The following is a 57,289-nucleotide window of genomic DNA, read 5'->3' as shown; positions in this document are numbered from 1 at the left end:
TAGGGGCTGATGCCTAACAGGCACCCGTACCCTCTGTCGCTTTGCGACATCTCCCTACACTGTAGGGAGTCACCCACATCAGCCCGCCCAGTTACCGCAAAAGCATACGGGGCGATGTAAGCATCGCCCCCTACAAACTAACGGCTAACGGCTAAAAAAGCGTGATGTAAAACATCACGCTTTTTTCTATCAAAGTGACTTTATCCTCTCGGCAGAATCGCTTATCTCTGCCCACGAATAGTCTATCATATACTCGCCGTGATAGGACTTGAACGCCTCTGTATCGCCCGAAAACAGGTCGTAGAGGTCGCAGTCCACGGCTTCCTTGTTTATCTGTATCTGTCTGTTCTGCTTGATTATGACATTATGGAAGCCTGCCGCTTCAATGTCCTTAATAAGGTCCGAAACATACTGCGAAACCTTTTTCGAGGTCGGTCTGTCGAAGTCCTCCACCTCGAGAACATCTGCGGCTATCTCCTTGCTGGTAACGGGATATCCGCACTGGTCGATAAGATAGGCAAATATTTCCTTGGAAATAGTACGTGAAAACTTTATGGGCGTATCGTCCTTTCCGAAAACGCGGAAGTTTCCGAATGTACGTATCTTCAGCTTTCCGCTGCCCTTGTCCTCAGCCTTTGAGGAGTATCTGAAGTTCTCAAACTCATTGCGGATATCGTCCTCGGTGTAGGGCTTCATGATATAGCCGCTGGGACGCATCTGTATAGCTGCAAAGGCGTACTCGGAATAGCTCGTCACGAACACGATATTGCACATAGGCGAATGCTTTTTCAGCTCGATAGCCACCTGTATACCTGACATCTTGCCTATTCTTATATCAAGGAAAGCCGCGTCAAAGGGCTCCTTGTCCTCATATTCGAGAAACTGTGACGGTCTGCGGAAGGAAACAATCTCCGCGTCGGGGCGAACCTTATGTATAGTATCTACGAGAAGCTGTAATGCATAGCGTTCATCATCAATTGCCAAGATCTTCATTTCCTAACTCCTTTGGAATTATAATAGTACATTCCGTGCCCTCATTGGGAACACTTTTGATAATAAGCTCTCCTCCGCACTCGTCGGCAAGACGCTTGCGGACGTTTGCGATGCCTATATGGCTGTCGTCAAGGTCTTTCAGGGAATCCAGCTCAAAGCCTGCTCCGTTGTCCTTGATGACTATCTTGTGGCTGTCCTCGGTCTCCTCGGTGGATATCCACACTGTACCGCAGCCGCTTTCCGACCTGTTGATACCGTGCTTTACGGCATTTTCGACTATGGGCTGTATAGTCAGCTGAGGCAGCTCGAATTCATCGTCCTTTATATCGAAAACCACGTCCAGCTCGTCCTCAAAGCGGAGCATTTCCAGTGAAAGATAAACCTTTGTATGGTCTATCTCCTCTTTTATGTCAACAACGCTCTGACGGCTCATAGCTTCGAGGTTCTTTCTCAGGAACTTCGAGAAATCTATGAGAGCATTCTTTGTTTTCTTGGTATCCTTATCGCAGAGATAGATGATAGAGGTCAGTGAATTGTACATGAAATGGGGCTGTATCTGAGAAATAGTCAGCTGACGCTTGCTTCGCTCCAGCTCCAGCTCCTTTGTTCTGAGCTGTATCTTCATTTCGCTCTGATATATCGCAACGAGGTAGAAATAGTAGATTATGATATCCAGAGCAACTATCTCGTCCATAAGATCAACAACTATGTAAGCAGCTTCAAGGTAGCATTCAAAAAGCGTGAGGAATACGATGAATATTACCGTAAAGCCCTTGCTCATCTGCTTTTTCTTGATAAACTCAATGGAATACCGTATGAGCAGCAGCAGATACAGCATACCGACGAAATACGGCAGCAAAAACAGCAGATCGTCGTGGTATTCAAGGTGATTGTCATAGTGGAAGATTATCTTTGTTCCGCAGAGATTGATTATCTCCTCGACAATAAGCACCGCCTCGGGGATAAAGATGATGTACTTTTTCTTGACAGGAGCCACCAGAAGCAGCAGCACATAGGCTATCATCGGGAACAGTATATGCTCGATAGCCGACCGCAGATACAGCAGCGTCTTTATGCTGTCGCCTTCATAGGAATGGCGCGGATCGTAGACCGATTCCATGTACCAGTCCTTCATAGCGGTATTTACCACTATAACCGACAGCAGCACCATAATAACGGCGATATGGTCGGTTCCGTGAGGGTTCTCCTTGCGGTTCTCAAGTATCATTATTGCTATTCCGATTATCATTGCGACCGAAATAAAATTATTATTGATGATCTCATGGATAGTACTCATCCGTAACCACCTCCCTGCTGCGGCAAATAAATATACACAAAAGCATTATATCACATTCTGCATTGTTTGTAAATAAATGACGAGAGGTAATTTGTAAACTTTTTTTGACCACAGTGATTTTTGCATCTTAAAAAATGCCGAAAAATCTGCGTTTGCGAAACGCCCTCAAAAATTTTTTTCAAAAAAAGCCTAAAAAACGGCATTTTTGTTGAACCATGTGGAACAGCCTGTGTTACAATAGGAGCGTGGGATATGATATGTATATATCGTGATAGCAGAAAGGACACAGACGCTGCGGCTGGAAGGAACTGGGGGGAAACAGTGCCGCGCAGGTCGCTGACCGTGCGGAACGTGCTGCGGTGTCTCCTTCTCTGCAAGGAAGCGGATCCCTGCTCCGTGTACGGGGCAAAAAAAGAGAGTAAAAGAGGCTTTATGATCTTCATTGTTATTATTGAATAATAACGGCAGGCGCAGCTTTAAAAGCTGCGCCTTTATTTTGTTCCGAAATGTTATGATTCTGTTAATTGGATTTAAGTTGGCACAGCTTAAAAGATAGTTCACATTTAGGCTCTGCAAAATAATATTCTCATTATATCATATAGTGTCATAACTGATATATCGTATTGACACTATTGTATATAGATGATAAAATTAAGACGTAAAATAAACGTGAAATGGGTTTAGACAAAAAATAAATAAACTAAAACCAGAAAGGAAAAATTACAATGAACAGAATGAAAAAGACTATCGCAGGTCTTTGTGCTCTTTGCTTCAGCTTAGGCTCAATGTCCGTATCAGGCACATCGGACAAGAGCAGCACAGCTTTTGCAGCCACAAAGGACATCTCCTCAACAATGGAATGGGACACCCTCAAAATAGGCGGTGCGGGATTTGTTTCAGGCATTGTTGCCGGCGATAAGGAAATGTATCTCCGTACAGACGTTGGCGGCGCGTACAGATACGACTATGACAAGAACAGATGGGTTCAGCTCTTCGGCTTCATCAACGAGGACGACAGAGGACTCCTCAGCTGTAAGGGTATCGCTATCGATCCAAAGGACGATATGACCGCTTACTTCCTCTGCGGCTGTGCTTACTTCTCAGACGCAAAGACAGTCATCTACAAGACCACAGACGGCGGCAAGACCTTCACAGGCGTTGACGTTACCGAGCATATACAGGTACACGGAAACGGCGACGGACGTGAGTGTATCGAGCCTATCGCTGTTGATCCCGACGACACAAATACTATCTACGCAGGCGGCGACGTTACCGCAGGCAAGTCCGCTCTTATCAAGTCCACCGACGGCGGCAAGTCATGGAAGCCTGTTGAGGGCTATGACGCTCTCGGACTTTTCACAGGCGAGCTCAAGTACCCGTCATGGACAGATCATATGGTAAGAGGCACTGAACCAAGCAAGCTTTATAATCAGCAGAACGGTATCGGCTGCGTCTATATCGAGGGCGGCAAGGTCTATGTAGGAACCTCCGTCACAGGACAGGCAAATGTTCACGTTGCAAGCGTCAAGGACGATAAGTTCACAGCTGTAACAGCTCTCCCCCACGACAACTATCCTCTCTCTATAACCAGCGACCACAACGGAAATCTTTTCTTCACATATATCGCAGGTCTTGCTTTCGCAGGAGCTTCGGGCGGCGCTTACAAGTACAACATCGCTTCGGGCAAGGCTGAAGAGCTCTCCGTATCAAACAACTCTATCGGTATGATAGAGGCTGACAAGAACGATCCGAACAAGCTTTTCGCACGTACCTGCGGCGTATTCTCAGACCAGTGGTTCGGCGAGGAGTGGATACAGGACGATCCTTCCACTCCCGAAAACGAGGGAACTATCGCATGGGGCGACCATTTCTTCCGTTCATCTGACGGCGGCAAGACATGGCAGGATATAACTCCCGGTGCAGGTGAAACAGATTACTCCACAGGCAAGGGCGTCAAGAAATTCGTCTCGCTCCCCATGGACCTCGGCGGCTATGACTGGATATACGGCAAGGCTTGCCACTGGGGCAGCAGTATCGTTATCGATCCGAGAGACAAAGAGGGAGACAGACTCGTCCTCACATCAGGAAACGGCGTTTTCGCCTGCGACAACGCATGGGACGATATGGGCGTTCAATTCTACTTCCAGCCCGACGGCGTTGAAGAATGCGTAAGCCTTGACTTTGTCAGCACTCCCGACGGTCTTGACCTCTCCGCTATCGGCGACTACGACGGCTTCGTTCACGAGACAGTTGACGGTATCCCTGAGCAGTACAAGCCGAATCTCGGCTCTACCTCAGCTATCGCAGTCTGCCCCCAGAATACCGACGTTTGGGCAAGAACTGCAAACGGCGACGGCAACAACACAGGCAGCGGCTACTACACACTTGACCGCGGCAAGACATGGAAGACATTCAAGCCTGCCTGCACAGGCGGCAAGCTCTCTATCACAGAACTTTCAAAGGGCAAGTACAGAATAATCAACTCCAGCTCAAAGGGCGCTGTTTCCTACACAGACGACTTCGGCGCAACATGGAAGACCTGCGACGGTATAAAGGCTTCAAAGACCGTTTATACTCTCGTTGATCCCGAGAACGCCAAGACAGTTTACGCTGTAGGCGCTCAGTACAACGAGTACTGGTCATCTGATATGTCCAAGAAAGAGCCTACCTACGACGAGTCACACTACTCATACTATGTGAGCGATGACTACGGCGCTACATTCACAGAAACACGTATCTGCCCATATAACTGGGAGCTCACATGGAAGTTCGAGGAGACAGGCGATCCTGCATACCTCGGCAACGGCAAGATAGCTTTCGCAGGCGCAAATCAGGGCGTTTACATAATCTCCGACAAGGGCAAGACTGTTGAGCACCTCGAAAATGTCGAGTACGCTAAGTGTATCGGCTACGGCGCTCCCGAGAAGAAGGGCGATGTGAATACCCTCTACATCTACGGCAAGCCCGAAAAGGACGACAAGGAGGGCATTTACCGCTCCACAGACGCAGGAAAGTCATGGGTCTGCATCAACACAGACCACCTCTACGGCGGCACAGGAAACGGTAACTACCTCGTAGGCGATATGAACGAATTCGGCAAGGTTTATATGTCAACAGTCGGCTGCGGTATCGTTTACGGACGCATAGCAGGGAGTAAACCTCCAACGACCACAACAACAAAGGTCACAACCACAAAAGTCACAACAACCAAAGTCACAACAACAGCTGACAAAACAACTGCAACAACTTCTGTTTCAACTGCAAAGCCTGATCCATACGAGTATGACAAGGACTACAAGGCAGGCGACGCAAACGCTGACGGAGCAGTAGACCTCTCCGACGTAGTAATGATAATGCAGGCTCTGGCAAATCCGAACAAGTTCGGCACAACGGGAACTGACGCGCACCACATCACAGCACAGGGCGTCAAGAACGCCGATGTTACGGGCAACGACGGCATGACCACCGAGGACGCAGGCACAATTCAGCGCTATCTCTTAAAACTGGTACCCTCTCTGCCGGTTAAATAAACACCAAAACGGCTTCCATATCGGAAGCCGTTTTCTTATGCTCAGTTATGGGGGAACTTATCCCTGTACACGCTTATCTCGGTGAAAACTCCCCTGCTGCTGCCGTTTACAGACACCTCCGCGATACGCTCCGCAGTGATACTGCCGAAGCTCACTCTGTCTCCGATATCCTCTCCGCGATAGCCGCAGTAAGAGCAGAAAACTCTCTCTGCGCCGCGGAAATCGTACTTGTCGCGGTAGGTCAGAGCCTGCTGAGGCGAATAGAGAAACCGCATATCAAGGTCGAAGTACTTGTGACGGACTATTTTCAGCGCTGTAACGTCGCTGTCGGAGAGGTCAAAATTACCGTAATCTCCGTTGATATCCGCCATGTGGTAGTCGCTGGCAAGGCGGCTGTATATGAACTCCGCACCCGTAGTTATGAGCTTTTCACCTCTGTGGTCGAAGCTTTCGGGATTGGGATACTGGCTTATCATCACCGTATTCGCGCCCCTGATATAGGGGTAAGTCCCAAGAAGCTTGTATGCTAAATTCGCAGCCGCGTCCCACATTGAAGTATTTGGCTTTACGTAGATATAGCTGCTGTTGTCGGGGTTGTTCTCGTGGGTGACATAGGGCAGAGTATAGAAGTTGTCCATAAGGTCGTTGAATGAGATGTTCATTTTCAGTCCCGGCTCTATCTGATTCTGAGTGAGCAGCGATGTGAAGCCGCGCGACTTTATCACAAGGAAATCCTCGCCGCCCTTTTTCTCCCATTTAAGGCTGTCCACCAATCCGTGATGTATCTCGCGCCCGTCTATAATGAGCGAGACCTCCGCCGCGCCGCTGTATGAGCTTCCCGAAGCCCTGACCTTTGCGGTCAGCGACGTATAGGGCGTATAGATATCCTTATGAAAGCTGAAGCCAAGCACATTGTTCTCGGCGTACCACGAGGAGCCGCTTTTGTCTTCGATAATTATTCTCACACTCATGGCTCTGTTCTCCTTGTTACAGGCTCGGCAGTAAGAAGCACCACTGTTACGTCTGCCCAGTCGCCGCCCTTGTCGTCAAAGGCATAGGACAGCATTCGGCAGTCCGCAAAGACAAGCCCCATATGTTCCACGTTGAATGTATTCGCAGAGTTCACCAGCGCATTGAAGCTGAGCACCGCATTTTCGGGACTTCCCTCAATGCCGACTCTGCCCGTAAAGGTGAGCCTTGTGCTTCGGGAGGCGTTGTTTGTAAAAACCGTGCCCCCGTCGGCTGTTGACTCCTCGGCGATACTGCGAACCGCAGAAGACTTGAAGCTCTCGCAGAAAAGGGTGACTCCGCCGATGACCACCTCCGCAGGCTTTCGCTGATTAATGGAAGTTACCGTACTCATGGAGTGCTCCTTTCAAACTTGGTGATACCGCTGACGCGGAGCTTCACCGTCAATACAAGGCGCTGGATATTGCTGTCGAATTTAAGGCTCATTTTGCTTATACTACAGGTAAGTCCCGACATATCAAGCATAACGGGAGCAATATTATTATCGTAGTATTCGTACAGCTCCTCCGCCGAGGATTTGTCGGGAGCTGTAACGTTCAGCTCCAGCTCGGCTTTAAAGGGCAGATACACCATATACTGGGAATAAATAGGCGTTGACGACTCAAAGGCGCTTACGCCCACAACTGTGAAGAAGCTCCTGCCCTTGCGGTCAAGAGCCCGTCCGTCAAAGGCGCTGTAAACGGGAGAGACTTGGTTCTCAGCCAGTTTTTCGATGATATTGTCGATAATGTCTCTCAGCATGATATCAGCTCCTCTCCCCCTGCAAAGCTGCTGAATATGAAGTTCTTGGAGCTTATAAGGTCTGCGGCTATTTGCAGATAGTCCCTGAGAAGCTCCTTTGCGTATTCGTATGCGGTATTCTGAGACTCCTTGAGCACCTTGCCTGCGTAGGTAAAAGCGGCTCTCTCCCTTGCGGCGAGAATCTGCTGAAGTCTGTAAAAAGCCAGAGCCGCACACAGAAACGAGAGCCTGACCTCGGTCGTATCAGCGTCGGGAAGAAGTATGCGCTGGACTTCGCTGACTGCAAGAAGTATCAGCTGATAGTAGTCGTCGCCGTTTTCCTCTCCCGTAAAGAGCTCAAAGGCGGTGACAATAGTCTGTATATCCATAGTTTTCCTCCTATCTCATTGAAAAATCGGAAGTCTGCTCCTCGTCCTTTGCCGAATCATCGAGCTGTACCTCTGCACCGCCCTTTCCGCACTGTGCCTCAAAGGACTTGCGGAGAGCTATGAGCTGCTGAGTATCAAGGTTTGCCGCCGAAACAGAAGCTATATCTGCGGCAGCACGTCCGCCTGCAAAATATGCAAGTCTGCGGATATCGCGGCGGAGCTCCTCATTTGCTGCGGAAATATCTGCGTTTTCGTGAGCCTTTACGGTATCGGCTTCGCTGTATTTCTTGGTGACACCTGCGTTTACCTGCGCAGGCACGGCAACGAAGCTCCACTCATAGGCGTCGGTGATGTCGTCAAGGATAGTATGACAGAGCTTTCCGCCGTAGCGCTTGCCCTTGACGTGGTTGCAGGAAACGGTGTTCTTGTCGTTTCCGCATACCGAGCAGATACGCTTAGCCGCCGAGCAGGAAATGCTGACCTCTTTCTTTATGCCGCCGTCAATTTCGGCGATAAGGTCCTTGTTGTTATCGGTGCGGACCATGTAGGCGCTTGCTTTCAGGTACTTGTAGGGCTCGCCGTATTCGGTAGTACGCGATTCGTCGGTGATGAGCTCCGCGTCGAAGATACGGGCGTTCTGATTTGAAGCCGCGGCGTCATGGTCGAAAATGCCTGTCCTGCCGATGAAGCGTTCACGCAGAGCTTCAAGAGCCTTGTCGGAAAAACGCTCGCAGTCGCGGTCGATGTCGTTGTCGCAGAGCACAAGGTCAAAGATGTAGACCTCGTCCTCAGTGAGCTTTCTCCGCGTGAACCTGTTTATCTTATCAAGAATTGTTTTTTCCATGCTTTCTCCTTTCCAAAAACTTTTTGTAGGGGGCGATGCCCACATCGCCCCGAATATTTTACGGGCTGATGTAGGCATCAGCCCCTACAAATTAAATCTGTAGGGGCGAGTTCCGCTCGCCCGTCTAAACTAATGCTTTCATGTTCGGGCGCACACTGTGCGCCCCTACAAGGCAAAAATTATGCGTTATTTGGTGTAGGGGCGGATATTATCCGCCCGTTTGTATTTGTTTCCTATATTAAGGGACGCCCTGCAAGAGAGGGCGTCCCCTGAATCGGGGCGATATTATTCGTTTGAATTGACAGTAAGCACCTTTACTGCGTCGGGAGTTATCTTTCTGAAGCCGCAGGTAATAGACACTGTCATCTGGTCAAGCTGACGGTCGATGAGCTTGTCTGTCTCCATTACAAGGTCGGTGCTGGTGATGAACTCCAGTGCGAAATCACGGTCGATACCGATGATAGTATCGTCGTCGGCAGCAGATGTCTTGATGAGCTCAGAGCCGAATGGCAGAACAAGCTTGCCCTCGGAATTTGCATTGCAGTCCTTGACCTGCTCCATAGCTGCTATCTTTGAAGCAAGCTCGGGAGATGTAATGACAGTTGTCATATCGAAGCAGTCGAACTCGCCGTAAAGCGCCGCAAGGTCGCTGTATGTGAGAGCTGATGTTGTGATAGGTGTTACGCCGTCAACAAGAACGTCAACAGCCTCCTTGACTACGCTGACCGCAAGTCTCACGCCTACGCTTCTGAGCATAACGCCGAAAACGTCAAGTCTCTGCTGGCGGATAGCCTCGTATGAAGCGCTGATGAGTCTGCCGAACTTTGAGAGCACTGTTGCTGTCGAGCCCTCTCTTACAGTAGCCTCGGGGAGCTGTACTGCCTGCTCTGTAGGCTCGTATGCGGCTGTCTGGTCGTCCATGACGCAGCCGAGATACTGGCTGCTTGCGCATACTGTCTTTGCTGCACAGACAGAACGGAGCACCGTCTCGTCGAAGCCCTTTCTGATACATCTTGTTACGAACTCAGGGAAAAGGATAGCTGTCTCGGTAGTTGAGAAAAACTTCTCAACACGGTCGCAGTCCTGACCGTTTATCCTGATATTGAAGCGCTTGAGCTGTCTCTCGAAAGCGTCCAGCTTTTCGAGAGGTGAGCCTGCGTATGCGGAAGTAGGATCAAGCTCCTCAAGAGCTGCTGTGAATGACTTTCCGCTGAGATTGTAAAGGCCTTTTTCAAGTTTGATTTCGTTATACATATTAAAATCCTCCATTATGATTCATTTTTTTCGAGGCGCATTTCTATTTCACGCGCCTGTGCGTTTTTCAGCCTTGCCTCTGCAAGTGCTGTTTCGTCCTGTAGATTGATGTTGTCCCACTCTACCGAGCAGGTCGCCTGCGCTCCTATGGAAGCGAGGAACGAGTCCCCAACGTCGCGGATAACAGGTGTGAGCAGTCTGCGGTAGTATTCCAGCTCAGAGGTGAGTATATCAGCCTGCTGAGAGGACATACGCTCCGTGGAGCTCCACGACAGTCCCAGCAGAAACGGCGGTATAGAGAGCTTTGCGATGAGCTGCTCAAGTATCTGCCTTACGGGCACATTGGTATCTATAAGCTTGTTTTCAGCTCCGATGACCTTTATATCAACGTCGCCCACCGCTACAAAGTCCTTGACCTGTCCGTATTTTGCCGATTCCATGCCATCTGCCCATTCACGGGCTATCTGCTGTGCCCTGTCACGGGAGTACATTGCGTCTCCTGCCTCTCCTGTGGGCTTGTAGGTCACTGCATAGCGGACATTTCCAACACGGTCAAAGTTCTGACCGATACATTCGTATATCCTCATAAGGATACCGCTGAGTGACGGCAAGCCTCTCAGGAGAGAGTGACCGCCTGTGAGCTCGGCATAGAGTATGCGCTCGGGGTGCGCTATTTTTCGGGAGCTGCCGCTGTTTTCTCTCAGGGTGTAGCTCCTGCTGAACGCATCTGCTCCCGAAGCTATGCGGATACGGGAGATATCCCCGTTCCACAGCCCTGCGATGCGCTGCTGCTTGCTGTCTGTGACTATCTCGCCTACAGCGCTGCCGTAGGTGAGGAGACTGTCCAGAAAATTATCCGCGAAGCAGCCCACTGAACGTCCCGTAAGTCCTACGGGGACGTCTTCGAGAAATCTGTCCAGCTCCTGCTGGTACTCCTCGTCAGAGCATACCACATGAAAGCCGCCTGTAAGCCTGATTATCTTCATTATTGCGGCGTCTATGATAGGTACTGCGCAGCGAAGCCTGTCGTAGAGCTCCTTTTCAAAGGGCTGTACTGCCGCAGGGAGCGAAAAGCTCTCACAGCAGCCGCGCTGCATACTTACCAGCTCGGGTTCAGCCTTCGGAGCTCTTTTCTTCTTAAAAAGCTTCATGTTACCTCCTTGTTGTTTTTTGAACGGTGGTGAGATTTATCGGGCTACGGAAAGGGCTATAGGCTCGTCTGCGCCCTGCTGTGAGACCATATCCGCCACAAAATAGCGCATATCGTCCATTGCGTGGTCGTTTTCCTTTATGGGAACGTCCGCCCCTGCCTTTTCATTCCAGCTGTAGAGCGTGAACTCACGCAGTATATCCTTGCATGACTCATGGAATCGGAGCCTGCCCTGCTTCAGCGCGGTGCTTACCTGCCTTATGCCCGATACAACATCGTTATCCGCCTTTACTGCGTGGAATCTTCCGTGTCGGCGTATGCACTCGATAAAGCTTGCCGCAGAGGGATCGACGATGACCTTTTCGATACGCCTGTTGCCTGCCAGCTCTTCAAGTGCGGCATAGTGCTCCTCGTCGGTGCGGCTTATGCCCTCTCTTTTCGAGGAATAGTAGTACTCCCGAAGCCTGTGCCAGACTCCGTTATGAAGTCCCCACAAGCCGAATGAAGCAGGATTTACCGTGCCGTAATCGCAGGAGATGATGTACCTCTCGCAGTCCACCTCGCCGCTGAAAACGTGGTCCTTTTCGCTGAACATGGGATAGACCACGCCCTGTGAGGCTGTCCACTTTCCCAGCACGAAGCGGTCGTAGAAGGTTCCCGAATACATACGCCTGTAGCGCTCCCTGACCTTTTCTGACAGGGACGGATTGTCGTCCATAGTGAAATGGAGATACAGCGCGTTTTTCTCGCGGCGCTTCTTTATCCACTCGTTATAGAACCAGTGGGACGGATTGTCGGGATTGCAGTTGAACCACATCTTTGAGCCGCTGACCGAACAACGTGCCAGTGCCTGCTCCACGAAAGAGCGCGGCATGAGAGCCACCTCGTCGAAGAATACTCCCGAAAGAGTCATTCCCTGTATCAGCGCCGCAGAGCTCTCGTCCCTGCCGCCGAAAAGATAAACCCTGTTCGTTCTGCCGTTCCACGTAAAGTCGAAATAATTTCCGCTTATCTTTTCACGTACCGTAAAGCCGTAGCCCTCCAGTATAGGTATCATGGGAGTTATGACGTTCCTGCGCAGTGAGGTTATGGTCTTGCCGCACATGGCAAAGGCTCCGCCGTCAAAGCGCTCGGCTGCCCAGAACAGAAATCCCAGCGACATGGAAAGAGTCTTGCCGCTTCGGACAGCTCCGTCGGCGATAATGGCGTCACGCCTGTTGTAGTCGTGCATATTCCACCATTTCATGACGAAGCGCTGTTTCGGGGAAAATTCAGTTATCGTCAATGCTCTCACACTCCTCGTCGGCGGTCAGTGCTTTGATGAGACTTTCCGCCTTGCAGCGGTCTGTGAATGCGCTTTCCAGCTCGAAAAGCTTCTCCAGCGCTTTCATTCTGTCGAAGAGCTTTACCTCTACGCCGCCGCCCTTTACGCGCTTTATCTCGGATACATTGAATAAGTCCAGCTTGCCGATGACTTCCGCAGGGGGAAGCTCGTCGGCGAATACCAGATACACCGCGTCGGTGCAGCTGCCGAATGCAAGCCTTTTGAGACCTGCCGTGACGCTGCCGCTGTCGGCAAGGAGCTCCCGAAGCTGTGCTATCAGCTGCTGACATTCGTCGGCTTTAAGGAGCTCGATACCCTCGGCAAGAGCGTTCTCACGGGGTATGCCAGCCCGTACCGCGGCTTCTTCAATGCTGCCAAGCAACACGTAATTGCAGCAGAATGAATTGAGCTTGTTTTTTAAGTTTCTGTTCAAAAAAATAATGACCTCCTTTCGGGATATGAACACCACCGTTCATATAAGCGCCCAAAAGAGGTCTTTTTCAATGCGAACACGTTGAATTTCAAAAAAATAATTTTTGGATTCGTATGAATAAACAAAGAGCGACTGCTAATGCAGCCGCTCTTTGACAGATGTTACAATATAATTTGTAGAGAACGCCGCCTGACAGGCGTTCTGTTTTTATATGAAACATTTCGACGATGTAGGGGGCGATGTCCACATCGCCCCGTTGACATTTTATAAATATAGCGGGCTGATGTGGGCATCAGCCCCTACACATGATCACTTGATGTCATTACGTAAAAACGGGCGCACACTGTGCGCCCCTACAAAAAAGGCGAACCAAAAGGTTCGCCTTAATTATGCATTAGAAAAACAGTCCTGCGATAAATGCCGCCGCCGAAGCCGCAAGTGCCACCACGATAAGCGGCATTTCCAGAAATGCCAGTATAAGCGCTACTGCCGTGCCTGCAACAGCTGTCCACATATTATGGGTGGTGTAGAATATGGCAGGTATGGTCATTGCGCTCAGCACCGCATAGGGTATGTAATACAGAAAGCTCCTGAAAAATCGGGACTTTATCTTCTTACGGAAAAAAGTGAACGGTATCATGCGTATCAGATAGGTAACACCTGCCATTACCGCTATGTATATCGCTATCGTCATACTGCCTCAGCCTCCCCTTCTTCGTCTTTGACAGGGAATATCAGCGCTGTAAGCAGTGCCGAAGCTATCGCCGATATCATCATTGCAAAGCCCTCGCTCAGTGCAGGCACTGCAAATTTGAACATAACGCTCAGCGCCGCCGCTATGACTGCCGCAAAGAGTACGCCGTGCTGTTTCTTGGCAGGAGGTATAACTATTGCTATGAACATTCCGTAGAGAACTATCTCCATTGCTGTGCTGACTGCCGCAGGAAGAAGCTCTCCTGCCGCCGCTCCCAGCGCCGTGCCCGTTACCCAGCCAACTGCGGCTATGAATATCATGCCGTACATATACGCAGGGGTTAGGGGCTCCTTTTGTGCCGAGCAGACCGCGAATATCTCGTCGGTTATGCCGTATGAGGCAAGAAGCCTGTGAGGCGTGGTGAAGCGCTTGTCCAGCTTCTGGGACAGCGAAAGCGCCATAAGGGAGTACCTTATATTGATAGTGAGCTGTAAGAGTATCATCTCGATGATAGCTCCGCCTGCCGCTATTACGTCAAGTCCTGCCTTCTGACCTGCCGAGGTAAGATTAGCGGCTGATATCACTGATGCCTGAAACACGGAAAGACCTGCCTTGACCGCTAATATGCCAAAACCAAAGGATACCGATAAGTATCCTAAACATATCGGTATCCCATGTGTAATTCCGCGCAAAAACTTGCTTTTCAATTCAATTTCTCCGATTACTTAACAAATTTTGCCTTTATAATAGTATAATCATAGGGAAGAACAGTTATCGCATCGTCCATATATTCGCCGTAGAATGGCTGTATATCGGTAAAGCGACTGAGTATCTCGCTCATATGCTCCAGCTTTACCACATCGCCGCTCCTGTTGACGAAGATGATGTAATCCTGCTTCTGTCCCTGTCGTGTGAAGCCCACAAGCCGGCTGTCGTGAGTTTCCTTTTCGTTGATGACGAAGTATATCCTTCCGTCCTTCATGTTTGGTATTGACTTTCTTACGCGGCTGAGCTCGGATACGTACTCAATGAGCTCGGTATCCTCTTTTCCCCACGGGAAACAGCGGCGGTTGAATGGGTCCTTGTAGCCCTGCAAGCCTGCCTCGTCACCGTAGTATATGCTGGGTACGCCCGGGAGGAAGTACATCAGCGCCATAGCGGCTTTAAGGAGCTCCTTGCCGTGAGCGTACTGCTCGGGAGTGAGGTATCTTTCAGCCATCCATTCCTTCGGCTTGCCCTCGCAGTCGTCGCCGCCCAGACGGTTGATAGCTCTTTCGATATCGTGGGTAGAAACAAAGTTCATAAGTACATCTATAGTCGGCTTGGGATAGTTTTCAACTATGGTCATAACAGAGTTGATAAAGTCGATAGGCTTGCCGCCCTTGATGAAGTTCATTATGGCTTCACGGAAGGGATAGTTCATTACGGAGTCGAGCTCGTCACCGAGAAGGTAGCGGCGCTTTACACCGTAGCTCTCTTTGTTTGTAGCGTCCTCCCAGACCTCGCCTATGATCACCTTGTCCTTGTCAAAGCCCTTTACGCATTTCCTGAGGTTTATGAGGAACTGCTCGGGGAGCTCATCGGCAACATCAAGACGATAGCCAGCCGCGCCCTTGTCAAGCCAGTAGCGGAGCACGCCCTCGTCGCCGCAGATGAACTCGGTGTAGTCCTCGTTGTTCTCGTTTACGTTGGGGAGGGTATCTATTCCCCACCATGCCTCGTATACATTTGGGTAATCAATGAAGCTGTACCAGTCGTAATACTTGCTTTCCTTGGACTGATATGCGCCCAGCTCGTCCTTATAGCGTCCGAACTTGTTGAAGTAGACGCTGTCTGCGCCTGTATGTGAGAATACGCCGTCAAGTATTACGGATATATCGTACTTTTCGGCTTCGCGGCAGAGCTCCTCAAACTCGTCGTTCGTGCCGAGAAGAGGATCAGCCTTCATGTAGTTTGCGGTATTGTAACGGTGGTTCTCGTGAGACTCGAATATAGGATTTAAGTATATGCAGGTAACGCCGAGGCTCTTCAGATATGGGAGCTTGGACTGTATTCCTGCGAAATCGCCGCCGAAGTAGTCGTTGTTCCATACGTGACCGTTTTCGTCGGGCTTATACAGCGGAGTTCCGCCCCAGTCATCGCGGAGTATACGTCCCTCGGGGATATTCTCCTTCGGCTTGCCGCTGTTGCAGAAGCGGTCGGGGAATATCTGGTACATTATGCCGCCCTTTAAAAAGTCGGGAGTCTCATAGTCGCTCCTGTAGACAGTGAGCTGGAACATCTCGCCGTTGTCAAGACCGCCCTCGTGTAGATTCACCTTCTTGATGTAGTGACGGGTACCGCCCTCTGTATAGGAGAAGTAATAATAATGCACATCGGTATACCTCGCGTCGTATGAAGCGGTATACGCAAAGCAGTCCTCCTCCTCCACAACATCGTTCATGCTGATGAAGCGCTCCTTGAAGCCTGTTCTGAAAAGCACAAGCACAGGTGAGAAGTCGGGCTTTACGTGCTTTGGAAGCCTTATGGTGAAACGGCAGGTCTCGAACTGCCTTACCGCTCCGAATATTGATTTATAGCCTAAATTCCATGTATCATAGATAGGTCTCATGTCAAAAACACTCCGTTAATCATCATTCAAAAAGGGGACGAAGAAGCCAACGTCCCCTTATAAATTGTCATCAAAGATGCCAGATATTGTGTGCGTACTCTGTTACCGCACGGTCTGCGGAGAAGATTCCTGCGCCTGCGATATTGTTCAGGGACATCTTTGCCCATTTCATCTTGTCGTTATAGCACTCGGTAATGTACTGCTGTGCCTTTCTGTAGCTGTCAAAGTCTGCAAGCACCATGTAAGGATCTCTGTCCTTCAGTGAGTTTGCAACATCGTTGAAGGTACAGCCGTTTATACCGTGGTACATACGGTCGATAGCCTCGCGGATGCGTGGATCGTTGTTGTAGTAATCGCAGGGATTATAGCCTCTGCATCTGAGGTCGTTGACCTCGGGGGTGGTCATGCCGAAGATAACGATGTTGTCGTCGCCGCAGGCTTCCTTTATCTCGATGTTTGCGCCGTCAAGAGTACCAAGTGTAACTGCGCCGTTGAGCATGAGCTTCATATTTCCTGTACCCGAAGCCTCTGTTCCTGCAAGGGATATCTGCTCGGAAACATCGGAAGCAGGCATGAGGTGCTCGGAGAGAGTTACGCAGTAGTTCTCGAGGAATACTACCGAGAGCTTCTGGCTTATCTTGGGGTTCTTTCTTATCTCCTCGGAGATAGCCCATATCATCTTGATTATCTGCTTTGCAAGGTAGTATCCCGGAGCTGCCTTAGCCGCAAAGATATAGGTCTTTGGTGTGAAAGGTGCGTCCGGATCATTGAGCAGATATGCATAATCCGTAAGGATATTCATTACGTTGAGGTGCTGTCTCTTGTATTCGTGGAGACGCTTTACCTGTACGTCAAAGATACTGTCTGTATTGAGCTCTATGCCCGACTCGTTCTTGACGTATTTTGCGAAGTTTTCCTTGTTTTCCTTCTTTACGTCCATGAGCTTTTTAAGGACTTCCTTGTCATTCTCAAACTTGCGGAAGTTTTCAAGCTCTGCGCCGTCCTTGATGAACTTAGGTCCGATAGTCTCGGTGAGAAGGTCTGTAAGTGCAGGGTTTGACTGATACAGCCATCTTCTGTATGCGATACCGTTTGTGACGTTCTTGAACTTCTCGGGAGTATTCTCATACTCATCGCGGAATACGGACTGCTTGATTATCTCGGAATGAAGCTTTGATACGCCGTTTACGCTGTGTGAAGCCGCAACACAGAGAGTTGCCATGTGTATCTGATTGTCCTTGATTATGGACATACGTGTGGTCTTTGCGCTGTCGCCGCCGTTTCTCTCCATGAGAGACTGGCAGTAGCGGTTGTTTATCTCAACTATAAGTGAGAAGATTCTCGGGATAACGGACTTTACAAGGTTTACGTCCCATTTCTCCAGAGCCTCTGCCATTACAGTGTGGTTCGTGTAGGCAAATGTGCGTGTTACGATGTCCCATGACTTTTCCCAGCTGTAGCCGCAGTCGTCGAGAAGTATTCTCATGAGCTCGGGGATAGCCAGTGTGGGGTGGGTATCGTTGATGTGGATAGCTACCTTGTCGGCAAGGTTTTCGAGAGTTCCGTAAACATTCATGTGAGCGTTTACGATATCGCCGATAGACGCTGCGCAGAGGAAGTACTGCTGGCGCAGACGGAGGCTCTTGCCTTCGAGGTGATTATCATTAGGATAGAGCACCTTTGAGATAGCATTTGCGATAGAGTTCTGTGCAAGAGCTGCCTCATAGTTGCCCTTGTTGAACATTTCCATATTGAAGTTCGGAGCCTTTGCAGACCACAGACGAAGCACAGATACTCCGTCGGAGCCGTAGCCCGAAACGTAAAGGTCGTAAGGTGTTGCAACTACGGTATTGTAGTTTACATGAGAGATGTAGTGATACTGATTGTCCCAGTACTCCTGCAAGTCGCCCTCAAAGTGGACATCTATAGAGAGCTCGGGCTTTGGCACCAGCCATACCGAACCGCCTGGGAGCCAGTTGTCGGGGAGCTCTGTCTGCCAGCCGTCCTCCAGCTTCTGCTGGAAAATACCGTATTCATAGCAGATAGAATGTCCCATTGCAGGAAAGCCTGTTGTAGCAAGACCGTCCAGATAGCAGGCTGCAAGTCTGCCGAGACCGCCGTTGCCCAGACCTGCATCGGGCTCGTTCTCGTATATCTTATCGAGGTTGATGTCGTACTGCTTAAGCATATCCTTTATGCCGTCAGCCAGTTCAAGGTTGTATATGCTGGTTTTCAGTGAACGTCCCATGAGGAACTCCATTGAAAGGTAATATACCTGCTTGCCGCCGACAGAGTTGGTATGATTGATGAAGCTCTGCCTCTTCGCACCGAGTATCTCAACGATTATCGACGAGAGAACATGGTAAACCTGCTTGTCTGAAGCTTCCTCGGGAGAAACGCTGTATAAAAGCTGGAGCTTTCTCGGGAATTCTTCTCTGATCCTGTCCATAAGAGGGTTTGCTTTTTTTGTAGCCATATCTTATCTCCATTCTGCCGCTTTGCGACGTTTTTACTGTTTGTATAATATCCCCGCACTCTACCACCATTTAAGGCGATACAAGCCTATATCACTACAAACAATATACATTAAAATTATACTATGCTTTATCAGATTTTTCAAGTGTTTATTTCAACAAATATTTGTCCACTGATTTTATATATTGCTGCTTTTGAACAAAGAAAAATTTGTATGCGCCCTGTTTTGCGAATACAGCATTGTGCATTCTGCCTGTACAAGAAAAAAATCGGGCTGTGATTTGTGCAGAATCAACACAAGCTCATAGTTCTGAAAAAATTACTATATTTTTAAAAGATAAAACTTAGAAAATGTTTGAAATTTGTATTATTATGTGGTATAATAGAAAAAGCAGTTTCAAATAAGCAGACTGTAACGCAAAAAATAAAGAAAAAAGACAACAAAAGAATTAAAAAAAGGTGATGTATTATGGAAAAGAAAAAACGCTTCTCGGTACTAAAATTTGTACTTATCGTACTCTGCATACTTCTGATCGTTGTTTCGATCATTGTTAATATCGGTTTTTCGGGCGGCAAGACTCCCAAGCTCTTCGGCAGATACTTCTACATCGTAAAGGAAGCCGACAACATGGGCGACAACGTCACAAAGGGCGCCTGCCTTATCTCTCCCGACGCAAAGGACGAGGCTATCGCTAAGGGCGACATCGTTCTCTGCTATCCCGCAACTGATCCCAATACACTCAAGGTCCTCAGCATCTACGACGTTGTTACCGCCGAGGACGGCACTATCAAGTATATCACTGCCGACGCTACTAACGTAGGCAGCGAGGACTCTATCTCAAAGGAAAACATCGCGGCTATCTGTACAGGTCACACCGAAAGCGCTGAGCTGGGTGCTCTTATCAGATTCGCTTCAAGCATAAAGGGTATCATCTTCCTTCTTGTGCTCCCATGTGTGCTCCTCGTTATCTTCCTCATCGCTAAGCTTGCTTCGGGCAAGGGCGAGGACGACTTCGATGACGAGTTCGACTTCTACGAGTACGACGAGAAGGAAAAGCAGAGAGCTATCTCGGAGAGCAAGAAGAATATTCACGACAAGTCCGCTAATCCGCTTTTCGAGCCTTCTCAGGAGATACAGCCAAGCAATGAGTTCGAGCGCAAGAAGATGTCTATCGCCGAGAACTTCAGCCAGAAGAAGGTCAATCCTGATTCTCCTTACCAGAAGGAAAGAGAGCGCACAATGCAGTTCAAGGCTCAGAGAAGCGCTGAGAGCCAGTTCGCTGCAAGAAACGTCGGCGGTTCTTCATCTACAGCTCCTACAGCGGACGCCCTCAGAGAGGAAATGCTCCGCAAAACTGCTGAGGCTGAGCGTACAGGCACATTCAATATCAAGAATGCTGTTGCAAATGCAAACGCTCCTCAGGCTGCCGCACCTGCTGCTCCGTCAGAGCCTATCTCAGACAATACAGGTATCCTTTCCAAGAGCCAGCTTGCTGAGATGTCAAGGAACGACGTTCCTAAGACAACTCCGCTGAGAAGCCAGTCAGCTCCTTCAACAGCAGCTCCTAAGCCTGTGAAGAAGAGCAGCACTCCTGATATCTCCGATATCATCAGCAAGAGCGAGCAGGAGGAAAAGAAAAAGTCTCCGTCAAATATGTCGGTAGACGACCTCATCAAGATGATAGAGGCTGAAAAGAAAAAGCTTTGATAACAAATAAGGCAGACCGAATGGTCTGCCTTTATCTGTCACTAAGCTCAATTTATTAGGGAACGCCTTCACTTGCAAGGCGTTCCCTCTCCCGAAAACAATTCACTGGATTGTTTTCGGGATTCACCCTTTGCGAAGCGCTTTATAACTGTGGGGCTTTGCCCCACGCCCCACCAGAGACGCTGTCTCTGGACTCTGCCAAAGGAACACAGTCCCTTTGGAATCCCTTTAATTGGTAAATTGATTTTTTTGATAAACTAAGGCAGACCGAATGGTCTGCCTTTAGTTTTGCACGGATAATGCAATATATTCATTTTTTGGAAAAATCCCACCGCTTACGGTGCGATAAGCAGATAATATGCAGCCAGTGCGGAAATAGCTGCAGGAAGTCCGATAAGGAAAAGCGCTGTCAGCACTATGCTTGCTGCTCCTGCATCTACAGAAGTCGCGTCGTATATCTCTCTTGGCTTGTTCGGATTGACGAGGATTTCATAGTTGTCGCCTATTATGCGGTCTTCGGGCGTTTTATAGGCTGTTGAAGTGTATTGTACGCCCTCGTACTCGTATTCATAGGTCGGAACATATTTATATGTGGTACGTCCGTTTACGGTAGTCGAATTCGTGGATACATCTACGCATTTTGCGGTTATAGGCTCGGTACACACTTTCTTTGTGTGGTATTTTGCCCTCAGTGAGTCCACTACGATGCCTATGCCTATTACTGCAAATATCAGAGGAAACAGCACCGCAAGGAGCTTCAGTATGAACTCGCGCTTTTCGCCCTCGCTGTTGTGTATCAGAAGTGTGACGATACAGCCGCCTGCGCCTATTATAAGCGGAAGAAGCAGTCCTGCCTGGAATCGCTGCTTTTTGATAAGTTCGGACACTATGCCGAATATTCCGAAAACCGCGAAAAGCTGGAAAAACAGTATCACTATCAGCCAGCTGTTGCTCTTTCCGCTGCTCTGGGATAACACTATCATAAGTATTACGGTAACTGCAAACCATATCAGCAGAAGAATACCGAGTATCTTTTCGAATGTTTTCGCAAGTCCGTTGTATGCGCTGTCGTTGTCCGAGTTATAGTAATTGCCGTTTTCGTCGTAATTCATGTTGTCGTTTTCATACTTTTTCATGGTAATACCCCCTTTTCGCTGATTATACCATAAAGGCACAAAAAAAGCAACTTTCACGGATAAATTTTTCATTATATGTGTTACGAAGCAAAAACTAAAAGCTCCCGTTTCGGGAGCTTTTTTTGCAATATTTAGCTTATCTGTGATGACCGCCGCCGCCGTGGCTTCCGCCGCTGTGGTGACCGCCGCCGCCGCTGCGATGACCGCCGCCGCTGCTGCTTGAGGATATCCTGCTTCTCGACTGGTAAGTCCTGATGTGTTGATCGTTCCTCTGAGTGAAGTTCACAGCGTCCTTTGACAGGTAAATGCTGGGATTGGTCTTAGCCTTGAAGGTATACTTTCCTTTGGATACAAGGAAAGTGATGAGTGCTGTAAGAAGGCCGATTATTATTGAAACTACCCATATACGTACCCAGATGATAAGGGGCTTTTTGTGAGTGATATAGAGCTCGCCGTGCTTATAGTAGATATAAGTTCCCTTATTCTTGTCGTGGTAAAAGCTGGTACCTGAGGTGGTGCTTTTTGCGTTTACGCTGAGCTGAGACAGAAATTCCTCAATAGCATCGTATATCTGCTCCTGCTTTATCTCCTGACCTGAAGCAGGAAGGTAATTATCCATGTGGTTGAAAATGAGCTCCCTGTTTTCCTCATAGAGCAGTATAGCCTTTCCTGATGTTGAGATATAGTCGTATGCAGGTGTTTTACCCGAAAGGTCGAGATAATACATAAGACCGTCGGTGTCGTTTCCGAACCAGTTATCATAGGTCTGGTCGCAGAAGGTTTTTGTATCGGCGTCGCTGCGGTAAGTACCGTCGACGTAGATAAGGATATTCATTTCCAGTTCCTTGGATTTCTGCTGTATAGCTTCATCAAGCTCTCTTTTCTGAGTTTCCGTGAAAAGATCCCTATCGTCTATGAGGACAGAGTCCTGATAGTTGCCGTTCCAGCCTGCGTAGTCGTTTTCGGGCTCCGAGCAGCCTGTGAGCAGCGGCACCATGCATACGCAGAGAATAGCCGTCATTAAAAATGATACAAGGCGTTTCATCAGAAGAGAGCACCTCCTATCAGAGCGCAGGCAGCCGCAACAGCCGCTCCCAAGCCGAGACAAGCCAGCCAAAGCCTGCCCTTTGAAAGGGGCGGAGTTCCTGCAAGCTTGCCTGTCTGTCCGTTTATAGCGAATTCATAGACCTTATCCTTGTACTTATATGACATGAACCATACAGGGAGCAGCATATAGCTCCAGTTAGTCCTTCTTATGTCGTAGTTCTCGACCATGGGGGTTACGCTGCTGTAGCCGTTGACCGAGTTCTTTACGAGCGAAGCGCACGCCTGCGTTGCGCGGACGCGGATACGCGGAAATACCGACGCCTTGTCAACATCGTACTTATCCGCATAGAAGCCGCTGAGATAGGACATTGAGAAGTCATGGAGCTCTCTGTAGTCGTAGGGCTCGATAGACTCCATGAGCAGGTCGTCTATTTTGGTCTCGCCGTCGGCAGGGATACCTCTTGTAGTGAGGCTTCCGCGGCGGACAACGTCGTATTCCTGAGTTTCGGTGATACGGTAGTCGCCCGATACCCAGCTCCTTATCTTTTTGCCTGTGGCGTGATAATCGATGTTGATATCGCAGTCAGCCACCCAGAACGGGACGTAAAGTCCTGTCAGCTTTTCGAGCTGCTGCTCGGATTTGAAGTCCTTTGGCACGAACCAGCGCTTGCTTATCCATTTCTTGAAGTTCCAGATAGCATTGTCTCTTGTGAGCTTGAAGCCGATGACCTTATCGGGCTTGAACTCGCCGCCCATTTTGCCTGCCAGAATGACAGGGTTGTGGCAGTAATAGCAGAAAGTCGCTGTCTGCTGGTCGTCCGCCATTATTTCAGCACCGCAGCTTTTGCAGCGGTACAGATGTGTGTGATTTGCGAAGTCCTCCTGCATCTGGACAGCTTCCTGAGGGATACTGTTCTCGGTGCTTTCACAGAGCTTCTTTATTTCCTCTACCGTAAATGCACTGAGACAGAATTCACATTCCAGCTTCTGACTTGCAGGATTGAATTTCAGGTCTGCCATGCAATTGGGGCATTTATATTCAACTGATTCCAATATGTATCATCTCCCTTATCCCTTTAAAAGAATCGGCAGAAAACCGACAAATATATTTTACCATACCGCACAGTTTTTTTCAAGAGAAATAATAAAATTTAACATCTTTTCTTTGACAAAGAAAATAACTTTTTGTTTAGCCTTGACAAAATTACCAAAATCAAATATAATTGTAATATGCATATTTATTACTACTATTCGTAAAAAGAAAGGGATGACGATACATGAGATACAAATTTTCAGACATCACACCAGAGATCACAAAGCTTGCCGATATGTCGCTTGAAGGCTACAAAATAGATCCCGAGCTCTACACACAGTACGATGTAAAGCGCGGACTCCGCGATATAAACGGCAACGGTGTAGTTGCAGGTCTTACCAATATAAGCACTATCAAAGTAATAGACAGCGGCGACGGAATGCCCAATCATGGTGACGGCAAGCTGTATTACAGAGGTATCGACGTTGAGGATATCGTCGCAGGTTTCATAAAGGAAAAGCGCTTCGGCTTTGAGGAGACCGTATATCTTCTTCTTTTCGGAAAAATGCCCTCGGAGCACGAGCTTGCAGAGTTCAAGGCTATACTTGCGGATTTCCGCGAGCTCCCGTCCAATTTCATGCGCGACGTTATTATGAAAGCTCCCACAGACAATATGATGAATACTCTTGCAAAGAGCGTTCTTGCGCTGTATTCATATGATGATAAAGCAAATAATATCTCGGTGCCCAACGTGCTGAGACAGAGCATAGAGCTCATAACTCTTTTCCCTGTGCTTGCAGTGTACGCATACCACGCCTACAGATACGCAAGACTGGGCGGAGACCTTTTCATACACAGTCCCAAGCCCGATATGTCCATAGCTGAGAATATTCTCTATATGCTCCGTGAGGACGGCAGGTATACCGAGCTCGAAGCCCGTATACTGGACTTGGCATTAGTGCTCCACGCAGAGCACGGCGGCGGAAACAACTCCACATTCACGGTACACGTTGTTTCGTCATCGGGAACCGATACCTATTCCGCTATCGCGGCTGCACTGGGCTCGCTGAAAGGTCCCAAGCACGGCGGCGCAAATATCAAGGTAGCAATGATGTTCGACGATATGAAGCAGAACGTAAAGGACTGGACCGATGAGGAGGAGGTAAAGGATTATCTCCGCAAACTGCTCCACAAGGAAGCCTTTGACCATGCAGGACTTATCTACGGCATGGGACACGCAGTCTACTCACAGTCGGACCCGAGAGCCAAGGTGTTCAAGGGCTTTGTAGAGTCTCTCAGCTCGGAAAAGGGCAGACACGAGGAATTTGCATTGTATTCGCTGGTGGAGCGTCTTGCTCCCGAGGCCATCGCCGAGGAACGCCGCATCTACAAGGGCGTCTGTGCAAACGTTGACTTCTACAGCGGCTTCGTATACCGTATGCTGGGCATACCCGACGAGCTGTTCACGCCTCTTTTCGCAACTGCGAGAATATCGGGCTGGTCGGCTCACAGAATAGAGGAGCTCATAAACTCCAACAAGATAATCCGTCCTGCGTACAAGGCAATATCGCCTATGCGCGAGTACACCGACATGGAAAACAGAATGGACTGATGACATCATGAAAACCATAGTTCTTTGCAAGTCCTACCTCATGGGGACAATTTGTCCGCTGGTGATATATCTTGCGGCAGGCGCATACGACATCATCACACAGGAAGATAATTCGGCGTTGAATGTTATGGTCATCGAGGGGCTGCTTCTTTTTGCACTGCCTGTATTCTTCCTCAATATGGAGAAAAGGCTTGGCAGTCAGTGTCTCACAAAGTGGATACCGCCGATGTATCTCATAGCTTATGGGGTGATAACACTGGTAATGCTCATTGTTTTAAACAGCCTTGACATGACAATGCTGTTCGGTCACCGGATTTTAGGCGGCATAGGCTTGATTTTCATGTGGTTCGTAATGGTCGGCGGCTGTATATGGGCGATATTGTTCCGCATAGGAGCTCTTATAGTAAGGGCCGTAAAAAATCAAAGTTAAAATACATTTAAAAGGAATGTGATATAAATGAACAACACAGCAGAATTATTCGACTGGAAGGGCATGACCTGCGTAAAACTCAGCGCAGGCGGCTATGAAGCATGGGTAGCCAACGAGATAGGCTCAAACGTTATCCGACTCCGCGACAACGTCAACGGTCTGGAGTTCTTCCGCTTTGTGGAGAGCAATACTCCCGACGCTATCAAACAGTCCGCAGAGGTATGGGGACTTCCCACACTTTACTTGCCCAACCGCTTTGCAGACGGCGTACTGAAGACATCTGACGCAGTATATCAGCTCCCCGTGAACGAGCCTGCGCCCTATAACAACCATATCCACGGCTTTCTCCACAAGAGAGCACATGAAGTCGTTGAGTACAAGGCTGACGACAACTGCGCATGGGTAAAGACTCGCTATGTATACGACGAAAAGGACGAGTTCTTCAAGTATCTCCCTGTACGCTTCACAGCAGAGTACACATTTACTCTCTCGGAGCAGGGACTTGAGCAGAATATCCGCTTTATCAACATGGACGGCGAAAAGGTTCTTCCCATGTCGCTGGCTTCACATACAACTATCAATTCTCCATTCGTTGACGGCGCAAAGGAAGAGGATATCCGCCTGACAGTGCCGATAGGCAAGCGCTGCGAGCTCAACGAGCGCTGTCTGCCCACAGGACAGCTGAAAGTGCCCACAATGCACGACCTCGAGTACAGCAACGGCTCAAAGAAGCCCGTATTGCAGGTAGTTGACAACGAGATGTATTTCGGCGGATATATCGACATAGACGGCGAGAAGTTCCACGGCGTAATCGCAGAGGATACTGCCAGCGGCAAGAAGCTCTGCTACGAGGTATCCGAGGAGTACGGCTTCTGGATAATCTGGAACGACCGCGGCTTCAACCACTATTTCTGCCCCGAGCCGATGACAGCGATGATAGACGCTCCAAACCTCAGTATGCCTGCCGATGTTACAGGCTACCGCGAGGTAAAGCCGGGAGACGTTTTCGAGGCACACGAGAGATTTTTCACAAAATTATAATAACTGTAGGGGCGGATATTAGGCTGCTCTCCTTAGCGGAAAATATGGTTATTGAGCCTGAAATTACAGTCTCGTAAATATAACCTGCGATCCGCCAGAGGGGGCTCCTTTTATCCGCCCTTTTTTCAGCTGTGATGTCTCGCGCCGAAAATGCTTCTGTCTGTCCACAGGGTTCTCTAAAAACAGACATAAAAGTAGGACAATGTGCACAAAAAAGGACTTGAAAAAAATACAACGCAATTTTTGCTTAATCTATTGTATTATATGCAAATATATGGTATAATAATACAAATGCGGTTTTTATGCCGCTTTTGTCACCAAAAATAAAGGAGTATAATTATGAAGTTCGGATTTTTTGACGACGCAAGGAAGGAATATGTTATCAATTCCCCTAAGACTCCCTATCCGTGGATAAACTATCTCGGCAATCAGGGATTTTTCTCACTTATCTCTAATACAGCAGGCGGCTACTGCTTCTATAAGGACGCACGCCTCAGACGTATCACTCGTTACCGCTACAACAACGTGCCTCTCGATATGGGCGGACGTTATTTCTATATCAACGACAACGGTACTATCTGGAACCCCGGCTGGTCTCCTGTAAAGACAGCTCTCGATTTCTATGAGTGCCGTCACGGTATGGGCTATACCGTTATCACAGGCAAGAAGAACGGACTCAAGGCTGAGGTAACATTCTTCGTTCCTCAGAACTACGACGGTGAAGTTCAGCAGGTCGTTCTCACAAACGAGAGCAACGAGACAAAGAGCTTCTCTATCTTCTCTATCGCTGAATGGTGTCTCTGGGACGCTCAGGACGACTGCACAAACTTCCAGAGAAACTTCTCCACAGGACGTGTTGAGATAGAGGGTTCAACTATCTACCACGTAACAGAGTACAGAGACAGACGTAACCACTACGCTTTCTATACTGTAAACGATACTATCGACGGCTACGACACAGACCGTGATTCCTTCCTCGGAAGCATCTACAACGGCTGGGACAACCCTGAGACAGTAAAGGCTGACAAGCCTGCAAACTCATTTGCAGACGGCTGGTCACCTGTAGCTTCACACTACAAGAAGGTAACTCTCGCTCCCGGCGAGTCCAAGACTCTCATCTATATCCTCGGCTATGCTGAGAACCCACAGGACAAGAAGTTCGCTTCTGAAAAGCCTGCAAATCTCCTCACAAGAGAGACATGGGTACTCAACAAGGAAAAGGCTTATGCTATGATCGAGAAGTACAACACTCCCGAGAAGGTAGCAGCAGGTCTTGAAGAGCTCCGCAATACATGGGAAGAGCTCCTTTCTATCTTCAATGTAAACACACCTGATGACAAGGTAAACAGAATGGTAAACATCTGGAACCAGTATCAGTGTATGGTAACATTCAATCTTTCACGTTCCGCTTCTTACTTCGAGAGCGGTATCGGACGCGGAATGGGCTTCCGTGACTCCAATCAGGATATCCTCGGCTTTGTACACCAGATACCTGAGCGTGCAAGAGAGAGACTTATCGACATCGCTTCAACACAGCTTTCAGACGGCGGCTGCTATCACCAGTACCAGCCACTTACAAAGAAGGGCAACGCTGATATCGGCGGCGACTTCTCAGACGATCCGCTCTGGATGATACTTTCTGTTGCAGCTTATATCAAGGAGACAGGCGACTGGGGCATTCTCGACGCTAACGTTCCTTTCGACGATGATCCGAACGGCAAGCACACAATGCTCGAGCACCTCAACGTTTCCTTCTATCACATCGTAAACAACCTCGGACCTCACGGTCTCCCGCTTGCAATGAGAGCTGACTGGAACGACTGTATCAACCTTTCATGCTTCTCAGATACTCCCGGTGAGTCCTTCCAGACCTACACCAATCCTAAGTTTGCAGCAGAGGGCGGCTACTCCAAGATAGCTGAGTCCGCATTCGTTGCAGCACTCTTCACATACACTGGTCCTGCATTCGTAGGCATTCTCCAGCATCTCGGCAAGGCTGACGAAGCTGCAAAGGCTCAGGCTGAGATCGACAAGATGAAGAAGAACGTTATGGAATCCGCATTCGACGGCGACTGGTTCATCAGAGCTTACGACGCAAACGGCGAGAAGATGGGCTCCAAGGAGTGCGAAGAGGGCAAGATATTCATCGAGCCGCAGGGCTTTGCAGTTATGTCCGAGATAGGTAAGGATCAGGGAGCTGACATCAAGACTCTCAACTCTATCGACAAGTACCTCAACTGCGAGTTCGGTCTCGTTCTCAATAACCCTGCATTCACAAAGTACTATATACAGTACGGTGAGATCTCCACATATCCCGGCGGATACAAGGAGAACGCAGGTATCTTCACACACAACAATGCATGGATAATCTGTGCTGAGGCATATGTAGGACGCGGTGACAAGGCATTTGAGTACTACAGCAAGATAGCTCCTGCATTCACTGAGGAGACATCTGATATACACAAGACAGAGCCTTACGTATACGGTCAGATGATCGGCGGTAAGGACGCAAAGAACTTCGGTCAGGGCAAGAACTCATGGCTGACAGGTACAGCAGCATGGAACATGGTTGCTATTTCTCAGTACATTCTGGGCGTACAGCCTGTATTCGACGGACTCAAGGTAGATCCTTCCATTCCTCACGAGTGGGACGGCTTCACAGCAGTTCGTAAGTTCCGCGGAGCAACATTCAACATCACAGTCAAGAACCCTGCACACGTTTGCAAGGGCGTAAAGTCTATGACAGTTGACGGCAAGGCAGTAGAGGGATGCGTAATTCCTGTATGCAGCGGCGGCACACACGAAGTTGAGATCATAATGGGTTAATAAAAAGGGCAGGCTTTGAGCCTGCCCTTTTCAGTTATTAGTGATTAGTGAATAGTGATTAGTAGGGGCGCACAGTGTGCGCCCGTTTTTTTGTAATGTACAACCTGTAAGGGCTGCCTTTGGCAGTCCGCAAATCCTGTTATATTGCCGTAAATATGTAGGGGACGGCGTCCTCGACGTCCCGTGTAGGGGCGCTTTCCGAGCGCCCCTCGATATCCGTAAATCTTCAAATGACCAATTGTAGGGGACGCCGCAGCTAACCGCTGCACGTACCCTCTGTCAGCTACGCTGACATCTCCCTGCACAGCAGGGAGTCACTCGACGTCCCGAAAGAAAAACTATATCCCGTAAAAGCCTTCGCCTATACGTCAACCGCACTACAAAAAATCGGTTGACGCTCACAAAGATTGTGCATGATACCGCTTGAAAAAAGCCGTATCTAATGCTATAATAAGTTCAACCTAAAACATAGGAATTTAGTAGATAAAGGAGCAGGTATCAATGACTCGGACAGCTCAGGATACAAAAATCAGAAGAATAGTGCTGACAGGACTGTTTTCCGCGCTTATTTTCGTATTTACAGCGTATATCCACGTACCTACGGGAGCAGGCTATACTCACGCAGGTGACGGCTTCATATATCTTGCGGCTTGTTTACTGCCTGCACCTTATGCAGTTGCGGCAGGCATGATAGGCGGAGCTCTTGCGGACGGACTTACAGGCTTTCCTGTGTGGATACCTGCAACTATAGTTGTAAAGGCAGTCACAGCTCTGTTTTTCACAAACAAAAAGGACAAGATACTGAATCTACGCAATATACTGGGAATTATCCCGTCACTTGCGGCCTGCATAGTTGGCTACAGCCTTTATGAGGGAGTCTTCATGACAGGCGGCTTCAATAAAGCGGCGATAATAGCGGCATTCGGACAGACTCCGTTCTATGCCATACAGGTAGGAGCAAGCGCGGTGTTGTTTTTAGCGGCAGGCGCGGCTCTTGACAGGTCGGGACTTAAAAAGCGCATATAAAGCGCAAATCTCCTCTCACTTCTTCTTATTCGGGAAAAGTATAACCACTACAGGATTGAGGACTGCTGCTATCACCCATATGAGCCATGTCATGTCCCACCTTTTGGTGAGGAAACTAATGGAGAGGTACAGGGCTGTAACTACGCACCAGTATACTATAATTGCAGGATTCGGCGCATGACCTTTTGCCTTTTCCTCACGGGTAAAGCCGTCCTCTTCAAGAAGCTTCCTGTAGCCGTTCATACTTATGCTTGAACGGACAATGACACCTACGCCAATAGCTATCAGTCCTAAGAAAAATGACGGTTCGAGAGCTCCTGTGAGAGCAGTTTCGCCCATGAGCGATTCAATGATAATAGTAGGAACGAAAGACAGTATGAACAGAACTACGCCAGTTATTATGCTGAGGGTGAATTTTGGCTCATACTTTGACTTTTTCTCGTTTACCATGCCCGAAACGCCGTATTCTGTGTCAATACCCTCTTTTTCAAGGTATTGATAGGGCTTCATCTTCATTCCCGAGATGATGAACAGCGTTACAGCTATGGCTATAAGTATGAACATCAGCGGCACACCTATGAGGTCGCTGAAGCCTGTCAGTTCTTCAAGAACTATCAGCGGTATTACACTGATTATACAGAGAAATACTCCGATAGATGTCAGCTTTGAGCGCTTTTCATTTACGGTAAGAAAGCTGTTTGCCTCCTCCATTGATACCTTGCGGAGCGGCGGCTCGGTCTCGGCGCTCTCCTGCACGGGAGCATTGCCTGCGGAGAGCTCCTCGGTGTCCTTTAATAATGTATCTGTAGTGACTCCGAATATTTCCGATAGCTGTAATATACGGTTAAGGTCGGGAGTGGACTGTGCGCCCTCCCATTTGGATACTGACTGGCGGCTCACGCCAAGCTTTTCGGCGAGCTCCTCCTGTGACATACCCTGTCTTTTTCTTAATTCGATTATCTTGTCTGCAAGTATCATATATGTATCCTCCATATGTTTTTTCCGTGGGGAATGTCCCTCGGTCTATGGTTTTATTTTATCATTCCGAGCGGTTACACACAAGCAAGCCGCCTTTACAATTTGTCAATCGGCAGTTGCAATTGCCGATTTTTCGCGCACTTTTCAATAATCAGACATTAAGCTGCCGCCTGCGGCGGCAGCTTAATGTTCTCGGGCGGATAATACCGCCTTTACAAATAAAATACTGTAAAAAGTCATTTCAAAGTATTGCATTTATGAAAAAAGTGTGCTACAATAAAAATATAAATTTTATACGAAAGAAGGTATCCCCCTATGGAGATCAAAAAAGCAGTAGAAGCAGTTGAGAAAAAAACAGGCATCGACCTTCCCGACGAGAAGATCGAAAAGCTTGCTTCAAAAGAAAACATTGAAAAGGCTAAGGACATGATAAGCAAGGTTGCTACCAAGGAAAACATCGCAAAGGTCAAGGATAAGGTTGAGGATATCGTTGACAAGATCAAGAAGTGATCGCAAAGGGGCGTTCCTGTTACGGGAATGTCCCTTTTTCAGATATTAAAAACTGCGGATTTTTCTCGGTAAATCAAGACAGAGCCTAAACATATGTAGGGGACGCCGCCCTCGGCGTCCCGTTTGTAGGGGCTGGCGTCCTCGACAGCCCTTTAGGAGACGCCCTCTCTTGCAGGGCGTCTCCTCTAAAAAAAACAGTCCACTGGACTGTTTTTTTATTCACCTCTTGCGGTGACTCCCTGTAGTACAGGGAGATGTCAGCGTAGCTGACAGAGGGTACTCGCTCCTGTTAGGAGCGCTTTGTAACTGCGGGGTTACTCCCCACAGTGTGGGGAGAACCCCGCCAAAGGAACACAGTCCCTTTGGAATCCCTTTCATAGGTTCAGCAAATTACATCGCAAAGTTTACAGCGGCTTTCTCTCGAACATCAGCACGGGATAGCCCTCATAGTAGGGCTTCACTATCTCGGGGTGCTGGTCTGCATAGGCGAATATCACGTCCGCAAGCCCCTCTTTCAGCAGTCCAACAAGCTCCGACAGCGGTCTGTGGTAGAGCTCCTCGCATATAGAGGCAAAGGTTATGGCACGTCTGCCGCCAACTTCCATTATGCGGTATGGCCATATACGGCAGTCAAAGGGCTTCTCGTCCCCCAGCATACAGCCGTTTTCCGTAAGGGCAGGACATGAGAAGAGCTCGTCGCCCCTGAGCTCCCCTACTCTGAATATGTAGCCGCCGTCCTTGGTGATGAACTGCACATCGGGACGGAAGGCTCTTATTTTTTCGCAGAGCTCCGCAGTAAACACGGGAGTTTCCCATACGTCATAGCGGTCAAATATGCAGCAGAGCCGACATTTTGCGCAGGCTTCGCCGCTGAGTATCTTTTTGAGCATAGCTTTCACCCTCTCGTTATTGTTAAACTATTATATCATACAATGCCATTTTATGTCAACATAGAAACAGGGAGCACAAACTGTGCGCCCCTGCAAAAAACTCCCGAAAATCGGGAGCTTTTTTGTTTTACTTTATGCCGCTGACAAAGTCCTCGATGACCTTTGCCACCTCGTCGGGCTTCTGCTCATAGATGAAATGACTTCCTGCAATGTTTATCTCCTTGCAGTTGCCTACCTTTTCAATGTATTTGCTTCTGTTATTACGATATTCCGTTTCTCTCTCGGACTTTTCGTCCTCGAACCATTCCTGAGCCTTGGCTTCGTCCACCTCGCCGTCCATGAACATAAGGTAGTCCCTTATATCGTCAATTGTCTGGTAATTGGTTGAGATGTATATCTTCGGGATATCGTTGGACTTTATAGAAGCCCATGCTGTTTTCATATTGCTGTTGAAGTTCTTCGTCTCGCTGATATGAGACTTTGAAAATGCAGGCGGATTCAGCGCAAACAGAGCATTTGCGTCCTTTGCGTATTCTTCGGAGCTGTCTTTGCTTGTAATATCGCTAATAACTCTTAAAACGCCTGATTTGTACAGGAATTTAGTGATCTGGAACTGAACGCCCGAAGTCATCTCGTTTATCTCCTCTTCGGTCACTTCGGGGTAAGCTTCATTGACGGAATCAAGGAAGATAACTCCCGATACCTCCTCGGGATAGGTGTTCTCCCAGTAGGTGCCGTAGATTCCGCTGAGAGAATGGGGCATAAGTATGTATGGAGCTTCAACTCCTGCGTTTTTCAAAGCAGTGCGTGTGCTGTCAACTATGTATTCAGTCGTAACATCATGGTCTGTTTCCTCGCAAACGCCGTAGCCCGGACGTGTAACGACAACAAGGCTTATATCGTCGCTGAGATGCTCCGAGAATTTCTTCATATCCACGGTGAACTCCGCATGGCCGTTGCCGGGCATAACGATTATCTTGTTTTTGCCCTCGCCGTAGATGTTTATGTTCATTTTATAGTCCCCTGCGTCGTAAAGGTGAGTGAAGCCGTCCCTTTCAAGAAGCTCCCTGTCCTTTTTCTGCGCGGATCTCTGATAAAAGAAGCTTACGATAATAAATATCAGTATAAGTATCAGCAATACCAGCAGTATCCTGCCGATAACCTTGAATATCTTCTTGACAACTCCCATAGTCTTTCTCTCCTTAATGTCTCATATCCTTATTTTTGCCGTTTTTGCAGCATAATGTATATATTATAGCATATAGCATCAGATGTGTCAATCAATCTGTACGGGCGACTGTTTGGCATCCGCATAAAACGCAGCCCTAATCGCTTAACAAATCTAATTTAACGTGTTATAATACATATAACCTCTAAGGTAATTATGTATTGCTTCACGCAAGGAAATCCCCCGAGAGTACCAGCCTCGGGGGATTTTTTGTATTTGCTTTAAATAACCATGTGTAGGGGCTGATGCCCCCATCAGCCGCCAATTCTACATAATTTCCACGGGGCGATGTAGGCATCGCCCCCTACAATTGGTTATCTTTTTTCGCGTAATACATGGGCGCACACTGTGCGCCCCTACAATGTATATGCGATAAATTTGCTGCTGTTATTACAGTGCAAAGCACGGGCGGCGGAACGCCGCCCCTACATGGGACGTCGAGGACTTCCAACAGAAGCCGCGACCCTCTGTCCTTCAGACATCTCCCTACACTGTAGGGAGTCACCGTCCCCTACTAATCACTGCTCACTAATAACTAAAAAACGTGAAGAAGCAATGCTTCTTCACGTTTTTGATCATGCGTTCATGCCAAGCTCGATAGCCTTGAAGTTGTTAGGGATAAGAGCTGCCTTTTTAGGCGGAACTACCTTCTCAATAGCCTTCTGCATCGTCTCAAGTGAGCAGATGTTTGTCTCCTTGAGGAGCTTGCCGAGAAGAATGATGTTTGAGCCGCCCTTGAGGTTGTTGTCGTCAGCCATCTGCTGTGACGGGATACCGTACAGCTCGATGTCTGTTCTGTCTGTAGCAGGCTCTATCATTGTGCTGTCGAAGAATACCTTACCGCCGGGACGTACACAGCTTACGAACTTGTCGAATGAAGGCTGGTTCATAGCGATAAGAAGATGTGGTGTAACAACGAGAGGTGAACCGATAGGATCATCGGAGATAGTAACTGAACAGTTGCAGGTACCGCCTCTCATCTCAGGACCGTATGAAGGGAGCCATGAGAGCTCCTTATTGTCCATAAGTCCGCAGTATGCAAGTATCTTTCCTGCGAAAAGGATACCCTGTCCGCCGAAGCCTGCGAGAAGGATCTCTGTAGTAGCCATTACTCGTTACCTCCTTCTGTCTTTGGGAATACGCCCTCTTCAACGTCCTTGTAAACGCCGAGCGGGTAGTATGGTATCATTTCGTCCTGAAGTCTCTTGATAGCGTCAAGAGGAGCAAGTCCCCAGTTTGTAGGACAAGTTGAAAGAACCTCTACGATTGAGAAGCCCTTGCCTGCCTTCTGGTTCTCGAATGCCTTGCGGATAGCCTTCTTTGCAGCCTTGATGTGAGGAACGCTGTCAACTGCAACACGCTCAGCATAAGCTGTACCTGTCAGTGTTGAGAGCATCTCGCATACCTTTACAGGATAGCCTGCAAGCTCGGGGCTTCTTCCGAAAGGTGTGGTCTGTGTTACCTGACCGGGAAGAGTTGTAGGAGCCATCTGACCGCCTGTCATGCCGTAGATAGTGTTGTTGATGAAGATAACGACGATATTCTCGCCTCTTGTAGCAACGTGAACTGTCTCGGCAGTACCGATAGCAGCAAGGTCGCCGTCGCCCTGATATGTGAATACAAACTTATCAGGGTTTGTACGCTTAACGCCTGTTGCAACAGCCGGTGCACGTCCGTGAGCAGCCTCGATCATATCACAGTTGAAGTAATCATATGCCATAACAGAGCAGCCAACAGGACATACTCCGATAGTATCGCCCTCGATACCCATTTCGTCGATAACCTCACAGAGTATTCTGTGAACTATACCGTGTGTGCAGCCGGGGCAGTAATGTGTAGGAACGTCAATAAGTGACTTTGGTCTTTCAAATACTACAGCCATCAGAGAGCACCTCCCATTCTCTTGATCTCGCCCAATACCTCAGCAGGTGTGGGGATAACGCCGCCTGTTCTTCCGTAGAACTCTACAGGCTTTGAGCAGTTGATAGCAAGCTTGATATCCTCTATCATCTGTCCCATTGACATCTCGACGCTGAGAAGCTTCTTAGCGTTCTTAGCAGCCTCGTTTATCTCCTTTACAGGGAAAGGCCACAGTGTCTTTGGACGGAAGAGACCAGCCTTGATGCCCTGTGCTCTTGCGTCGTTTACAGCAGACTTTGCAACTCTTGCAGTTGCGCCGAATGCGCATACAAGGATATCGCAGTCCTCGGTGAGATAAAGCTCAGCCTCGGTCTCTGTCTCCTTGATTATCTCGTATCTCTTGTAACGGTCGAGGATAGAATTCTCGAGCTCATCTGGCTTGAGGTAGAGGGAGTTGATGATGTGGTGCTCTCTCTGCATCTTGTGACCGTTTGCAGCCCAGCCGCTCTTATCGTAAGCGTTGGGGTTGATCTCAGGGAATGTAACAGGCTCCATCATCTGTCCGAGAAGTCCGTCTGCAAGGATCATTGCAGGCATACGGTACTTGTCAGCGCGGTCGAAAGCCTTGACAACGTAGTCTACCATTTCCTGTACTGAAGCAGGTGCATATACCAGAAGCTGGAAGTCGCCGTGACCGAGAGCCTTTGTAGCCTGCCAGTAGTCAGCCTGTGAAGGCTGGATACCGCCCAGACCGGGGCCGCCTCTTTCAACGTTGATGATAACAGCAGGAAGGTCTGAACCTGCTATGTATGAAACACCTTCACTCTTCAGTGAGATTCCCGGTGAAGATGATGATGTCATTGCACGGACGCCTGTTGAAGCAGCGCCGAGTACCATGTTGATAGCAGCGATCTCGGACTCTGCCTGTAAGAATACGCCGCCTGCCTTATGCATACGCTTTGCCATATAAGCGGCAAGCTCTGTCTGAGGAGTTATAGGATAACCGAAGAAGCATTTACAGCCTGCTCTGATAGCAGCCTCTGCCAGCGCTTCGTTGCCCTTCATAAGATTTCTTTCCAAAGCTAAACAGCTCCTTTCGATAAATAATTATTTTTGAATAACGATAGCGCAGTCGGGGCACATAGTTGCGCACATTGCACAGCTAATGCAGGCTGACTGGTCGGTACACTCTGCGTAGAAATATCCCTTCTTGTTACGCTTCTCCTTCTGGAGAACGACTATCTTCTTGGGACAGGCAGCTGTACAGAGACCGCAGCCCTTGCAGCGCTCGGTAATAACTGTCATTTTTTCCATACCTTTCGCTCCTTTCAAATTGATTCATAATTCACAATTCATAATTCATAATTAATGCTGCTTGCGAAATTTACGGAATAACCGATTTTTCATGCAATTATGCATTATGCATTATGAATTATGCATTCTGGGTGAGCCCCCAGACGGGCTTTACATATACCTTTGCGGGGAATACGTCGGACTTGTCGGAGGGCTTTACAAGCTCCTCGGGATAGACCGTGTATTTTACGGGGAGTCCCGTGATACGGGAGGTCTCCTCAGCAAAGGGACGTGACTGCTCGATAATGTCGAGAGTAGTCTCGCAGCCTAAGTTGGTATTGTTTACGATAGCCGTATGCTTCATACGTGCTGCCGCTTCTATCTCATACATCAGCTTTGTGACTTCCTCAGCGGTATTGGTGAGGTATCGGCGCTGATTTATGACGTAGTACATCTCGATACTGTCTTTGAACTGCTCCAGGTCGTCGGCATAGCGTCCCAGCGCAACAGCGCCTGCGTCGTCGCCGCCCACGTCAATGATGAGGCAGTCCTCGTCGGTAGCCAGCTCCACAACGTCGAACTGTATAGACGGGATATCGAGGTTGCTCCTTGCGAAATCGGGAGCAATGAGCCTTATGCCCTTTTCCTCAAACAGGTCGCGGAAATCGGCTGTTCGGAAATAGGGGTTTACTATATCAAGGTCTACGATAGCTGCGGACTTGCCCTCCGCTGCGGCTTTTACCGCGAGATTTACGGAGAAATTGGTTTTTCCGCTGCCATAGTGACCTGTAACTATCTTGATCTCTTTCATAAATATCCTCTTGAATTACTTGTGAAAAATCCTACAAACTATATTATACCACTTTAAAACATTAATTGCAAGTGGTATTTTTCAACATAGGCAAAGTTGTACAGCTGTTAAACCTCTTTTACCGATGATATACAAAACGGAGCTGCGTCACGCTGTAAAAAAAGCCCCGACCGGTGGTCGGGGCATATATCACTGAATTACTCAGCGTCTGTGTTCTTTTCAATGTAGTTTACGATGTCGCCTACTGTCTTGATCTCTTCTACAGCCTCGTCGGGGATAGAGATATCGAACTCGTCCTCGATAGTTGTGATGAGGTCAACAACGTCCAGTGAATCAGCACCGAGATCGTCCTGGATATTTGAATCCATGTTTACTTCGTCTGCCTCCACACTGAGCTGTTCTGCAATAATATCTTTGAGTTTTTCAAAAATCATTATTTGGTCCTCCATTTTTCTTTATTTTTTTGTCAAAATCGGTTCATTCTGTGAACGCTCCGATTTTTCTAAATTTAGTATAGCGTTCTTTAAGCAAAACGTCAATATCTTTTTTGCATTTTTCCGGGATTTTTTGTGACAAATATTCGTGTATATTTTCTGAAATTTTGTCTAAATCGTTATGTGCGCCGCCGAGAGGCTCCTCGATGATAGCTTCTGCAACGCCGAGACGAACCATATCCTCTGCGGTTATCTTCATTATCTCGCTGGCTTCCTGCTCTCTCGAAGCGTCCTTCCAGAGTATGCTTGCAAAGCCTCTTGGCGATAATACGGAGTATTCTGCGTTCTCAAGCATAGCAAGCTCGTCGCATACGCCAAGAGCAAGAGCTCCGCCGCTTCCGCCCTCGCCGAGAACGATAGATACTATAGGTGTGCGGAGAGTCATGAACTCGGCTATATTCTTGGCGATAGCCTCGCCCTGTCCGCGCTCCTCTGCGGCAACTCCGCAGAATGCACCGGGGGTATCTATGAAGCAGATGATAGGTCTGTGGAACTTCTCTGCCTGTCTTGCCAGTCTGAGAGCCTTTCTGTAGCCCTCGGGGTGTGGCATTGCGAAGTTGCAGGTCTTGTTCTCGTTGATATCCCTGCCCTTTACCTCTGCGATTATGGTAACGGGATTGCCGTCAAGTCTTGCCAGACCGCCGATGATAGCCCTGTCGTCGCCGAAAAGTCGGTCGCCGTGCATCTCGTACCAGTCTGTGAATATCTGTGGTATATAATCCTTTATAGTAGGTCTGCCCTTAGTGTGTATGAGCTGAAGGCGTTCCCACGCTGTTCTCTTGTCGTCCATGCTCATGCCTCCTTAGGGTAAAATCCGTGGAGCTTCAGAAGGTGAGAAAGTACGCTTCTCAGCTTTCTGCGCTCGACTATCATATCTACAAAGCCCTTGGCATACATAAACTCGGCAAGCTGGAAGTCATCGGGAAGCTTCTGCTTGATAGTTCCCTCGATAACTCGTCTGCCTGCGAAGCCTATGAGCACCTTCGGCTCGGCGATGATGATATCGCCCAGTGAAGCAAAGCTTGCTGTTACGCCGCCTGTGGTAGGATCGGTCATTACGGATATATAAAGTCCGCCTGCCTCGCTGTGGAGCTTTACTGCGCCCGAGGTCTTAGCCATCTGCATGAGGGATACTATACCCTCCTGCATACGAGCTCCGCCCGAAGCGGTGAACATTACCACAGGGAGCTTCTTCTCTGTGGCATACTCGAATGCACGGGTTATCTTCTCGCCTACGACGCTGCCCATTGAGCCCATCATAAAGCGTGAATCCATGATACCGATGACTACAGGCGAGCCCTTGATAGTAGCTGTACCTGTGATGACAGCCTCGCTGAGTCCAGTTGCTGCGCGGAGCTCCGCCTGCTTTTCGCTGTAATCAGGAAAATCCAGCGGATTGGCGCTCTTCATGCCGCCGTTGAGCTCTCTGAAGCTGCCCTTGTCTACTGTTATTGCGATACGTTCTGTTGATGAAAGTCTGCCGTGATAGTTGCACTTGGGGCAGACTCTGTGGAGCTCCTCATACTTTGAAAGAGGGCTCGTACCCTGACAGCGGGGGCATTTGAACATAGGGGGCTTGTATTCCTCCTCGCCGTCATTGAAGCGTTTCTTTACTACGTTAAAAAAATCTTCAAACAATTCTTTTCTCCCCATTCTCTTTCATTCTTATTTTTTCTTTTCTTCCATATATCTTCCGAGGAAGCCTATATCATATTTACCTGCCTTGAAATCGGCATTTCTGATTATTTCAAGCTGGAAGTCGATATTTGTATCGACGCCCTCTACGATGAACTCGGAAAGCGCCCATCTCATCTTGTTTATGGCGTCCTCTCGGTCGGAGCCGTGAGCGATGAGCTTGCTTATCATCGAATCGTAGTAAGGTGTGATAGTGTAGCCCTGATATACAGCGCCGTCTATTCTGATTCCGGGACCGCCAGGCATATAGAGGGCTGTGATAGTTCCCGGTGACGGACGGAAGCCCTTGTCGGGGTTCTCGGCGTTGATACGGCACTCGATAGCGTGACCGCGCATGGTAACGTCCTCCTGCTTTATTTCAAGAGGCTTGCCGTCTGCTATCTCTATCTGAGCCTTTACAAGGTCAAAGCCTGTTACCTCCTCGGTAATAGGGTGCTCGACCTGTATTCTGGTATTCATCTCCATGAAGTAGAAGTCGCGGTTCTCGTCAACGAGAAACTCGATAGTACCTGCATTGTAGTAGCCGCACTCCTTAGCGGCTGTAACTGCCGCAGCGCCCATTTTTGCGCGAAGCTCGGGGCTTACGATAGGGCTTGGGCACTCCTCCAGCATCTTCTGGTTGCGGCGCTGCATCGAGCAGTCGCGCTCGCAGAGGTGTATATAGTTGCCGTGCTTGTCGGCGATTATCTGTATCTCCACATGGTGGGGATTTATGAGGAACTTCTCGATATAAACGGCGTCGTCGCCGAAGAAGTTCTTCGCCTCCTGCTGAGCGGCTGTCATCTGAGCTTCAAGCTCGTCGGGACTGTCAACACGGCGTATGCCGCGTCCGCCGCCGCCTGCCGAAGCCTTTACCAGCACGGGATAGCCTGCCTTGTCGGCAATTTCCTTAGCCTCTTCAAGGGACTTTACTGCGCCCTTTGAGCCCGGGATAACGGGAACTCCCGCAGCAGCCATTGTCTCCTTGGCAGCAGCCTTGTCGCCAAGCATTTCTATAGACTTATATGACGGACCGATGAAAACTATTCCGTTATCCTCGCAGAGCCTTGCGAACTCAGCGTTCTCGGAAAGGAAGCCGAAGCCGGGGTGTATGGCTTCAGCGCCCGTATTCAGCGCCGCCTGTATGATAGCGTTCATGTTAAGGTAGCTGTCCTTTGTAGCCGCAGGTCCTATGCATACAGCCTCGTCGGCTATCTGTGCATGGAGAGAATTGCGGTCGGCAGTGGAGTATACTGCCACACAGCGTATATTCAGCTCGCGGCAGGCTCTTATGATTCGTACAGCTATCTCGCCTCTGTTGGCGATAAGTACTTTTCTGAACATTTATCTTATCTCCTGTATGAGTTTATTTATTGTCAGTAATCACAAAGGTTATCTCGCAGGATACAGCCTTTTCGCCGCCTACAGAGGCAGTTGCCTTTCCTGTGCCCACAGGTCCTCTCTGACGTATCATCTCGACCTCGAGGTCGAGTACGTCACCGGGAACTACCTGTCTGCGGAACTTAGCCTTGTCGATACCGCCGAAAAGTCCCAGCTTGCCCTTGAATTCGGGCTTTGAGAGCATACAAACAGCTCCTGCCTGTGCAAGCATCTCAACCATGAGTACGCCGGGAGTTACGGGATATCCGGGGAAGTGTCCCTTGAACCAGAAGTCCTCCTCCTTGATGTACTTTCTTGCGTGTACCTTTACGCCGACTTCCATATCAACTATCTCGTCAATGAGAAGAAAAGGATCGCGGTGTGGGATTATTTCCATTATCTGTTCTTTATTCATAAGTATATCAGCCATGATAGTTACTCCTTAATATTACTAATATCGTTATCTGCAAGCATACCCATATCGTCCTCGGTTTTTATCCTGTACTTTGCAAATGGATCCTCAGGGACTACGTAATCTGCCTTCATGCCCGTGGCGTAAACGCCCTCGCTCTCTATGCCGAAGACCTCACCGTCCTTGACTATGCTCTTGTATGAGCCGATGAGCGGAACAAAATGGGGATAGCCTGTTTCGTTTCTCATCTCGCTGTCTTTCTTCTCCATAAGGAAGATAACAATGGCATTTGCAGCAACAAGAGGTATAAACGCAAGGCTTACGGGTATCAGCAGGAGAGATATCAGAAGTCCTGCTTTCCAGCTGTAAAGCTTGCGTACACCTATAAAGTATATCATAAGGATCAGGTAAACAGCTGCAACCAGTAAACAGAGCGGATACATTCCGCTTACCATGTATATCAGCGAGCCGTTCCAGAATAAGAAAGTCTTTAAACCGAGAAAGAGAAGTATGGCGTTCATTATCCATAACGCCCAGAAATCGCGGAGAAAAGCATAGCGCTTCTTCTGCATACGGAGCATGAGCCCGTTATATTCCTGAAATTCCTTATACATCTCCGCAGATGTGATATTGATGTGTGCCTCGTCGATATTGTCCTGTGTAATGTATTTCAGTTCCATAATTTATAGAAATGTTCCGTCGTGTGGGTGGTCTCTGTTTATCTTCTCCCTTATGCTGTCATAGGTTAGCTCGGAGAGATTATCCGCGTTGGTGTTTACAGTTGTGACGTTAAGTCTCGGGAATGAGGGATAGCCCAGCTCCTTTGAGAGCTCGTCCTCGGTCTTCTGGTAGTACCAGCCTGCGGCGAAATTTCCCACTGGAAAAATAAAAAAAACAAGTGATATAAGCGCGGCAGGCAATGAAACAAGACACAGCACCAGTCTGTCGCGGCAGTGCTTTACAAAGACGAACCATGTCACCAGTATCAGATAAGCAAAATATCCGACAACGCCTATGGCAAAGCGCCAGTTGAGCTCCTTTGTGCTTATGGACTCATCAATGTGAGTCTGTCCTGCAAGCAGGATGAAAACCGCAAAGAAAAGCATAACATACTGGACTATTATCCAAATATTGAATGCAGCGTGTACCTTATGGCGCTTGTTGTAGTTCTTTACAGCCTCCATATTATAAATACGGGCTTCCTGAAACTCCTCGGGAGATTTTATATTCTTTCCGCCCGAATCTATAGTCGCCTGCGTGATGTACTTGTAAGTCATTACTTTATGACCATGATAGGCTGGTCAAATTCTACTGCCTGTCCGTCGGATACGAGTATCTGCTCTACTACTCCGTCGTACTCGGACTGTATCTCGTTCATGAGCTTCATGGACTCGATTATCATGATAACATCGCCCTTCTTGACCTCGTCGCCTGTCTTTACGAAAGGCGGCTTATCAGGTGAGGGTGCAGAGTAGAATGTACCTACGATAGGTGATTTCACTATCTTGCCGCTTACCTCCTCAGCCATTGAAGCCTCGCTTGCGGAAAGTGCGCTCTCAACAGAAACAGCTGTCTGTGCGGGAGCTGCCGCAGCAACTACAGGCATAGGCATGGGAACAGCCTTCTTGCCCTTTAATGTGATAGTATTCTCGCCGCTTGAGATAGTGAGCTCTGAAAGCTCCTTTTTATTGATTATGTCAGCGAGCTTTTCTATTGTCTCAAGGTCTATCTGACCGTAAATTTTCTCCATTTAATGTCCTCCTCAGTCTTTTACCCTTTTGAAGCAGAGAGTTGCATTGTGTCCGCCGAAGCCCAGTGAATTGGACAGTGCGGCATTGACCTCCTGCTCGATATTACCGCTGCCGCAGTAATCGAGGTCGCATTCCTCGTCGGGTACCTTATATCCCACTGTTGCGTGAATGAAGCCCTCCTGTATGCTCTTTGCGCATACTACAGCCTCTACAGCGCCTGCTGCGCCGAGAAGATGTCCTGTCATGGACTTGGTAGAGCTTATCTTTACTGTCTTTGCATGGTCGCCCAGCGCTTTCTTTATAGCGGCAGTCTCGTACTTGTCGTTGAGACCTGTAGATGTGCCGTGAGCGTTGATATAATCTATATCCTCGGGCTTGAGACCAGCCTCCTCTATTGCAAGCTCCATGCCCTTTGCAGCAGCGTCGCCGCCGGGCATAGGAGATGTCATGTGATAGCCGTCGCAGGTAGCGCCGTAGCCTGCTACCTCTGCGTATATCTTAGCGCCTCTTGCCTTTGCGTGTTCGTACTCCTCAAGAACGAGGACTGCGCTGCCCTCGCCGAGAACGAAGCCGCTTCTCTCCTTGTCGAAAGGAATGGAGGCTCTTGTAAGGTCGTCGGATTTTGTGAGGGCTTTCATATTTGAGAAGCCTCCGAATGTGAACTCAACTCCCGTGGACTCGGTGCCGCCTGCAAGGCAAGCGTCAAGGTAGCCGTCCTTTATCTTACGGAAGGCTTCGCCGATAGAGTGAGTACCTGTTGCACAGGCTGTGGTGATATCGAAATTAGCTCCGCGGAAACCTGTTTTCATGGAAATGGTTCCTGCCGCCATATTGCTTATCATCATAGGAATGTAGAATGCGGACATTCTTCCTGGGCCCTTTTCAAGGTACTTGGTGTACTCGGAAAGGGTAAGGTCTATGCCGCCGATTCCCGAGCCAACAAGAACACCCACTCTGTAGGGATCAATGTCACCGAAGTTGGTGCCTGCGTCTGTAAGGGCTTCGTGAGCGGCTACTACTGCGTACTTTGTGAATTTATCCATGTGGCGTGCTTCCTTCTTGTCGAAGCAGCCCTCAACGCCGTAGTAATCCTCTTCGTTGAAGTCGCGGACGATTCCTGCTATTTTTACGCCTGTACGGCTGGTATCGAACATATCTATAAAAGATATGCCCAGCTTATTCTCCTTTATTCCCTTCCAGAATTTTTCAACTCCTGTACCCAGCGGGGTTATTGCACCCATTCCTGTGATAACAACTCTTCTGCTCATATATTTTCCTCTCTTAATTATTACAAATAGGTATTTTAGTGCGTCGGGAGCCTGCGCTCCATGGTAAGACTCTGATCGAAATTACATTGCGAGACCGCCTGAGATCTCAATGACCTGTCCCGTAACATAGGACGCATTGTCAGAAACGAGGAAGGATACTACAGAAGCTATCTCCTCAGGCTCACCGTAGCGTCTGAGAGCAACTGCATCGAGCATCTTTGCCTTCAGCTCATCGGACAGAACATCTGTCATCGGTGTGTGTATGAATCCGGGAGCTACAGCGTTGCAGGTAATGTTTCGTGAACCGAATTCCTTTGCCGTGGTCTTTGTCATGCCGATTATGGCAGCCTTTGAAGCCGAGTAGTTCATCTGACCGGGGTTTCCGTAAAGTCCTGCAACGGACGCTACGTTTACTATCCTGCCGCTTCTCTGCTTCATCATTACAGCAGTTACAAACTTTGTCATATTGAACACGCTCTTCTGGTTTACTGCGATAACAGCGTCGTATTCGTCCTCTGACATTCTCGCAAGGAGCTTATCCTTTGTGATGCCTGCGTTGTTTACAAGGGCGTCGATAGTGCCGAAGTCAGCCTTTACCTGCTTCACCATAGCCTCGCACTGGTCGAATTTTGAGACGTCAGCCGCATAGCACTCAGCCTTTACGCCGAATGCACGGCATTCCTCTGCCACTGCAAGAGCCTTTTCCTTATCTCCGTCGCTGGGATAGTGATTTATTACTACGTCGAAGCCGTCCTGTGCGAGTCTTTTTGCAATACAAGCGCCTATACCCTGAGAAGCGCCTGTAATAATTGCTGTTGCCATATTTTGTTACCTCCGTAATAAGTTTAAGTCTTTATTCTATTTTAACACATATTTACGCATGAATAAAAGTGAGAAATGTCACTTTTTCAGTGACATTTGTCACTGTTTTCCGCATTCCTCGAATATCATGTCGTATTCCTCGAGTGCGCCCTGAACTCCGATATAAACGGGAACATGACCTACATATCTGTAGCCCTGCTCTGCCATTTTGTCAATGACCTCCCGAGGTCTGAGCTCACCCTCGCGGCTCTTTATATAGAAGCTGCCGCTGAGCTTCTTCCTTGCTTTAACGTAAATGTACTTCATATCTTCAGCAATTTTTCTGCGCCGTCGTTTATTTCCTTAACGATGTCCGCGCAGGTCTTTATGTCGTTCACCATGCCCGAAATAGCGCCGCAGAGGAACGAACCGCTCTCAACGTCGCCGTCAACTACAGCTCTGCGGAGTGCGCCCACTGTGAGCTGCTCGAACTCCTCGGGTGAGAGAGTTCCCTCCTTTTCGCCTGTAGCAAGTTTCTTAGCGAACTTGGTCTTGATGTTTCTGCATGGGTGACCTGTGTAACGGCCTGTTACGATGTTGTCTGTATCCTTTGCCTTGATGACAAGGTCCTTGAATGTGGGGTGTATCTGACATTCCTCGGAAGCGAGGAAGCGTGTGCCTATCTGAACGCCCTCAGCGCCCAGCATGAAAACTGCTGCCATGCCTCTGCCGTCAGCGATACCGCCTGCTGCGATAACGGGTATCTCAACAGCGTCGACTACCTGCGGCACGAGACACATTGTTGTGTTCTCGCCGATATGTCCGCCTGACTCTGTACCCTCAGCGATAACAGCGTCAGCACCTGACTTCTCCATTCTCTTTGCAAGAGCGACTGACGGAACAACGGGCATTACCTTTATGCCTGCCTCTTTCCATGCAGCCATGTACTTGCCGGGGTTGCCTGCGCCTGTGGTGATGACCTTAACGCCCTCGTCGATACAGAGCTGGGCAAGGTCGTCGGCATTTGGGCTCATAAGCATTATATTTACGCCGAATGGCTTGTTTGTATTTTCCTTGCAGAGGCGTATCTGCTCACGAAGATAATCAATGGGAGCACTGCCGCCTGCGATAAGTCCGATACCGCCTGCATTTGATACTGCGGAAGCTAATGTGTGTTCGGCTACCCATGCCATACCGCCCTGTATTATGGGGTATTCGCAGCCGAGAAGCTCAGTGATGCGTGTTTTCATAGTAGTAGTTCTCCTTTTTCTCATATCCTTGTAGGGGACGGCGTCCCGACGTCCCGCGATCCGTTCAAAACTCACGGGCTGTCGGGGACGCCAGCCCTACATCTTAGTTCTTAGCTCTTAGTTCTTAGCTCTTAGTTCTTAGCTCTTAGTTCTTAGCTCTTAATACTCAAAAATTATTCCGCCGTAGGTAAGACCTGCTCCGAAGCCTATGAGAGCTATCTTCTGTCCGCGCTTGATAAGCCCCTTTTCTATGCCCTCGCACAGTGCAAGAGGTATTGAAGCGCTGGAAGTATTGCCGTAATGGTCGAGAGTCACGATGAACTTCTCCATAGGTGCGCCCAGCTTCTTGGCTGCGGTCTCGATTATGCGTATATTAGCCTGATGAGGTACGAACCAGTCGATATCGTCCTTGGTGACGCCTATCTTCTCTGCTGCAAGCTCGAAGGACTTAGGCAGAGCCGATACAGCGAACTTGTATACCTCTTTTCCGTTCTGCTGGAGCTTGTGGAGCGGCACATCGGGGAACGGATCCTCGAAATCGCTCTCAACAGCTACCTCGGGAGCTACTTTCAGCGACCTTGCACAGAGCAGCGAAGCTCCGCTGCCGTCCGAACAGAGTGCCGAGGAATAGAGCTTGTCGCTCTTTTCCAGTATGACTGCGGCAGCTCCGTCGCCGAAGAGTATACATGACGACCTGTCGGTAAAATCAAGGAATCTGGTCAGTGCCTCGTTGGCTACAACAAGAACGTATTTCAGCGAATCATCGGTCTCAAGAAAGCGCCTTGCAACGTCTGTGGCATAAACGAAGCCCGAACAGGCTGCGTTCATATCAAATGCCGCCGCATTGACAGCGCCTACCTCATGCTGGATAACGCTTGCCATGCTCGGAGTGAGAAAATCGGACGTAGCCGTGCATGAGATAACGAGCCCGATATCCTCGGGCTTTATGCCAGACGCCTCTATAGCCCTCAGCGAAGCCTGCTTTCCCATGTACCATGTGGGCTCCCAGCCTGCCATATGGCGCGAAGATATACCTGTTCTTGTGCGTATCCACTCGTCATCGGTTTCAACAAAACGGGTAAAATCGTCGTTTGTCATTATCTGGTCGGGCACATAGCTGCCCATTCCCAAAATGCTTATACCCATTAAAAAGCTCCTTAGAATCAACAAAATTATAAAACATGGTTGTAAAAACCAAAAATTTATGTTATAGTAGTAATGTCGGTATCCCGTTTGCAGGGGATTTCTATGAGCAGACAGAATACCACACATAATATATTGTAAATCATTTTGAGGGTTTTTGCAACGATATTTCAGCACTTTGACAAACTTAAAACAAAATATCGGCATTTCTCACAAATTTACAATAATACATAAGTGAATTTTCACTACACATTTGTGAAGAACACACAGAAAGGAAGTTTAATATTATGACAATTTCACTATTTTCAGGACAGGGCTCACAGTACGAGGGAATGGGCAAGGACATAGCAGAAGCAATGCCCGAGCTCCTCTCGGTATACGAGACAGGCTCGGAGATACTGGGCACTGACCTGAAGGAGATATGCTTCAACGCTCCTCTCGACGAATTATCGAGAACTATCAACTCTCAGCCTGCTATCATGGCTACATCTATCGTATGCCTTAAAGCTGCTCAGGCTAAGGGCTTCACATTCGACGGCGTTGCAGGTCATTCTCTCGGTGAATACGCTGCAATGTACGCTTCGGGCATGATAAGCCTCGAGGACGCTTTCCGCCTTATCAAGGCAAGAGCTGCCGCTATGGAGGAGGCTACTTCCTCTGCAAAGGGCGCTATGGCTGCTATCATGAAGATAGCTCCCGAGGAAGTTGAGAGAGTATGCGGCGAGGCTAAGGAATATGTCACAGCCGTAAACTACAACTCACCTGTTCAGACAGTTATCGCAGGCACTCCCGAGGGAATCGCTGAGGTAAGCGATATTTTCGCAGGCATGAAGGCAAGAGTTATCCCTCTCAATGTTGCAGGCGCTTTCCATTCAAAGCTCATGCAGCCTGCTGCCGATAAATTCTACGAGACAGCAAAGGCTATCGAGTTCAAGGCTCCAAATGTGAAGTATTACTCTAACCTCACAGGCGGCGAGCTCACAGACTTCTCCGATATGGCTTCCATGCTTGCAAAGCACATCGTATCACCTGTACGCTTTACTTCCGAGCTGGCAGCTATGCAGGAGGCAGGCGCCGACAAGTTCGTTGAATTCGGTCCCGGAAGAACTCTCACAGGTCTGGTAAAGAAGACTCTCAAGGACGTGACAGCAGTGAACGTTGAAGATATGGAAACACTTGAAGGAGCATTATCATGAATAAATTTGCGCTTATAGGACACCCACTGGGACACTCAATGTCCCCTCTTATCCACGAAAAGCTGTTCGCTCTCAGCGGACTTGCAGATACATCATATGAGCTTATCGATATAGCTCCCGAGGATATGGCAAACAGCCGCGGCACTCTCGAAGCTCTCCGCGGTCTCAACGTTACTATCCCCCACAAGCAGGCAGTTATCGCTCTTGTGGACGAGCTTGGCGAAAGCGCTCAGCGCTATAACTCCGTGAACTGCATCAACAACGACAATGGAAAGCTCATCGGCTACAACACCGACTGCGACGGTTTCCTCCGTTCCGCAGAGCAGCTCCCTATCGGCGGCAATGTGGCTATTTTAGGCTGCGGCGGCGTCGGCAGAATGATAGCTATCGAGGTCGCACGTCACGGCGGCAATATCACTCTCGCAGTTATCCCTCAGGACGTCAAGAACGCTCAGATACTCATGGCTGAGATACTGGCAAAGTGCAGCGGCGCTTCTGTGAGAATTGCCGATATATCCACTCTTGACGGCAGCTATGACCTGCTTATAAACGCTACTCCCGTAGGTATGTACCCCAAGGTCGACGCCTGCGCAGTAAGCGATACCATAATCGAAAACAGCGGCAGCGTATTCGACGTTATCTACAATCCCAAGGAGACTCTCCTTATGAAGAAAGCCCGTGCTTTCGGCAAGACAGCCGTAGGCGGAGCTTCAATGCTGGTATATCAGGCTGTAAAGGCTCACGAGATATGGTACGGCGGCAGCTTCAGAACTGAGGATATCGCAAAGATAATCACCGATGTCGAGAACGCTGTTGACAGCATGAACAAGTAATATGATAAGACCTGCAAAACCACAGGACGCCTCCCGTATCGCCGAGATAATCATAACCAATTACCGCGTGAACTTCTACCCCTTCTTCCGCAATGACGAGTTCTATTTTTCGGAGCTCAACGTTGTGGATATGGCGGCAGAATACTCCGAGGGCTCGGAGGAACTGCTGAATACATATGTTTACGAGGATAACGGCGTAATAAAGGGCATTATCCGTGTAAACGGCACCGAGGTGGTAAAGCTCTATGTGGAACCGCAGTTCCAGAGCGGCGGCATAGGCGCGGAGCTCCTGCAATTTGCAGTGGAGAGCTTCGGCGCGGACAACCTCTGGGCGCTGGAGTACAACTCCCGCGGCATAGCCTTTTATGAGCGTCACGGCTTTCAGCTCACAGGCGAGAAGATGATAGAGGACGAATGGGTGCCGCTGGTAAAGCTGGCGCGCAACAAGCAAGAATAAGGAGAATACTATGACTGTATTTTTATGCGGCTTTATGGGCTGCGGAAAATCTACTATAGGCAAGCTTGCGGCTAAAAAGCTCGGCTGCGGCTTCTGCGACACGGACGACCTCATCGTCCGCACTCTGGAAATGACCATTCCCGAGATATTCGAGAAAAAGGGCGAGCCCTTCTTCCGTCAGACCGAGGCTGAGATAGTCAAGTCCCTCTGCGGCAAGACTACTGTTGCTGCCTGCGGCGGCGGCGCTATGCTCAATCCCGACACAGCAAAGGCTGCAAAGGACGCAGGTGCGGCTGTCATCTTCCTCGACGTGCCCTTTGAGACCTGCTACGAGCGAATCAAGGACGACACAAACCGTCCTATCGTGGTGAAGTCCACAAAGGAGGAGCTTGAGGCTCTCTACAACTCCCGCAGGAACGTTTATCTGGCACACTCGACCATAAGACTTGAATGTAACGGCAGTCCCGTTGAAAATGCGGAGAAAATTGCCGTGATACTGAGAAAGTGAGCGGCTATGCTTATCTATAATGCTGAAATTCATACCATGGGCTCTCTTGGTGTGGTAAAGGACGGCTGGATAGATATCCAGAACGGAAAAATACGCAATATCGGCAGCGGATACCTCCCCTATGACGACAAGGACGCCATAGACGCACAGGGCGGTATGCTTCTCCCCGGATTCATCGACGCCCACAACCACCTCGGAATTATCGAGGACGGTCTGGACTTCGAGGGGGACGACTGCAACGAATCCACCGATCCATTTACTCCACAGATGAGAGCTATCGACGGTATCAACCCCTTTGACCGCTGCTTTGAGGAAGCTCGTATGCGCGGCATCACCGCGGCGGCTTCAAGCCCGGGAAGCGCCAATGCCTGCGGCGGTGAGATTGCCGCTGTAAAAACATACGGCAGGCGCATTGACGATATGCTCATAAGGAACTGCGGAATAAAATTCGCTCTGGGTGAGAACCCCAAGAACGTCTACAACGGACGTGAGGAGGCTCCCATAACACGTATGGCGATAACTGCTCTTATCCGCGAGGGACTCTACAAGGCTCGCCGCTATGCCCATGATATGGACAGCTACTACTCCGACAGCGAGAACTACGATCCCCCCGAATATGATATAAAGTGTGAGGCTCTCATGCCCCTGCTCGACCACAAGATGAAGGCTTTCTTCCACTGCCACCGCGCAGATGATATCTGCACGGCTATGCGCATTGCAAAGGAATTCAGCCTTGACGCGGTCATCATACACGGCACTGAGGGACACAAGATAGCCGACATTATTGCCGAGGAGAAGATACCCGTCATATGCGGTCCCGTTATCTGTGACCGCTGCAAGCCCGAAATGCGCGGACTTGAACTGAAAAACGCCTCTGTACTCCATGAAAACGGCGTAAAAATAGCTATCTGCACAGACCATACGGTTATCCCCATACAGTATCTCCCCCTCTCCGCACAGGCTGCGGTAAAGGGCGGACTTGACTTTGACGAGGCACTGAAAACTCTCACTATAGCCCCTGCCGAGATACTGGGCATCGACGATACCACAGGCTCTCTCAGCGTGGGTAAGGACGCGGATATACAGCTCTACAGAAGGGGCGAGAATCCCCTCGACCTCATGTCCGAGCCCGTACTCGTTATGGTAAGCGGCGAAGTATGCCGCAGGGAGGTATAAAATGAAAAGGCTGATATCCTTTGCCGCTGCTGCCGCAATGCTCTTTGCAGCAGCTCCGAAAACGCCCTCATATGCCGCTGAAACTCCTGCCGGCGCAAGCTGTGTAGTATACAAGGTAGAAAAAGACCACATAAGCATTGACGGCATAGGGAAAGATTTCCGTAACGGCGACCTTGTCATTCCCGAAAAGATCGACGGGCTGCCTGTTACCTGTATCCGCGAGAATACGTTTTTTCACTGTGAAGGTCTCAAGACCTGCGTTATTCCCGACAGTGTGGAAAAAATAGGCAATCGGGCTTTCTTCGATTGTCCCGATCTGGTCAGCGTAACTATCGGCAACGGGGCTTCTGAGATAGACAGTCTTTCATTCTCCGCCTGCCCCGAACTGACAAGCGTAACTATCGGCAAAGGCGCTGCAAATATCAGCGAATACGCTTTTTCTGCCTGCCCCAAGCTCAGCTCGTTCACCGTCAGCAAGGATAATCAGAGCTATTCTTCGGTGAACTCCTGCCTGTGCAGCAAGAACGGCGATACCCTCATAAAATATGCAGGAGGCAGCAATGCTGCTGTGCCTGACAAGGTAAAAACTATCGGCGCAAGCGCTTTTTTTGAGAGACAGGATATAACCTCGGTATCTATCCCGAAAACTGTCACAGCTATTGAAAAAAGCGCATTTATGGGCTGCCTGTACCTGAAATCAGTGGAGCTCCCCGATTCGGTAAAGTCTCTCGGCGAAAGCTGTTTTATGAGCTGCAACTCACTTTCAAAGGTGCGCCTCAGCTCCTCTCTGAAAGCTATTCCCGACAGCTGCTTCCATTCATGCACAGCTCTCAATAACATAGTTATCCCCGATAATATCACATCTATCGGAAATGAGGCTTTTTACAGCTGCGCTTCGCTCAGTGGCATAAAAATACCCAAGACCGTGACCTCCATAGGAGATAATGCCATCGGTATACGATATGACACAAGAAGCTCCTCCTATGACAGTATCCCCGACTTTGTCATCAAGGGCGAAAAGGGCTCTGCCGCGGAGAAGTATGCTTCGGAAAACGGTATTATCTTCGGCACAAGAGTGCTTCAGAAGGGCGACGTAACAGGCGACGGCGTTATCGACGCAGTTGACGCCTCTGCGGTGCTGTCTGAGTACGCACTAACCTCCACCGACAAGCCGTCGTCTTTCAATGTTGAACAGGTCATCGCTGCCGATTACGACAACAACACAGCTGTAAATGCAGTGGACGCTTCGCTGATTCTCGCAAAATATGCAGAAAACGCCGTAAAGCACTGACAATGCCGCTTTAACACTGAATTACTTTAATATAACAAACTGCTTTTTCGCCAAAAAGCGACCTTTTTTGAAAACAAAATTCTATGTGCAGCAAGCCGCTGAAACTATTGACATGAGCCGCAAAAAATAGTATTATTAAAGTTAATATTACAATTGCAAGGAGGAATTTTTTATGCTGACCGACATGAACAGCAAATTTCAGAAGGAAGGTCTTACCTTCGACGATGTGCTGCTTATACCCGCTGAATCAAATGTTACGCCCAACATGATACAGATCGGTACTCAGCTCACAAAAACCGTTCGCCTCAATACACCTATCATGACAGCCGCTATGGACACAGTTACCGATTCCCGTATGGCTATCGCCATTGCCCGTGAAGGCGGTATCGGTATTATCCACAAGAATATGTCCATCGAGCAGCAGGCTGAAGAGGTGGATAAGGTAAAGAGAAGTGAGAACGGCGTTATCGTGAACCCATTCTCCCTCACCGAAGACCATATCGTTGCAGATGCGGATGAGCTTATGGGCAAGTACAAGATCTCAGGCGTTCCGATAGTTGACGGAAACGGCAAGCTCGTTGGTATCATCACCAACAGAGATATGCGCTTCCTCACAGACTTCAACGCTAAGATCTCAGAGGTAATGACTAAGGACAACCTTATCACTGCTCCTGTTGGTACTACTCTCGCTCAGGCTCAGGAGATCCTCCGTGCACACAAGATTGAAAAGCTCCCTCTCGTTGACGAGGCTGGTATCCTCAAGGGACTTATCACTATAAAGGATATCGAGAAATCAGTTCAGTATCCTAACTCCGCCCGTGACAGCAAGGGCAGACTTCTCTGCGGCGCTGCTATCGGCGTAACAGCTAACGTTCTCGAAAGAGCAAAGGCTCTTATCGACGCTCAGGCTGACGTACTTGTTCTTGACTCTGCTCACGGTCACAGCGCAAACATCATCAAGTGCCTGAAAATGGTCAAGGAAGCATATCCCGATATCCCTGTTATCGCAGGAAATATCGCTACAGCAGAGGCTGCCGAGGCTCTTATCGCAGCAGGCGCTGACTGCTTAAAGGTAGGTATCGGTCCCGGCTCTATCTGTACTACCCGTGTAGTTGCAGGTATCGGTGTTCCTCAGATAACCGCTGTTTATGATGTTGCCTGTGTAGCTCAGAAATACGGTATCCCCGTTATCGCTGACGGCGGTATCAAGTACTCGGGCGATATCGTAAAGGCTCTTGCAGCAGGCGCAAACGTAGTTATGCTCGGCTCGCTCCTTGCAGGCTGTGCAGAAGCTCCCGGCGAAACTGAGATATATCAGGGACGTCAGTTCAAGGTATACAGAGGCATGGGCAGCCTCGGCGCTATGGCAAACGGCTCTAAAGACAGATATTTCCAGGAGGGCGCTAAGAAGCTCGTTCCTGAGGGCGTTGAAGGCCGTGTGCCTTTCAAGGGACCTGTTGCAGATACTATCTTCCAGCTGGTCGGCGGTATCCGTTCGGGTATGGGATACTGCGGCTGTGTAGATATCCCCACACTCCACGAAAAGGCTAAGTTCATACGTATCACAGGCGCAGGACTTAAAGAGAGCCACCCACATGATATCTACATCACAAAGGAAGCTCCAAACTATTCAACACAGATATAAGCAGCGTGACGCTGCAAAAAAGGCGGACATAAAGTCCGCCTTTTTTTTGTAGGGGACGCCGCCCTCGGCGTCCCGATATAATGGTCTGTAGGGGCGGATAATATCCGCCCGATAAGGGACGCCCTCTCTTGCAGGGCCCCCTAATCGGGTCCGTCCCCTCTGTCGCGTTGCGACATCTCCCCACCCCGTGGGGAGTCACCCTCTCCCGAAAACAATTCACTGGATTGTTTTCGGGATTCACCCTTGCGGTGCGCTTCGTAACTGCGGGGCTTTGCCCCACACCCCACCAGAGGCGCTGCCTCTGACCTTACCGGTACGTCCCCTCTGTCCTACGGACATCTCCCCATTTTATGGGGAGTCACTCCGCCTAAGGAACACGTCCCTTAGGAATCCCGTTCATACTCTCAGCCAGTAAATTTATAGTGGATATCTCTACTTACTAATCACTAAAAAAGGACGGCTATGCCGTCCTTTTGCTTTAGAATATTATATATGGCTTGCCGTCTATAGTATAGACCGCAACTTCCAATTCGTTCATGCCCTTTTCTTTGAGCCTTGCTGCGATAGAAAGCTGTCCGCCGTCGCCCTTGTCGTAAAGGCAGTTCACTTTGAACACCTTTTTGCTCGTGGGCTTCAAGTCGGGAGCCGCCTTTGCAAGCAGTGAATCATAGTAATTAAAGGCATCTTCGCCTGTCATGCTGTCATCAATAGTCACAGCCGTGAATTTGAAATCGCTTCCGATAACGGAATCCTTGATAAAGTCATACTGAACATTCAGATAATCCGCTGATGTCGAGCTGTCAAGCTTCATTTTCAGAACGTCGGGCTGTACGCTTTTTTCAAGATACTCAACGCTCTTTTCCGACATCGCATAGTAGAATTCAGCTACCTTTACAGCCTCTTCATCTTCGGCAAAGTTGGAACGGAAGGTTATAAATACAGGCACCTCAGAGCTTTCAGGCTTGAGCTCCTTCTCGGCATAGTCCGAATAATCGCCGTCGGGAGCACTTACCCCTGCCATATTATGTCCGTGGTCGTGTTCATCTTCTTTTTTATCGGCACAGCCTGCCGCAGAAACAGCTACCAGCGCTGCCGCAAGGAAAGCCGCAGCCTTTCTGATATATCCTTTCATTTATGCGTCACCTCAGCCAAATGTATAATATTTGCCGTCCTTGACAGCAAAGACTATCTCGTATTCCGCAACAAGCATCTGCTCTTTTCCGTAGGGATCCTCAGCCATTACATAGAAGCAGGCGTCGATGAGTTCTTCGCTCTCCTCCCTGACCTGACTTAAATAATCCTTTTCAAATACCTCGTTAAGGGACGAGAAATAGTTCTCGATATTATCCTTGCCCTCCTCATATACGGGAGCCTCTTCCAGCTTTATCCGGGTTATCCTGTAGTCGCCCTTCATCTTGTCTGCAAGCGATGAGCACTGCTTTGAAAACGAGGTCTTAAGGTCGTAATTGTAGTTATTCTTAAGAAAGCTTTCCATTTCCGTGATATAGCTCGGGAAGACGCAGCGGCTGTATGTGGCATAATCAGCCGACGGAAAGGAGGTGAAGTACTTTTCAAGTGTGAGCATGAGCTCTGCGGGGAATACGGTCTCATCGTAATACAGCTTCACTCCGCTGCTGCTCACGCGGTACGTGCCGAGTCCCGAATCCTCTGCTCCCTCCTCGGGAGAGATTATGTCCTTGCCCACACTGCCAAGCACCAACGTAGCGTCTGTTAGCTCCGCAGCCTGTATATGGTCGTTTATCTTTGCCTGATAGGCTTCGCTGTCGTAATTATCGCCTGATATATCAGCTCCGCCCACAGGGGGCTCTGTTGTGGTC

General features: G+C 49.0%; 57 protein-coding genes (1 of these 57 running past the window's edge). 16 read left to right on the top strand and 41 right to left on the bottom strand.

The window, feature by feature from the left end:
• Positions 1 to 189: 189 nt before the first annotated feature.
• Both BT105_RS09085 and BT105_RS09080 read right to left on the bottom strand, forming a co-directional pair.
• Positions 190 to 993, bottom strand: coding sequence for a LytR/AlgR family response regulator transcription factor (locus BT105_RS09085; protein ID WP_072300418.1), 804 nt, complete (start codon positions 991 to 993; stop codon positions 190 to 192).
• Positions 974 to 2,290, bottom strand: coding sequence for a sensor histidine kinase (locus BT105_RS09080; protein WP_072300417.1), 1,317 nt, complete (start codon positions 2,288 to 2,290; stop codon positions 974 to 976). Before BT105_RS09080 ends, BT105_RS09085 begins: the two co-directional genes overlap by 20 nt.
• A 252-nt stretch (positions 2,291 to 2,542) precedes the next feature.
• Between BT105_RS09080 and BT105_RS15190 the strand changes: the two genes are divergently transcribed.
• Positions 2,543 to 2,749 carry a hypothetical protein gene (locus tag BT105_RS15190; RefSeq protein ID WP_072300416.1) on the top strand — a complete coding sequence of 69 codons (207 nt, stop codon included), beginning with the start codon at positions 2,543 to 2,545 and terminating at the stop codon, positions 2,747 to 2,749.
• A gap of 266 nt (positions 2,750 to 3,015) precedes the next feature.
• Positions 3,016 to 5,820 (top strand): dockerin type I repeat-containing protein, encoded by a 2,805-nt coding sequence (locus BT105_RS09070; RefSeq protein WP_072300415.1) that lies wholly within the window; start codon positions 3,016 to 3,018, stop codon positions 5,818 to 5,820.
• A 41-nt stretch (positions 5,821 to 5,861) separates the two neighbouring features.
• On the opposite strand, the gene BT105_RS09065 is transcribed toward BT105_RS09070, so the two are convergent.
• From BT105_RS09065 to BT105_RS09005, 13 genes are all read right to left on the bottom strand, one after another.
• The gene (locus tag BT105_RS09065) at positions 5,862 to 6,791 is read right to left on the bottom strand and encodes a hypothetical protein (protein WP_072300414.1); all 930 of its coding nucleotides are present in this window, start codon (positions 6,789 to 6,791) and stop codon (positions 5,862 to 5,864) included.
• Positions 6,788 to 7,183 carry a hypothetical protein gene (locus BT105_RS09060; RefSeq protein WP_072300413.1) on the bottom strand — a complete coding sequence of 132 codons (396 nt, stop codon included), beginning with the start codon at positions 7,181 to 7,183 and terminating at the stop codon, positions 6,788 to 6,790. Before BT105_RS09060 ends, BT105_RS09065 begins: the two co-directional genes overlap by 4 nt.
• On the bottom strand, positions 7,180 to 7,590 hold the full coding sequence (locus BT105_RS09055; protein WP_072300412.1) for a hypothetical protein: 411 nt from the start codon (positions 7,588 to 7,590) through the stop codon (positions 7,180 to 7,182). The genes BT105_RS09060 and BT105_RS09055 overlap by 4 nt, the downstream gene beginning before the upstream one ends.
• Entirely contained in the window at positions 7,584 to 7,958 is a 375-nt protein-coding gene (locus BT105_RS09050) for a hypothetical protein (protein WP_072300411.1), read from the bottom strand. Before BT105_RS09050 ends, BT105_RS09055 begins: the two co-directional genes overlap by 7 nt.
• Positions 7,959 to 7,968: 10 nt before the next feature.
• Positions 7,969 to 8,802, bottom strand: a complete 834-nt coding sequence (locus BT105_RS09045) for a hypothetical protein (RefSeq protein ID WP_072300410.1) — start codon at positions 8,800 to 8,802, stop codon at positions 7,969 to 7,971.
• A gap of 285 nt (positions 8,803 to 9,087) precedes the next feature.
• Positions 9,088 to 10,056 carry a phage major capsid protein gene (locus BT105_RS09040; protein WP_072300409.1) on the bottom strand — a complete coding sequence of 323 codons (969 nt, stop codon included), beginning with the start codon at positions 10,054 to 10,056 and terminating at the stop codon, positions 9,088 to 9,090.
• A 14-nt stretch (positions 10,057 to 10,070) separates the two neighbouring features.
• Positions 10,071 to 11,207, bottom strand: coding sequence for a serine/threonine protein phosphatase (locus BT105_RS09035; RefSeq protein WP_072300408.1), 1,137 nt, complete (start codon positions 11,205 to 11,207; stop codon positions 10,071 to 10,073).
• Between the two features lie 36 nt (positions 11,208 to 11,243).
• Positions 11,244 to 12,491, bottom strand: a complete 1,248-nt coding sequence (locus tag BT105_RS09030; RefSeq protein WP_242940111.1) for a PBSX family phage terminase large subunit — start codon at positions 12,489 to 12,491, stop codon at positions 11,244 to 11,246.
• On the bottom strand, positions 12,478 to 12,963 hold the full coding sequence (locus tag BT105_RS09025; RefSeq protein ID WP_028514080.1) for a terminase small subunit: 486 nt from the start codon (positions 12,961 to 12,963) through the stop codon (positions 12,478 to 12,480). Before BT105_RS09025 ends, BT105_RS09030 begins: the two co-directional genes overlap by 14 nt.
• 394 nt (positions 12,964 to 13,357) lie before the next feature.
• Positions 13,358 to 13,657 (bottom strand): AzlD domain-containing protein, encoded by a 300-nt coding sequence (locus BT105_RS09020; RefSeq protein WP_072300407.1) that lies wholly within the window; start codon positions 13,655 to 13,657, stop codon positions 13,358 to 13,360.
• Positions 13,654 to 14,349 carry an AzlC family ABC transporter permease gene (locus tag BT105_RS09015; protein ID WP_242940110.1) on the bottom strand — a complete coding sequence of 232 codons (696 nt, stop codon included), beginning with the start codon at positions 14,347 to 14,349 and terminating at the stop codon, positions 13,654 to 13,656. The genes BT105_RS09020 and BT105_RS09015 overlap by 4 nt, the downstream gene beginning before the upstream one ends.
• Positions 14,350 to 14,378: 29 nt before the next feature.
• Positions 14,379 to 16,268 carry a glycoside hydrolase family 13 protein gene (locus BT105_RS09010; RefSeq protein ID WP_072300405.1) on the bottom strand — a complete coding sequence of 630 codons (1,890 nt, stop codon included), beginning with the start codon at positions 16,266 to 16,268 and terminating at the stop codon, positions 14,379 to 14,381.
• 70 nt (positions 16,269 to 16,338) lie between these two features.
• Entirely contained in the window at positions 16,339 to 18,744 is a 2,406-nt protein-coding gene (locus BT105_RS09005) for a glycogen/starch/alpha-glucan phosphorylase (protein WP_072300404.1), read from the bottom strand.
• A 468-nt stretch (positions 18,745 to 19,212) separates the two neighbouring features.
• On the opposite strand from BT105_RS09005, the gene BT105_RS09000 reads away from it, so the two are divergent.
• Positions 19,213 to 20,451, top strand: coding sequence for a hypothetical protein (locus BT105_RS09000; RefSeq protein WP_072300403.1), 1,239 nt, complete (start codon positions 19,213 to 19,215; stop codon positions 20,449 to 20,451).
• A gap of 335 nt (positions 20,452 to 20,786) precedes the next feature.
• On the opposite strand, the gene BT105_RS08995 is transcribed toward BT105_RS09000, so the two are convergent.
• The 3 genes from BT105_RS08995 to BT105_RS08985 form a co-directional block, all read right to left on the bottom strand.
• Positions 20,787 to 21,587, bottom strand: a complete 801-nt coding sequence (locus tag BT105_RS08995) for a DUF3592 domain-containing protein (protein WP_072300402.1) — start codon at positions 21,585 to 21,587, stop codon at positions 20,787 to 20,789.
• 136 nt (positions 21,588 to 21,723) lie between these two features.
• The gene (locus tag BT105_RS08990; RefSeq protein WP_072300401.1) at positions 21,724 to 22,632 is read right to left on the bottom strand and encodes a TPM domain-containing protein; all 909 of its coding nucleotides are present in this window, start codon (positions 22,630 to 22,632) and stop codon (positions 21,724 to 21,726) included.
• On the bottom strand, positions 22,632 to 23,687 hold the full coding sequence (locus tag BT105_RS08985) for a TFIIB-type zinc ribbon-containing protein (RefSeq protein WP_072300400.1): 1,056 nt from the start codon (positions 23,685 to 23,687) through the stop codon (positions 22,632 to 22,634). Before BT105_RS08985 ends, BT105_RS08990 begins: the two co-directional genes overlap by 1 nt.
• A 224-nt stretch (positions 23,688 to 23,911) precedes the next feature.
• On the opposite strand from BT105_RS08985, the gene BT105_RS08980 reads away from it, so the two are divergent.
• From BT105_RS08980 to BT105_RS08960, 5 genes are all read left to right on the top strand, one after another.
• Entirely contained in the window at positions 23,912 to 25,279 is a 1,368-nt protein-coding gene (locus tag BT105_RS08980; protein WP_072300399.1) for a citrate/2-methylcitrate synthase, read from the top strand.
• 7 nt (positions 25,280 to 25,286) lie between these two features.
• On the top strand, positions 25,287 to 25,709 hold the full coding sequence (locus BT105_RS08975) for a hypothetical protein (protein WP_072300398.1): 423 nt from the start codon (positions 25,287 to 25,289) through the stop codon (positions 25,707 to 25,709).
• Positions 25,710 to 25,736: 27 nt separating this feature from the next.
• The gene (locus BT105_RS08970) at positions 25,737 to 26,750 is read left to right on the top strand and encodes an aldose 1-epimerase (RefSeq protein WP_072300397.1); all 1,014 of its coding nucleotides are present in this window, start codon (positions 25,737 to 25,739) and stop codon (positions 26,748 to 26,750) included.
• A gap of 339 nt (positions 26,751 to 27,089) precedes the next feature.
• Complete coding sequence (locus tag BT105_RS08965) at positions 27,090 to 29,576, top strand: glycoside hydrolase family 94 protein (RefSeq protein ID WP_028514070.1); 2,487 nt, start codon at positions 27,090 to 27,092, stop codon at positions 29,574 to 29,576.
• A 501-nt stretch (positions 29,577 to 30,077) separates the two neighbouring features.
• Complete coding sequence (locus BT105_RS08960; protein WP_072300396.1) at positions 30,078 to 30,602, top strand: TIGR04002 family protein; 525 nt, start codon at positions 30,078 to 30,080, stop codon at positions 30,600 to 30,602.
• Between the two features lie 15 nt (positions 30,603 to 30,617).
• Here BT105_RS08960 and BT105_RS08955 read toward each other — a convergent pair whose 3' ends face one another.
• The gene (locus BT105_RS08955) at positions 30,618 to 31,595 is read right to left on the bottom strand and encodes a helix-turn-helix domain-containing protein (protein ID WP_242940109.1); all 978 of its coding nucleotides are present in this window, start codon (positions 31,593 to 31,595) and stop codon (positions 30,618 to 30,620) included.
• Positions 31,596 to 31,895: 300 nt separating this feature from the next.
• Here BT105_RS08955 and BT105_RS08950 point away from each other — a divergent pair, with 300 nt between their 5' ends.
• A complete protein-coding gene (locus tag BT105_RS08950) occupies positions 31,896 to 32,090 on the top strand; it encodes a hypothetical protein (protein ID WP_037324154.1) in 195 nt (64 codons plus the stop codon).
• A 404-nt stretch (positions 32,091 to 32,494) separates the two neighbouring features.
• On the opposite strand, the gene BT105_RS08945 is transcribed toward BT105_RS08950, so the two are convergent.
• The 20 genes from BT105_RS08945 to BT105_RS08850 all read right to left on the bottom strand — a co-directional run bounded on the left by BT105_RS08945 (position 32,495) and on the right by BT105_RS08850 (position 48,348).
• On the bottom strand, positions 32,495 to 32,980 hold the full coding sequence (locus BT105_RS08945) for a hypothetical protein (protein ID WP_072300395.1): 486 nt from the start codon (positions 32,978 to 32,980) through the stop codon (positions 32,495 to 32,497).
• Between the two features lie 127 nt (positions 32,981 to 33,107).
• Entirely contained in the window at positions 33,108 to 34,169 is a 1,062-nt protein-coding gene (locus BT105_RS08940) for an alpha/beta fold hydrolase (protein ID WP_072300394.1), read from the bottom strand.
• A 614-nt stretch (positions 34,170 to 34,783) separates the two neighbouring features.
• Positions 34,784 to 35,317, bottom strand: coding sequence for a 2-oxoacid:acceptor oxidoreductase family protein (locus tag BT105_RS08935; protein ID WP_028514063.1), 534 nt, complete (start codon positions 35,315 to 35,317; stop codon positions 34,784 to 34,786).
• A complete protein-coding gene (locus tag BT105_RS08930) occupies positions 35,317 to 36,090 on the bottom strand; it encodes a thiamine pyrophosphate-dependent enzyme (protein ID WP_019680243.1) in 774 nt (257 codons plus the stop codon). The genes BT105_RS08935 and BT105_RS08930 overlap by 1 nt, the downstream gene beginning before the upstream one ends.
• Positions 36,090 to 37,133 carry a 3-methyl-2-oxobutanoate dehydrogenase subunit VorB gene (locus BT105_RS08925; RefSeq protein ID WP_072300492.1) on the bottom strand — a complete coding sequence of 348 codons (1,044 nt, stop codon included), beginning with the start codon at positions 37,131 to 37,133 and terminating at the stop codon, positions 36,090 to 36,092. Before BT105_RS08925 ends, BT105_RS08930 begins: the two co-directional genes overlap by 1 nt.
• A gap of 42 nt (positions 37,134 to 37,175) precedes the next feature.
• Positions 37,176 to 37,382 carry a 4Fe-4S dicluster domain-containing protein gene (locus tag BT105_RS08920; RefSeq protein WP_024861397.1) on the bottom strand — a complete coding sequence of 69 codons (207 nt, stop codon included), beginning with the start codon at positions 37,380 to 37,382 and terminating at the stop codon, positions 37,176 to 37,178.
• A 118-nt stretch (positions 37,383 to 37,500) separates the two neighbouring features.
• The gene (locus tag BT105_RS08915) at positions 37,501 to 38,172 is read right to left on the bottom strand and encodes a cobalamin biosynthesis protein CobQ (RefSeq protein WP_028514060.1); all 672 of its coding nucleotides are present in this window, start codon (positions 38,170 to 38,172) and stop codon (positions 37,501 to 37,503) included.
• Between the two features lie 197 nt (positions 38,173 to 38,369).
• A complete protein-coding gene (gene acpP / locus BT105_RS08910; protein ID WP_019680237.1) occupies positions 38,370 to 38,606 on the bottom strand; it encodes an acyl carrier protein in 237 nt (78 codons plus the stop codon).
• A 43-nt stretch (positions 38,607 to 38,649) separates the two neighbouring features.
• Entirely contained in the window at positions 38,650 to 39,456 is an 807-nt protein-coding gene (locus BT105_RS08905; protein ID WP_028514059.1) for an acetyl-CoA carboxylase carboxyltransferase subunit alpha, read from the bottom strand.
• Between the two features lie 2 nt (positions 39,457 to 39,458).
• Entirely contained in the window at positions 39,459 to 40,319 is an 861-nt protein-coding gene (accD, locus tag BT105_RS08900; RefSeq protein WP_072300393.1) for an acetyl-CoA carboxylase, carboxyltransferase subunit beta, read from the bottom strand.
• 12 nt (positions 40,320 to 40,331) lie between these two features.
• Entirely contained in the window at positions 40,332 to 41,684 is a 1,353-nt protein-coding gene (gene accC, locus BT105_RS08895) for an acetyl-CoA carboxylase biotin carboxylase subunit (protein ID WP_072300392.1), read from the bottom strand.
• A 22-nt stretch (positions 41,685 to 41,706) separates the two neighbouring features.
• The gene (gene fabZ, locus BT105_RS08890; protein WP_037324149.1) at positions 41,707 to 42,150 is read right to left on the bottom strand and encodes a 3-hydroxyacyl-ACP dehydratase FabZ; all 444 of its coding nucleotides are present in this window, start codon (positions 42,148 to 42,150) and stop codon (positions 41,707 to 41,709) included.
• Between the two features lie 5 nt (positions 42,151 to 42,155).
• Positions 42,156 to 42,812, bottom strand: a complete 657-nt coding sequence (locus BT105_RS08885; RefSeq protein WP_072300391.1) for a hypothetical protein — start codon at positions 42,810 to 42,812, stop codon at positions 42,156 to 42,158.
• 3 nt (positions 42,813 to 42,815) lie between these two features.
• Positions 42,816 to 43,409: a hypothetical protein gene (locus tag BT105_RS08880; RefSeq protein WP_072300390.1), complete on the bottom strand. Its 594-nt coding sequence runs from the start codon at positions 43,407 to 43,409 to the stop codon at positions 42,816 to 42,818.
• Positions 43,409 to 43,882 carry an acetyl-CoA carboxylase biotin carboxyl carrier protein gene (gene accB, locus BT105_RS08875; protein WP_072300389.1) on the bottom strand — a complete coding sequence of 158 codons (474 nt, stop codon included), beginning with the start codon at positions 43,880 to 43,882 and terminating at the stop codon, positions 43,409 to 43,411. Before accB ends, BT105_RS08880 begins: the two co-directional genes overlap by 1 nt.
• A gap of 12 nt (positions 43,883 to 43,894) precedes the next feature.
• Entirely contained in the window at positions 43,895 to 45,151 is a 1,257-nt protein-coding gene (fabF, locus tag BT105_RS08870; protein ID WP_072300388.1) for a beta-ketoacyl-ACP synthase II, read from the bottom strand.
• Positions 45,152 to 45,232: 81 nt separating this feature from the next.
• Complete coding sequence (gene fabG / locus BT105_RS08865) at positions 45,233 to 45,973, bottom strand: 3-oxoacyl-[acyl-carrier-protein] reductase (protein ID WP_072300387.1); 741 nt, start codon at positions 45,971 to 45,973, stop codon at positions 45,233 to 45,235.
• Positions 45,974 to 46,072: 99 nt separating this feature from the next.
• Positions 46,073 to 46,279: a DUF4177 domain-containing protein gene (locus BT105_RS08860; protein WP_037324146.1), complete on the bottom strand. Its 207-nt coding sequence runs from the start codon at positions 46,277 to 46,279 to the stop codon at positions 46,073 to 46,075.
• Complete coding sequence (fabK, locus tag BT105_RS08855; protein ID WP_072300386.1) at positions 46,276 to 47,226, bottom strand: enoyl-[acyl-carrier-protein] reductase FabK; 951 nt, start codon at positions 47,224 to 47,226, stop codon at positions 46,276 to 46,278. Before fabK ends, BT105_RS08860 begins: the two co-directional genes overlap by 4 nt.
• Positions 47,227 to 47,361: 135 nt before the next feature.
• A complete protein-coding gene (locus BT105_RS08850) occupies positions 47,362 to 48,348 on the bottom strand; it encodes a beta-ketoacyl-ACP synthase III (protein ID WP_072300385.1) in 987 nt (328 codons plus the stop codon).
• A gap of 284 nt (positions 48,349 to 48,632) precedes the next feature.
• Here BT105_RS08850 and fabD point away from each other — a divergent pair, with 284 nt between their 5' ends.
• From fabD to guaB, 7 genes are all read left to right on the top strand, one after another.
• On the top strand, positions 48,633 to 49,541 hold the full coding sequence (gene fabD, locus BT105_RS08845) for an ACP S-malonyltransferase (protein ID WP_072300384.1): 909 nt from the start codon (positions 48,633 to 48,635) through the stop codon (positions 49,539 to 49,541).
• Positions 49,538 to 50,374: a shikimate dehydrogenase family protein gene (locus BT105_RS08840; RefSeq protein WP_072300383.1), complete on the top strand. Its 837-nt coding sequence runs from the start codon at positions 49,538 to 49,540 to the stop codon at positions 50,372 to 50,374. The genes fabD and BT105_RS08840 overlap by 4 nt, the downstream gene beginning before the upstream one ends.
• Position 50,375: 1 nt before the next feature.
• A complete protein-coding gene (locus tag BT105_RS08835) occupies positions 50,376 to 50,831 on the top strand; it encodes a GNAT family N-acetyltransferase (protein WP_072300382.1) in 456 nt (151 codons plus the stop codon).
• Positions 50,832 to 50,841: 10 nt separating this feature from the next.
• Positions 50,842 to 51,339, top strand: coding sequence for a shikimate kinase (locus BT105_RS08830; protein WP_072300381.1), 498 nt, complete (start codon positions 50,842 to 50,844; stop codon positions 51,337 to 51,339).
• A gap of 6 nt (positions 51,340 to 51,345) precedes the next feature.
• Positions 51,346 to 52,515, top strand: a complete 1,170-nt coding sequence (locus BT105_RS08825) for an amidohydrolase (protein ID WP_072300380.1) — start codon at positions 51,346 to 51,348, stop codon at positions 52,513 to 52,515.
• A gap of 1 nt (position 52,516) precedes the next feature.
• Positions 52,517 to 53,806 (top strand): leucine-rich repeat protein, encoded by a 1,290-nt coding sequence (locus BT105_RS08820; RefSeq protein WP_072300379.1) that lies wholly within the window; start codon positions 52,517 to 52,519, stop codon positions 53,804 to 53,806.
• Positions 53,807 to 53,978: 172 nt separating this feature from the next.
• Positions 53,979 to 55,451, top strand: coding sequence for an IMP dehydrogenase (gene guaB, locus BT105_RS08815; RefSeq protein WP_072300378.1), 1,473 nt, complete (start codon positions 53,979 to 53,981; stop codon positions 55,449 to 55,451).
• 478 nt (positions 55,452 to 55,929) lie between these two features.
• Here guaB and BT105_RS08810 read toward each other — a convergent pair whose 3' ends face one another.
• Complete coding sequence (locus BT105_RS08810; protein WP_072300377.1) at positions 55,930 to 56,583, bottom strand: hypothetical protein; 654 nt, start codon at positions 56,581 to 56,583, stop codon at positions 55,930 to 55,932.
• A 12-nt stretch (positions 56,584 to 56,595) separates the two neighbouring features.
• A protein-coding gene (locus tag BT105_RS08805) for a hypothetical protein (RefSeq protein WP_072300376.1) crosses the window boundary here: on the bottom strand, positions 56,596 to 57,289 show its 3' portion. It continues 116 nt past the right edge of the window; only the last 694 of its 810 coding nucleotides appear in the window; its start codon lies beyond the right edge, outside the window; the stop codon is at positions 56,596 to 56,598.

The organism is Ruminococcus flavefaciens (assembly GCF_900119075.1).
Taxonomy (GTDB): Bacteria; Bacillota; Clostridia; order Oscillospirales; family Ruminococcaceae; genus Ruminococcus; species Ruminococcus flavefaciens_Q.
Note: the sequence above shows the minus strand (reverse complement) of the source record. Positions and strands in the feature narration are given on the sequence as shown.

Excerpts from the sequence above, each read along its gene's own strand:
- BT105_RS08825 (WP_072300380.1), top strand. The coding sequence starts at position 51,346 with ATGCTTATCTATAATGCTGAAATTCATACCATGGGCTCTCTTGGTGTG.
- BT105_RS09065 (WP_072300414.1), bottom strand. The coding sequence starts at position 6,791 with ATGAGTGTGAGAATAATTATCGAAGACAAAAGCGGCTCCTCGTGGTAC.
- BT105_RS08885 (WP_072300391.1), bottom strand. The coding sequence starts at position 42,812 with ATGGAACTGAAATACATTACACAGGACAATATCGACGAGGCACACATC.
- BT105_RS08940 (WP_072300394.1), bottom strand. The coding sequence starts at position 34,169 with ATGGGAGTTGTCAAGAAGATATTCAAGGTTATCGGCAGGATACTGCTG.
- BT105_RS08960 (WP_072300396.1), top strand. The coding sequence starts at position 30,078 with ATGACTCGGACAGCTCAGGATACAAAAATCAGAAGAATAGTGCTGACA.
- BT105_RS09010 (WP_072300405.1), bottom strand. The coding sequence starts at position 16,268 with ATGAGACCTATCTATGATACATGGAATTTAGGCTATAAATCAATATTC.
- BT105_RS09060 (WP_072300413.1), bottom strand. The coding sequence starts at position 7,183 with ATGAGTACGGTAACTTCCATTAATCAGCGAAAGCCTGCGGAGGTGGTC.
- BT105_RS08905 (WP_028514059.1), bottom strand. The coding sequence starts at position 39,456 with ATGGACGACAAGAGAACAGCGTGGGAACGCCTTCAGCTCATACACACT.
- BT105_RS15190 (WP_072300416.1), top strand. The coding sequence starts at position 2,543 with ATGATATGTATATATCGTGATAGCAGAAAGGACACAGACGCTGCGGCT.
- accC (WP_072300392.1), bottom strand. The coding sequence starts at position 41,684 with ATGTTCAGAAAAGTACTTATCGCCAACAGAGGCGAGATAGCTGTACGA.
- BT105_RS08840 (WP_072300383.1), top strand. The coding sequence starts at position 49,538 with ATGAATAAATTTGCGCTTATAGGACACCCACTGGGACACTCAATGTCC.
- BT105_RS08930 (WP_019680243.1), bottom strand. The coding sequence starts at position 36,090 with ATGGCTGTAGTATTTGAAAGACCAAAGTCACTTATTGACGTTCCTACA.
- BT105_RS08955 (WP_242940109.1), bottom strand. The coding sequence starts at position 31,595 with ATGGAGGATACATATATGATACTTGCAGACAAGATAATCGAATTAAGA.
- BT105_RS09000 (WP_072300403.1), top strand. The coding sequence starts at position 19,213 with ATGGAAAAGAAAAAACGCTTCTCGGTACTAAAATTTGTACTTATCGTA.
- BT105_RS09080 (WP_072300417.1), bottom strand. The coding sequence starts at position 2,290 with ATGAGTACTATCCATGAGATCATCAATAATAATTTTATTTCGGTCGCA.
- BT105_RS08920 (WP_024861397.1), bottom strand. The coding sequence starts at position 37,382 with ATGGAAAAAATGACAGTTATTACCGAGCGCTGCAAGGGCTGCGGTCTC.
- acpP (WP_019680237.1), bottom strand. The coding sequence starts at position 38,606 with ATGATTTTTGAAAAACTCAAAGATATTATTGCAGAACAGCTCAGTGTG.
- BT105_RS08830 (WP_072300381.1), top strand. The coding sequence starts at position 50,842 with ATGACTGTATTTTTATGCGGCTTTATGGGCTGCGGAAAATCTACTATA.
- BT105_RS08945 (WP_072300395.1), bottom strand. The coding sequence starts at position 32,980 with ATGCTCAAAAAGATACTCAGCGGCGAAGCCTGCGCAAAATGTCGGCTC.
- BT105_RS09040 (WP_072300409.1), bottom strand. The coding sequence starts at position 10,056 with ATGTATAACGAAATCAAACTTGAAAAAGGCCTTTACAATCTCAGCGGA.
- fabZ (WP_037324149.1), bottom strand. The coding sequence starts at position 42,150 with ATGGCTGATATACTTATGAATAAAGAACAGATAATGGAAATAATCCCA.
- BT105_RS09035 (WP_072300408.1), bottom strand. The coding sequence starts at position 11,207 with ATGAAGCTTTTTAAGAAGAAAAGAGCTCCGAAGGCTGAACCCGAGCTG.
- BT105_RS08995 (WP_072300402.1), bottom strand. The coding sequence starts at position 21,587 with ATGAAAAAGTATGAAAACGACAACATGAATTACGACGAAAACGGCAAT.
- BT105_RS09020 (WP_072300407.1), bottom strand. The coding sequence starts at position 13,657 with ATGACGATAGCGATATACATAGCGGTAATGGCAGGTGTTACCTATCTG.
- BT105_RS09045 (WP_072300410.1), bottom strand. The coding sequence starts at position 8,802 with ATGGAAAAAACAATTCTTGATAAGATAAACAGGTTCACGCGGAGAAAG.
- BT105_RS09085 (WP_072300418.1), bottom strand. The coding sequence starts at position 993 with ATGAAGATCTTGGCAATTGATGATGAACGCTATGCATTACAGCTTCTC.
- BT105_RS08935 (WP_028514063.1), bottom strand. The coding sequence starts at position 35,317 with ATGGCTACTACAGAGATCCTTCTCGCAGGCTTCGGCGGACAGGGTATC.
- fabF (WP_072300388.1), bottom strand. The coding sequence starts at position 45,151 with ATGAGCAGAAGAGTTGTTATCACAGGAATGGGTGCAATAACCCCGCTG.
- BT105_RS08915 (WP_028514060.1), bottom strand. The coding sequence starts at position 38,172 with ATGAAAGAGATCAAGATAGTTACAGGTCACTATGGCAGCGGAAAAACC.
- BT105_RS08975 (WP_072300398.1), top strand. The coding sequence starts at position 25,287 with ATGAAAACCATAGTTCTTTGCAAGTCCTACCTCATGGGGACAATTTGT.
- accD (WP_072300393.1), bottom strand. The coding sequence starts at position 40,319 with ATGGGGAGAAAAGAATTGTTTGAAGATTTTTTTAACGTAGTAAAGAAA.
- BT105_RS09005 (WP_072300404.1), bottom strand. The coding sequence starts at position 18,744 with ATGGCTACAAAAAAAGCAAACCCTCTTATGGACAGGATCAGAGAAGAA.
- BT105_RS08965 (WP_028514070.1), top strand. The coding sequence starts at position 27,090 with ATGAAGTTCGGATTTTTTGACGACGCAAGGAAGGAATATGTTATCAAT.
- BT105_RS08810 (WP_072300377.1), bottom strand. The coding sequence starts at position 56,583 with ATGAAAGGATATATCAGAAAGGCTGCGGCTTTCCTTGCGGCAGCGCTG.
- BT105_RS08835 (WP_072300382.1), top strand. The coding sequence starts at position 50,376 with ATGATAAGACCTGCAAAACCACAGGACGCCTCCCGTATCGCCGAGATA.
- BT105_RS08880 (WP_072300390.1), bottom strand. The coding sequence starts at position 43,409 with ATGACTTACAAGTACATCACGCAGGCGACTATAGATTCGGGCGGAAAG.
- BT105_RS08850 (WP_072300385.1), bottom strand. The coding sequence starts at position 48,348 with ATGGGTATAAGCATTTTGGGAATGGGCAGCTATGTGCCCGACCAGATA.
- BT105_RS08950 (WP_037324154.1), top strand. The coding sequence starts at position 31,896 with ATGGAGATCAAAAAAGCAGTAGAAGCAGTTGAGAAAAAAACAGGCATC.
- BT105_RS08970 (WP_072300397.1), top strand. The coding sequence starts at position 25,737 with ATGAACAACACAGCAGAATTATTCGACTGGAAGGGCATGACCTGCGTA.
- BT105_RS08860 (WP_037324146.1), bottom strand. The coding sequence starts at position 46,279 with ATGAAGTACATTTACGTTAAAGCAAGGAAGAAGCTCAGCGGCAGCTTC.
- BT105_RS08990 (WP_072300401.1), bottom strand. The coding sequence starts at position 22,632 with ATGAAACGCCTTGTATCATTTTTAATGACGGCTATTCTCTGCGTATGC.
- fabD (WP_072300384.1), top strand. The coding sequence starts at position 48,633 with ATGACAATTTCACTATTTTCAGGACAGGGCTCACAGTACGAGGGAATG.
- fabK (WP_072300386.1), bottom strand. The coding sequence starts at position 47,226 with ATGAGAAAAAGGAGAACTACTACTATGAAAACACGCATCACTGAGCTT.
- BT105_RS09055 (WP_072300412.1), bottom strand. The coding sequence starts at position 7,590 with ATGCTGAGAGACATTATCGACAATATCATCGAAAAACTGGCTGAGAAC.
- BT105_RS09070 (WP_072300415.1), top strand. The coding sequence starts at position 3,016 with ATGAACAGAATGAAAAAGACTATCGCAGGTCTTTGTGCTCTTTGCTTC.
- BT105_RS09050 (WP_072300411.1), bottom strand. The coding sequence starts at position 7,958 with ATGGATATACAGACTATTGTCACCGCCTTTGAGCTCTTTACGGGAGAG.
- guaB (WP_072300378.1), top strand. The coding sequence starts at position 53,979 with ATGCTGACCGACATGAACAGCAAATTTCAGAAGGAAGGTCTTACCTTC.
- accB (WP_072300389.1), bottom strand. The coding sequence starts at position 43,882 with ATGGAGAAAATTTACGGTCAGATAGACCTTGAGACAATAGAAAAGCTC.
- BT105_RS08980 (WP_072300399.1), top strand. The coding sequence starts at position 23,912 with ATGAGATACAAATTTTCAGACATCACACCAGAGATCACAAAGCTTGCC.
- BT105_RS08925 (WP_072300492.1), bottom strand. The coding sequence starts at position 37,133 with ATGAAGGGCAACGAAGCGCTGGCAGAGGCTGCTATCAGAGCAGGCTGT.
- BT105_RS08820 (WP_072300379.1), top strand. The coding sequence starts at position 52,517 with ATGAAAAGGCTGATATCCTTTGCCGCTGCTGCCGCAATGCTCTTTGCA.
- fabG (WP_072300387.1), bottom strand. The coding sequence starts at position 45,973 with ATGGCAACAGCAATTATTACAGGCGCTTCTCAGGGTATAGGCGCTTGT.